We start from the raw sequence: 56,779 nt of genomic DNA on the forward strand, positions 1-56,779 counted from the left end.
TAACCGACTGAGCTACACCCGCATTCTTTCAAGCAATCCGGTGCCTGAGCACCTTCTCCAAACGGGCTGGCCGTTGGGATGAGCGGCTAACTAAGGGGTTCGCCTTTTAGTGTCAAGCAGGTTTGGAGACAAAACCATGACAGTCCTGAAATTGTTTCGGAAAGCCTTCCCGATCCTCCCGGCAAATCGGCGACTCTGCCTTGCCTACGGAGCTCAGATCCGTTGCATCAGGTTTTCCACAAGCAGCCCGCACGGATGCCGCAGTGATGCCTGAAACGTCCCTGCCCGCGACAGAGCTTCGCAACGAAAGCTCGAATCGCATGCGCTCTCCCAGAGCCTGAAGTCCCTTGAGGCCGCCTCAGGCCTTGCCGGCATATTGCTCGTCGCTGACCTGCTCCAGCCAGTCTGCGACGCTGCCGTTCAATGCTTCCTGGATGGCGATATGGCTCATGGCGGTCTCGGGGCTTGCGCCATGCCAGTGCTTCTCGCCCGGCGGGAACCACACGACATCACCCGGGCGGATTTCCCTGATTTCCTCGCCCCATGTCTGAGCGAGGCCTCTGCCTGACGTAACGATCAGCGTCTGCCCCAGGGGGTGCGTATGCCAGGCGGTGCGCGCCCCTGGCTCGAAGGTCACGTGAGTGCCCCGCACGCGCGCTGGCTCCGGCGCCTCGACGAGCGGATCGAGACGAACTGAGCCGGTGAAATAATCGGCCTGGCCCTTCGCGGAAGGGCGCGAGCCCGCAGTCTTGATATCCATGATCTTTCCTGTTCTTCCGTCGCCTGCGGTTGAAGCGGTCGTGGACAAGGATATTTGATCGCAGCAGGCGAGCCAAGCGCCATCGGCAATTGCCGCCCTACCCGGCGCCTGCTACTGCGAGGGCCTTTCATCACGAACGGAGGATTTCCATGAAACATCATGCTTTTGGCCGCCTGCCCTTTACCGTCACCGATGTCGGCTTCGGCGCGTGGCAGATCGGCGGCTCCTGGGGCGATGTCAGCGAAGCGGACGGCCGCGCTGCCTTGAATGCCGCACTCGACGCCGGCATGACCTTCGTTGATACCGCCGACGTCTATGGCGACGGCCGCTCCGAAAAGATCATCGCCGATGTGCTGAAAGCGCGCGGCGGTGAACGTCCGATGGTTGCGACCAAGGCCGGCCGCCGTCTGAACCCGCATGTCACTGAGGGCTACACCAAGGCCAATCTGGAAGGCTTCATCGACCGCAGCCTCAAGAACCTGCAGGTGGACAGCCTCGATCTCGTGCAGCTCCACTGCCCGCCGACAGAAGTGCTCTATCGCCCGGAAGTTCTCGCAGGTCTGGACGAGTTGCAGAAAGCCGGCAAGATCAAGGGCTACGGCGTCAGCGTCGAGAAGGTCGAGGAAGCACTGAAAGCGATCGAATATCCCGGCGTCGTCAGCATCCAGATCATCTACAACATCTTCCGCCAGCGTCCCGATCATCTGTTCTTCAGCGAAGCCCGCCGCAAGAACGTGGCGATCATCGCCCGCGTGCCGCTCGCCAGCGGCCTGCTCTCTGGCAAGATCACCCGCGACACGAAGTTCGCAAGCGACGACCACCGCAACTTCAACCGAAATGGCGAGGCCTTCGATGTCGGCGAGACCTTCTCGGGCGTGCCCTTCGAGATCGGCCTGCAGGCGGTCGAGGAAGTGCGCAAGCTGGTGCCGGCGGATGTGAGCATGGCCGCCTTTGCGCTGCGTTGGATCCTGATGGCTGAGGCTGTCACCGTCGTCATCCCCGGCGCGCGCAATGCCGAGCAGGCCAAGGCTAATGCGGCCGCTGCCGATCTCGCGCCGCTTTCGGCTGACGTCATGACGGCGACACGCGAAATCTACAAGCGGCTGATCGCCCCGCATGTACACCAGCGCTGGTAGGCTCTGACAGACCATTCAGGCTCGACGCAACCTTCGGAGAAAGTGTCAGGCCGGAGCGATAGAAACGGCCGGGCAAAACCCGGCCTTTCCATTTTACGGGAATGCGAACTCAGTTCGTGGCGGTCAGGTTGACCGGGAAGAACAGGGTTTCGCCCGAGGAGTCGCTCACACCGTCATTGTCGGTCACGGCATAGGCCTTGCCCGATGCGTCGAAGGCGAAACCTTCCAGCTTGTCGAGCACGTAGCCATTGGTGGCCGACTTCAGGTCGCCGATGAAATCATGGGCTTCCGTCTTCTTGACGACAGGCAGTTCGCCCCCGAGCTTGCCCGGCTTCAGGTCGGAGATTGCGACCTTGTAGAGCTTCTTCAGCTTGGCCGCATCGCCGACGAGGTTGTCGCGCTCGATGATGTAGACGCTGTCGCCCTGAGCGGTGATTTCGGAGAGGCCAACCCAGCCGCTCTCGGTCTTGTCGAGCGGGTAGCGCACGCCGCCCCATTCCTTCTTCTTCGGGTTATAGGAGAGGAGCTTCACAAAGCCCTTCTCGTCATCGTTCCACTCGCGCTGAACGGCCATCCACAGCGTTGTATCGTCGCCAGTGCCGATGATCGTGACACCTTCGAAGCCGTAGCGGATTTCGTTGGCGAGCAGTTCCTTCGGCAGAGCGATCTCGGTCTTGATGTCGCCCTTGGCAGTGACGTTGTAGAGCGCATGCGGAACCAGGCGTTCGGTATAGCCTTCCGAAGCCAGCCAGAAGGAGCCGTCGGCGGCAACGGCGATGCCTTCGATGTCGAGCTTCTGGGCCGGAGCGCCGTCACGCTTGACGACAAGTGCGTCGGTGATGACGGCCGGCCTCTTGGTAGCGTCGATCGTGTAGATCGTCGGCTGCGAACCGAGGACGCTGTCGCTGACGGCGTAGAGCATGCCCGGCTTGCCCGGAACGGCGGCGAGGCCCGAAAGAGCTGCAAAGCCGATGGGGTTACCGTCCTTCTCGGCGGAGACGATATGCGGATAGGCCTTCTCGCCTTCGCCGCGCTCATAGATCATGACGTGCGAACGCGCACCGCCGTCTTTGCCGAGGTCGAGCTCGTTGGCGGTTGCAAGCAGGTTACGCTGCGGAATGGCGATCGCGCCTTCCGGAGAAATACCTGACGGCAGGATCTGCAGCAGTTCCGGATCGGCGCCCGTGTCCTTGTAGACACCGACGACGGAAGCGCGCTCGGCGAGCAGGAAGAACAGGTTGTCATCGCCGAACTTGGCCGCTTCGAGACCTTCCGGCTCGACGCCCTTCGACGAGGAGCGGCTTTCCGGATAGTGGCCGAGCGCGGCGACGGCACGCTCGAAGGAGCTGCCTGATTCGAAGAGGACCTTGCCGGTCTTGTCGAAGATGGTGAAGCCGCGCGAACCACCCTCATAATCGCCTTCGTTAGCGACGATGAGGCGGTTGTCGTCCAGCCACTTCACGGCATCCGGCTCGCGCAGGACGCCCTTCTTCTCGCCGGTGAATTTCAGGGCGCCGTCACGCTTGGTATCGATGCCCGAAAGGTCGACGCTGCCGGCGGTAAAGTGCGTCTTCACCGTGCCGGTCGTGCCGTCGAGAATGATGATCTCGTTGTTTTCCTGCAGGGTCAGGGCGATTTCGTTCTGGCTGTTGAAGGCAACGAATTCCGGCTCCGGATCCTCCGGGGCAACGCCAGCGAGGCCGGTCAGGGCGACGTGCTTGATCGTGCTGCAATCGACGGTGCCGTCGGTCTTGACCTGGAAGACGACGAGGTCGCCTGCCGGCATCTGCGGGATCTTGCCGTCATTGACCTCTTCGTCGCGCTCGTTTTCGATCGCGATAGTGCCGAGCGTCCTGTCCTTGTTGAGGGCGATCGAATCAGGTTGGCCGCCGAGATCGCAGGTCGCGTCGATCTTCTTCGTAGCGATATCGACGATCGCCAGACGGCCAGACGGCTTCTGCTTGCTTTCGCCGGTGTTGACGGCGACGAGCGCCTTGCCGGCTGCAGTCGTGACCGAGGTCGGCTCACCGTCCATCATCAGCGCGCCACCGGCCTTGGGTGCCTTGGCATCGATGATGTCGATGAAGCCGATCGCGCCGAGCGGGCTATCGCTGTAGATCAGCGTGTTGCCATCCTGCGAAGCGGTTATAATTTCGGCCGACGTGGCCGAAAGCTTGTCCTTGTCGGCCGGCAGGTTGGTCGCGACCGGGAAAGAGGCGATGCGGTTGAAAACCGGCTCAGCCGCTGCCGGGAAGGCAACGGATGCGAAAAGCGCGGCAGCGAGCGCAGCCTTGCGCGAAGACAATGTCATTGAAAATCCCCCAATGTCGAAAAAATCGAACAGAGGTTTTTTGCGGGACTGCCATGACAGACACATGACAGCCTGCGACATTTTGTACGGTTTGCGTCAGGCCGCCTGCCGTTCGCGACGCATCTCGCTGCGCATGATGAAGAGCGACGCGGCGAGGATAAGCGTAGCGCCCAGCCACAGATAACCAGCCGGCGCATAGCCGAAGAAAAGCCAGCCGGCGAACACATTCAGCGGCAACTTCAGGTCGTCGAAGGGCTGCACATAAGCGGCATCGGCGCTGGCATAGGCGAGCGTCAGCAGATATTGCGCCACGACCGTCAGAAGCCCCGCCAGAAGGAAGAGCGCAAGTGCTGCGCCCGTCGGCACCACAAAGCCCGCCGCGAGCGCCAGGCCACCATTGATCGGCGTCAGCAGCACCAGCAGCCAGACGGTGATCGTCTCCGGCTTCTCGATGCCGGTCAGGCTCTTGGTGATGAGCGAGGAGGCGCCCCAAAGCAAAGCCGAGATAACAGGCAGAAGTGCTGCCCAGGTGAAGCTGTCCGACCATGGCTGGAGGATGATCATGGCGCCGATAAAGCCGACACCTGTCGCCATCCAGCGAGCGGGGCCAACACGTTCACCGAGGAAAAGGCGTGCGCCGAGAATGATGAAGAAGGGCGAGGTCATGACGAGTGCGATCGCCTGCCAGATGGGCACCGAAGCGAGGCCGGAGACCCAGGCCTCGACGCCGAGCGCGGCAAAGACGACGCGCACGATATGCCGCCAGGGATAATCCGTGCGCATGGCAGAAAGGCCGACCTTGCGCAGGAAGGGCAACGAGAAAAGAAAAGCGAAGCCATATTGCCAGAAGGCTGCGGAGGCCGCCGGGAAGGCAAGCGTCATCGTGAGCCACTGGGTGACGACATTGAGGAGCGAGAAGACGACGCCTCCAAGCACCATGAAGGCTGCACCGGCGAAGGCGCGGGAATGCGAAACTGCAAGGGAATTCTGATTCATGTCTTCCATCCGGAATAGGGACCAAACATAAATCAGGACGCATGAGGCGACAGCACACAGACGCCGACAGATCCCTGCCCGCGCGCGGCCATGCTCATTCTCTTTCATCCGGACTCTAACCGTCGGCTCCGGAATCACACCGGATCTGCTGACCCTTCCCAAACCAAGGCTTGAGAAGGCGCTCGCGGGCTCAGGCCATAGCCCTTACCGCCGGTGGGGACTTTCACCCCGCCCTGAGAACATCACCGTCGTAAGACAAAGCGCTGCATGCCGCAAGCGGCCAAAACAAAAAGGGGTCCGGCGATGCCGAACCCCCTCGAAATCCTGCGCGGCCGTTCTCGTTTACGGCCGGCGGACAATCTCGTATCAGCCGTTGACGGCGTCCTTCAGGCCCTTGCCGGGCGTGAACTTCGGCACGTTGCGTGCCGGAATGTCGACTTCGGCGCCGGTCGACGGGTTGCGGCCCTTCGTGGCAGCGCGATGAGAAACCGTGAAGCTGCCGAAGCCAGCGAGACGGATGTCGCCCTTGTTCTTCAGCTCAGCCTGCACAACATCAAAAACTGCGTCTACGGCAGATGCTGCGTCAGACTTCGTCAGTCCAGCCTTTTCGGCTACTGCGGACACGAGTTCATTCTTGTTCATGTTTCCACCCCTTTCTAAATGGTTTGAAACAACTCAATCTGTAAGCTAGGCGCAGAAATCGCTTTCATCAGGCCCGCCGAGAACCCAAAAACCCTGCAAATCAAGGAAAAGCAAGCGTCTACATGACGTTTTCACAAAAAAGGCCGGCGTTTCCGCCGGCCTTTTTCAGGATTTGCAACAATTGGGCATAAATGTGGCCGCCAAAGCTCAATGAGCGATGGCTGCGCCTGCATCATCGAGCCCTTCGACAGTCGCGATGACGGGCGTTTCGACCGTGCCATCCCACTCGATCGGCTCGGGACGACGGACCAGCGCATGCTTGATCACTTCGCCCATGCGGGAGACCGGAATGATCTCCATGTTGTTCTTCACGTTGTCCGGAATCTCTGCCAGATCCTTGGCATTTTCTTCAGGAATCAGCACCTTCTTGATACCGCCGCGCAGTGCCGCGAGCAGCTTTTCCTTCAGGCCACCGATCGGCAGGACACGGCCGCGCAGGGTGATTTCACCCGTCATCGCCACATCCTTGTTGACCGGAATGCCGGTCATGATCGAGACGATCGCGGTTGCCATCGCGACACCGGCAGACGGACCATCCTTCGGCGTCGCGCCTTCCGGCACGTGCACGTGGATGTCGCTCTTGTCGAAGCGCGGCGGCTCAATGCCGAAATCGACGGCGCGCGAGCGAACATAAGATGCCGCTGCCGAGATCGATTCTTTCATCACTTCCTTCAGGTTGCCGGTGACGGTCATGCGGCCCTTGCCGGGCATCATGACGCCTTCGATCGTCAGCAGCTCGCCGCCGACTTCCGTCCAGGCAAGACCCGTGACTACGCCGACCTGATCCTCGCGCTCGGCTTCGCCGTGGCGGAAGCGCGGAACGCCAAGATAATCGTCGATGTTCGCTGCCGTGACGTGAACCGACTTCGTCTTGCCCTTGATGATCTCGGTGACCGCCTTGCGGGCGAGCTTCATCAATTCACGTTCGAAGTTACGGACACCCGCTTCGCGGGTGTACTGCTGGCTGATCGCCATCAGGGCATCGTCGCTGACAGAGAATTCACTCGGCTGCAGCGCATGTTCCTTGATGGCCTTCGGCAGCAGGTGCCGCTTGGCGATCTCGCGTTTTTCGTCTTCGGTGTAGCCGGCGATACGGATGATTTCCATGCGGTCCATCAGCGGAGCCGGGATGTTCAGCGTATTCGCCGTCGTGATGAACATCACGTCCGACAGGTCGTATTCGACTTCCAGGTAGTGGTCCATGAAGGTCGAGTTCTGGGCCGGATCGAGTACCTCGAGCAAAGCCGAAGACGGATCGCCGCGATAGTCCTGGCCGAGCTTGTCGATCTCATCGAGCAGGAAGAGCGGGTTGGACTTCTTCGCCTTCTTCATCGACTGGATGACCTTGCCGGGCATCGAACCGATATAGGTGCGGCGGTGACCGCGGATTTCGGCTTCGTCACGGACGCCGCCGAGAGCCATGCGGACATATTCACGGCCGGTTGCCTTGGCGATCGACTGGGCGAGCGAGGTCTTGCCGACGCCCGGAGGGCCGACGAGGCACAGGATGGGACCCTTGATCTTGGTGGCGCGAGCCTGAACCGCCAGATACTCGACGATGCGCTCCTTGACCTTTTCGAGACCGAAGTGATCGGCTTCGAGGATCTTCTCGGCATTGTTGAGATCGGCCTTGATCTTCGACTTCTTGCCCCAGGGAATACCGAGCAGCCAGTCCAGATAGTTGCGCACGACAGTGGCTTCAGCCGACATCGGGCTCATCTGGCGCAGCTTCTTCAGCTCCGCGTCAGCCTTCTCACGGGCTTCCTTGGACAGCTTGGTCTTGGCAATGCGCTCTTCCAGTTCGCTCATCTCGTCGCGGCCTTCCTCGCCGTCGCCGAGTTCCTTCTGGATCGCCTTCATCTGCTCATTCAGGTAGTATTCGCGCTGGGTCTTCTCCATCTGGCGCTTGACGCGCGAGCGGATGCGCTTTTCGACCTGCAGGACCGAGATCTCACCTTCCATGAAGCCGAGCGCCTTTTCGAGGCGGGCCTTGACGCTGGTGGTCTCCAGCATCTCCTGCTTCTCGGTGATCTTGATCGACAGGTGCGAGGCGACCGTATCGGCGAGCTTGGAATAGTCGTCGATCTGGCTGGCCGCACCGACAACCTCGGGCGAAATCTTCTTGTTGAGCTTCACGTAGCTCTCGAATTCCGACACGACGGAACGCGACAAGGCTTCCAGCTCGACCGGATCGTCATGCGGCTCTTCGAGCACATGGCCGAGGGCTTCGTAGAAATCCTCGCGGCTCGTATAGGTATCGATCTCGGCGCGGGCACGGCCTTCGACCAGAACCTTGACGGTGCCGTCAGGCAGCTTCAGGAGCTGCAGCACGTTTGCGACCGTACCGACGCGATGGATCGCAGACGGGTCCGGATCATCATCGCTAGCGTTGATCTGGGTGACCAGCATGATCTGCTTGTCGGAACCCATGACCTCTTCGAGCGCACGGATCGACTTTTCCCGTCCGACGAACAGCGGGACGATCATATGGGGGAATACCACGATGTCGCGCAGGGGGAGAACAGGATAGGCGGTGCTGGTGCTCGCTACAGACGTTTTCTTCGTCATTTTTATTCCTTTCCATCGTCCCGTTACCGGGCTCTTTGGCGCGGCCGCTTGGGACCGGCCGGCACTCTCACTTGTTGTTACAAGTGGAGGTTCTGACTACGCTTTTCAAGCCACGTTAACGCCCGCGTTCCACGGTTGTGACAGCTTTATTACATGGAACGCCAACACAATGAAGCGCCTATCTGGAGCGACGCTTACCATTTCCGAACCGCCTAAAATAACAACGCCAGCAACACGCTACGGAATCACAGCATCATTGCCAAGGGTCATCCTTTGCGCAATATCGGCGAAGGCTGTTTTCAACCTTGCTCGCAACTATTATCAGCGCCCGGCACCTGTTTTCAAATAGAAAGGGGCCTGCACAAGGCAAGCCCCTTAAAATATCGGTTCTCAGCTCAAGCTTCAGGCAGAAACGTTTGCCTTCTCGTCCTGGCGGTCGGCGTAGATATACAGCGGACGGGCCGAGCCGCGTGCGACCTCTTCGGAGATGACGACTTCACGAACGCCTTCCAGCGCCGGCAGTTCGAACATCGTGTCGAGCAGGATCTTTTCCATGATCGAACGCAGGCCGCGGGCGCCGGTCTTGCGGATGATCGCCTTGCGGGCGATTTCGCGCAGCGCGTCCTCGTGGAAGGACAGTTCCACGTCTTCCATCTCGAACAGACGCTGATACTGCTTGATCAGCGCGTTTTTCGGCTCGGACAGGATCTGGATCAGCGCATCCTCATCGAGGTCTTCCAGCGTCGCCAGAACCGGCAGACGGCCGATGAATTCCGGAATGAGGCCGAACTTGACCAGATCTTCCGGCTCCAGCTCGCGCAGCACTTCGCCGACGCGACGGTCGTCCTGGGCCTTGACGGTCGCACCGAAGCCGATCGAGGTCTTCTCGCCGCGGGCCGAGATGATCTTGTCGAGACCTGCGAAGGCGCCGCCGCAGATGAACAGGATGTTCGTCGTGTCGACCTGCAGGAATTCCTGCTGCGGATGCTTGCGGCCGCCCTGCGGCGGGACAGAGGCAACCGTGCCTTCCATGATCTTCAGAAGCGCCTGCTGCACGCCCTCGCCCGACACGTCGCGGGTGATGGACGGGTTGTCGGACTTGCGGGAGATCTTGTCGACTTCGTCGATATAGACGATGCCGCGCTGGGCGCGCTCGACATTGTAGTCCGCAGCCTGCAGAAGCTTCAGGATGATGTTTTCGACGTCTTCACCGACATAGCCGGCTTCCGTCAGCGTGGTCGCGTCGGCCATCGTGAAGGGAACGTCGATGATGCGGGCGAGCGTCTGGGCAAGATAGGTCTTGCCGCAGCCGGTCGGGCCGACCAGCATGATGTTCGACTTCGCCAATTCGACATCGCCATTCTTGGAGGCGTGCGCGAGACGCTTATAGTGGTTGTGAACGGCGACCGACAGGATCTTCTTCGCCTGACGCTGGCCGATGACATATTCGTCGAGGACCTTGATGATGTCCTGGGGCGTGGGGACGCCGTCACGGGACTTGACCATCGAGGACTTGTTCTCCTCGCGGATGATGTCCATGCACAATTCGACGCATTCATCGCAGATGAACACGGTCGGTCCGGCAATAAGCTTCCGGACTTCATGCTGGCTCTTTCCGCAGAAAGAACAATAGAGGGTGTTCTTACTGTCGCCGCCGTTGCTGCCGCTGACCTTGCTCATATCACTTTCCTTCCAGCACGCCGCATTTCGAACGCGAAATCGCGGTCCACTCAATCAGCTCCCTGGCAGCACTCCCTACCCGGAGTTCCTGCCGACAAGGGCTTCAGGGGGTACGAACCGGGCCCAATCAATCATGTCCGGGTACCGGCGGCAACGAATTCCCCTTCGAATGCCGAATGCTATGTCACAAAAATTCAACATAGCATTAATAGTTACTATTAGCGTCTCCGCCGCCAGATGAAACCCCTTGTTCAATCACAAATGGGATAGAACTGTGGCGGCGAAAACACCATCCCTATTAATTACTAGGCCTGATCGCCTTCCATTTCGATGCGCGAGGTCAGAACCTTGTCGATGACGCCCCAGGTCTGGGCCTCGTCCGCATCCATGAAATGGTCGCGATCAAGGGTCTTTTCGACTTCCTCATAGGTACGGCCCGTGTGCTTCACATAGACCTCGTTGAGGCGGCGCTTCATCTTCAGGATGTCGCGGGCATGACGCTCGATGTCCGATGCCTGGCCCTGGAAGCCGCCCGAAGGCTGGTGGACCATGATGCGGGAATTCGGCGTGGCGAAACGCATGTCCTTGTGGCCGGCGGCCAGAAGCAGCGAGCCCATGGAAGCGGCCTGACCGATACAAAGCGTCGAAACGGCCGGCTTGATGAACTGCATCGTATCGTAGATCGCCATGCCGGCGGTAACGACGCCGCCCGGCGAATTGATGTAGAGCGCAATTTCCTTCTTCGGGTTTTCGGCCTCGAGGAAGAGAAGCTGGGCGCAGACGAGTGTCGCCATATGGTCCTCGACAGGGCCTGTCAGGAAGATGATGCGTTCCTTGAGCAGGCGGGAATAGATGTCGTAGGAGCGTTCACCGCGATTGGTCTGTTCCACAACCATCGGCACGAGTGCCATAGCGGTATCGACTGGGTTTCTCATGTGCGTCCTTTTAACGTCTTTCCGGCGAAAGCCGGGAATCAAAGAAAAATGCCTTGTCCCTACATAGAGTGTCCCAGCCCCCCTCTTCAAGACACGCATAAGGATAACGTTAAGAAGCGGGCGCGACATATGGCTTTGACATTTCCCTATCCCGTTTCTCCCAAACGCCTGTTAACGGCGAGGCCAGACCTTTGGCTCTCACAGTTTTTCTCTGCGACAGGATGAAGGAAGGCTTACCGCACTCGACGGATCTCACGGGTATTTACCGGGTGGAAAGCTTACTGGCAGATATCGACGAAATTGCCGAGCGCAGATCTGTGCCATTAATCAAACAGCGAGCTTCTTCGGCAAGGATGCGGCCAATTCTCAAGGGGTTGCTGCCGTGTTCAATGTCACTACAGGTCTGTCCATCTGGTGTTCCGAAGCCCTTACGCTGGCTCTGGTTCTGTTCGTGGCCTGGCGCCACAACCAGAAAAGCGGTGCCTACCTTTATTGGGGGCTCGGCTTTCTGTTCAGCGGCATCGGCTTTGCGCTGGCTGCGGTCCGCGGCGAAATCCCCGACCTGCTTTCCATCGAGATCGGCAATGCCATCGCCCTGCTCGGACAAAGTGCCTGGGTGGCCGGCTTCCTGGCGCTCGACCGCAAGAAGACGGAATGGTGGGCGCTGCTGCCGCCGGCAATCTGGCTTGCAGGCGTCTTCCTGCCCTGGATCAACGAGGATTATTCCAACCGGGTCATTCTCTACAATCTTTCCTCGGCAACCGGCGCCACTGCGCTTGCCATGGCGGTCGCCACCGGCGATATCCATCGCGAGCGCACGCGCATCATGCTGATGGCCGTCTTCGTGCTGCAGGCCTTCCTCTGCTTCGGCGTGGCGCTGACAATGGCGCTTATTCTGCCTTCGGATGGGCAGGCGACGAATTTCAGCGGCGCGGCCGCCATGGCCAGCGCCTTCCTGCTTACCATCGCCTTCGCGCTCACCTGCCGCCTCATCATGGAACGGTCGGAACGCCACCTGCGCCTCCTGACACTGACGGATGCGTTGACCGGCGTTCTGAACCGCCGCGGACTGCTTGGCTATTTCGACAAGATCCAGGAAAAGGCGCATGACGATCAGCATCAGGTCGGCGTCATCCTCTTCGACCTCGACCATTTCAAGCGCGTCAACGATCGCTTCGGCCATCAGTCGGGCGATGCCGTCCTCACCGCCTTCGCCCGCCTTGCCCGTCAGTATATCCCGAACAATATCTTCGGCCGCATGGGCGGTGAGGAATTCGCAGCCTTCGTGACCGTCCGCGACCAGACGGAAGCGGAAGCGCTGGCGGAATCGATCCGCGCCGAATTCTGCCGCCTACCGGTCAGCACGGGCGAGGCACTGATCCCCGCCACCGTCAGCGTCGGCATCGCGCTTTCCTCGGCGATCGAAGCCAATATCGACCGGCTGGTGTCGGCCGCCGACCGGGCGCTCTATTCGGCGAAAGCTGCCGGCCGCAACTGCACGGTCGTCTTCGGCGAGGAAGAAGCGGCGGCACCCGCGCCTGGCGAGCCGAACTCCCATGCCGGCGAACTCGTGCCGACCGTCGACGATCAGGTGGAAGCATTGCGCCGCATGGGTGTACTTTCGCGCGCCGGATAGGGCATTTCCGTTTTTCTTCGAACCACGGAAATGCTCTATCCTTTTGTTTTTACGCAATTCCGGACGCAAAACCGCTGCACACTTTTGCTGGAATTGCTGTAAACCGCCATCTTTTCGAGGCAAGGCAAATCCGCTAAGCCTCTGCCCATGATGATACCGCCCTTCCTCAAGATCGATCCAGCCACCCGCCATGTGTCGCTCGACGGCAGCGACCCGGCCTTCTACGGCAACCCGAACGCGGTCTATGCCGCGCTCCATGCCCATTGTCCCACCTTCTACTGGGAACAGCAGAAGCAGTGGTTCGTTACCGGCTACGATCATGTGAACGGGCTGCTGCGCGACCGCCGGTTCGGCCGGCAGATCCTGCATATTGCCAGCCGCGAGGAACTCGGCCTGCCCGAGCCCGAGCCGCATATCGCCGCCTTCGATCTCGCCGAGCGCTATTCGCTGCTGGAACTGGAGCCGCCGGAACACACGCGGCTGCGCACCCTCGTCAACCGCGCCTTCGTCTCGCGCCATGTCGAGAAGATGAAGCCGGAAATCGAAGAACTTGCCAACAGGCTGATCGATACTTTTGCCGACAAGGGAGAAGGCGAGCTTCTCTCGGCCTTTGCCGATATCATCCCGGTGACGATGATCGCCCGCATGATCGGCATTCCCGAAGACATGGGGCCGCAGCTCCTCAAGTGGTCGCATGCCTATGTGCGCATGTACATGTTCGGGCGCACCCGCGCAGACGAAGATGCTGCCGAGCAGGCGGCACGGGAATTTTCCGATTATGTGAAGACGGTCATTGCCGAACGCCGGGCCGAACCGCGCGACGACCTCCTGACGCATATGATCCATACCGAGCACAAGGGCCAGTACCTGACGGAAGACGAGCTCGTTTCGACGACCATCGTGCTGCTCAATGCCGGCCATGAGGCGACGGTCCACCAGATCGGCAATTCGGTGCGCATTATTCTCGACAGCGGATACGATCCGGCCGCGCTTTTTCGCGACGAGGCCGCCACCGAGCGCACGGTCGAGGAGTCGCTGCGCATCTGCGCGCCCGTCCACATCTTCCAGCGCTGGGCGCTCGAGCCTGCCGAGATAGACGGCATCGCGTTCAAGCGCGGTGACAAGGTGAGCATGATCCTGGCCGCCGCCAATCTCGATCCGGCGAAATTCAGCGATCCCCTCGCCTTCAAGCCCGACCGAAACGAGGCTCCCAACCTCTCCTTCGGCGCCGGCATCCATTTCTGCATCGGCGCGCCGCTCGCCCGGCTGGAGCTCAATATCGTCCTGCCGATCCTCTTCAAGCGGCTGCCGGGGCTGAAGATTGCGAAACCGCCTGTCGTCAAGGACGTCTATCATTTCCACGGCCTCGATCGCCTGGATCTCGTCTGGTAAGCAGCCACACCCGACTTCTTTGAAGCGAAGCCTCGGCTCGGATCATCAAGAACCGCGCGATTGGGTCGGGTGGAGGGGGTGGAGGGGGTTCAGAGCGTATTTCCAAGAGTAGCCGCAAGCGTTGCTATACCGCCCCTATAAATGCCGGCATAAGTGGCTTCCGGCAGGTTTGGTCAAACAACCCCCTCCACCCCCTCCATTCAATTTAAATCTATATATACCAATGACTTGAACTGGAGGGTGTTACCCCCTCCAAACGCCCTCCACGAACGTTAACCCCCTCCACCGAGCCTCCATTTCGGACACACGAAGGGCGCTCTCTTCTTCAATTCGGGCATCTTGTGGAGGGGGTTACCTGAGTGGAGGGGGCTCGATACGAAGCAACCCCCTCCACTTCAGGCATGCCGCGCGTAGCAAGCGAATGCGAAAGATTCGCCGCACGCCTTAGGCATCCCACAACGAAATCGGCCGGCGTGCTGATCGCGCGCCGGCCGTTTCCTTGCTGCGAAGGGGAAGTCGTATCAGCCGTAACGGCCGGTAATGTAGTCTTCCGTGCGCTTGACTTTCGGCGACTGGAAGATCTGCGCCGTCGGGCCGTATTCGATCAACTCGCCAAGATACATGAAGGCGGTGTTATCGGAGATGCGGCTTGCCTGCTGCATGTTGTGGGTGACGATGACGATCGTGAACTCGCCCTTCAGCTGCGCGATCAGTTCTTCGACCTTGGCAGTCGAGATCGGGTCGAGGGCCGAGGTCGGCTCGTCGAGGAGCAGGACTTCCGGGCGCAGCGCCACGCCGCGGGCGATGCAGAGCCGCTGCTGCTGGCCGCCGGAAAGGCCGAGGCCGCTGCCCTTCAGCTTGTCCTTGACCTCATCCCACAGGGCGGCCTGACGCAGCGCCTGCTCGACGCGGACGTCCATGTCGGCCTTGTTGAGACGCTCATGGTGGCGAATGCCGTAGGCGATGTTGTCATAGATCGACATCGGGAACGGCACCGGCTTCTGGAACACCATGCCGACGCGGGCGCGCAGTTCGTTCATCGAGAAGCTCGGGTCGAGGATGTTCTTGCCGTCGAGCTTGATCGAGCCTGTGGCACGCATCTTCGGATAGAGCATGTAGATGCGGTTCAGGATGCGCAGCAACGTGGACTTGCCACAGCCGGACGGACCGATCAGGGCGGAAACCTGACGCTCCGGGAAGTTCAGGCTTACGTCCTTGATCGCGTGGGCGTCGCCGTAATAGAAATTGACTTTATCGAGAGAGATCTTGTCTTTGGCCATCGGCTTTTCCGACTTGCTGGCGGCGTCGAAAGTGTCTTGGGACTGAAGCATCATTTCCCACCTTTTCGGTTCAGGACGGAGCGCGATACCACGCTCAGGATTAGAACGAAGGCCGTCATCACGAAGGCACCGGCCCAGGCGAGATTTTGCCATTGCTCATAGGGGCTCATGGCGAACTGGAAGATGACGACGGGAATGTTCGCCATCGGCTGCGACATATCCAGGCTCCAGTACTGGTTGTTCAGAGCAGTGAACAGAAGCGGCGCGGTTTCGCCCGAAATGCGGGCGATCGCGAGCAGGATACCGGTGAGGATGCCCGTGGAGGCGGCGCGATAGAGGACGTTGACTGTTACCTTCCAGCGCGGGATACCGAGCGAAAGCGCTGCCTCGCGCATGACATCGGGTACCAGCCGCAGCATCTCGTCGGTCGTGCGCACGACGACCGGCAGGAAGATGAAGGCGAGCGCAATGCCGCCGGCAAAGCCGGAGAAGCGTGAGGTCGGGCGGACGACCACTTCATAGACGAACAAACCGATGATGATCGACGGCGCCGAAAGCAGGATATCGTTGACGAAGCGGATGGCCTCGCCGATCTTCTTGCCGCGGCTGAATTCCGACAGATAGGTGCCGGCCAATACGCCGATCGGCGTGCCGATGATGACGGCGAGCACCACCATCAGCAGGCTGCCCATGAAGGCGTTGGCGAGACCGCCGCCGTCTTCGCCGGGCGGCGGCGTCATTTCCGTGAGAAGGCTGGGGCTCAACGCCGACAGGCCGTGGACCAGCGTCGTCCAGAGGATCCACACCAGAAAGACCAGGCCAAGCACGGTGGCGATACCGCAAAGCGTCAGCGCGATCAGGCTGCCCATCTGGCGGCGGCGGTAAAGGGAACCCGAATAGGTAGCCATGATCATTCTCCCCTCTGTTTTGCCATGCGCACCAGCATGAGCTTGGCGGCCGCCAGAACGATGAAGGTTACGACGAAGAGAATGAGGCCAAGGGCTGCGAGCGAGGACCGGTAGAGGTCGTCCGACGCCTCGGCAAACTCGTTGGCAAGCGTTGCCGCAATCGAGGTGCCCGGCTCCATCAGCGACACCGCAATGTTATGGGTGTTGCCGAGCACGAAGGTGACCGCCATGGTCTCGCCGAGCGCGCGGCCCAGACCAAGGAAGATGCCACCGACGACGGCCGTGCGGGTGTGCGGGATGACGATGTCGCGCACCACTTCCCACTTTGTCGAACCAAGCGCATAGGCCGATTCCTTCAGCTGCGCGGGGACGACCAGGAAGACGTCGCGCATGACCGAGGAGATGAAGGGGATGATCATGATCGCCAGAACAATGCCTGATGTCAGCATGCCGATGCCGAGCGGAGCACCCGAAAACAGCGCGCCGACCAGCGGGATCGGACCCAGCCAGTCGATGAGCACCGGCTGGATGTAATCCGACATGAAGGGAGCGAAGGTGAAAAGGCCCCACATGCCGTAAATGATCGAGGGGATGCCGGCAAGAAGCTCGACGGCGCCGCCGATCGGTCCGCGAATGGAGCGCGGCGCAACTTCGGTAATGAAAACCGCGATGCCAAGGCTGACGGGAACACCGATGATCATCGCGAGAGCCGAGGTGACCAGCGTGCCGTAGATCGGCACCAGACCTGCGAATTGCTGAGCAACCGGATCCCATTCCGTGCCAGTCAAGAAGCCGAAGCCGAAGGTGCGGAAGGCAAGAAGCCCGCCCATGGCCATGGAGATCGCCGCTGCCAGCAGGGCGGCCAAAACAAACAGGCCGCAGCCCAAAACTATCCAATAAAAAATACGATCGCCTGCGGCGCCGTCGCGGCGCTTCACGCCCGCGGTGTCGGCGGGCAGCGATGCCAATGCTTCGCTCATGTCCGTACGCTCTGCTGCTTTGAGGGGTGGGCGGAAAGCTTGGCTTTCCGCCCCGACCGCAGTTTCGTCAGGATCAGCTCTTGAAAGAGGCCGTCCAGTAATCTTCGATCTGCTTCACCAGCGTGTCCGGAAGCGGAACGTAGTCGAGCGAGGAAGCTTCCTTCTGGCCCTTTTCGAGAGCCCACTTGAAGAAGGAGAAAGCAGCCTTGGAGCGCTCGGCGTCCTTCGGCTCCTTGTACATGATGGCCCAGGTGGTTGCCGTGATCGGCCAGGCCTTTTCGCCCGGAGCGTTGGTCATGATCAGATAGAAATCCTGAGCCTTGCCCCATTCTGCGCTTGCAGCGGCAGCCGAGAAGCTTTCAGCGTTCGGCTTCGGGTACTGGCCGGCAGCGTTCTGGATGAGAACGTAGGGCAGCTTGTTCTGCAGGGCGTAGGCGTATTCAACGTAACCGATCGAGTCCTTGACGCGGGTAACGTAAGCGGCAACGCCTTCGTTGCCCTTGCCGCCGATACCAACAGGCCAGTTGACGGCAGTGCCTTCACCAACCTTCGACTTCCAGTCCGGGTTTACCTTCGAGAAGAAGTTCGTCCAGTTGAAAGAGGTGCCCGAGCCGTCTGAACGGTGAACGACGGCGATCTGGCTGTCGGGCAGCTTCAGGCCCGGGTTCAGATCGGCGATGGCCTTGTCGTTCCACTTGGTGACGTTGCCAAGGTAGATGTCAGCGAGGACCTTGCCGGAGAGCTTCAGTTCGCCTGATTTGATGCCCTTGACGTTGATGACGGGAACGATGCCGCCGACAACGAGCGGGAACTGGCCAAAGCCGCCAGCCGTCAGGTCTTCCGGCTTGAGCGGGGCGTCAGAAGCGCCGAAGTCAACCGTAGCAGCCTTGATCTGGGCAATACCGCCACCCGAACCGATCGACTGGTAGTTCAGCTTGTCGCCGGTTTCCTTGTTGTAGTCTGCCGACCACTTCGAAAGAACCGGATAGACGAAGGTGGAACCAGCGCCGGTAATGTCGGCAGCGGAGGCCGAGACTGCCAGAGCGGCAACCAGGCCGGCGCCGAGGCAGGCCGAAAGAAGTTTCTTGGTGAGCATTTGCGACTCTTCCCTGATGGAACTAGAGGACGACGAGGCTCGGCGCCATGGAGGGGGTGTCCACTGTCGGGGGCGCTGAATTTCCTCGTCACGGGAAGGCGGCTAGGCGTCTATTATTACAGTTTGATGACAGTTTGTGACGGGTGACACGAAATGCAAAGCTGTGCATAAGTCGCTGAAGTCACTGACTTTCCTAATGAATCGCGCGCTGACAAAGCCTTGGCGAATGAGGTGCGGCCCTATTGCCGCAGGGCTGTGGTCGATTGCCGCAGCTATGCGTGAAAATGTCGTTTTCAGACGCCAAAATGCTCCGAGGACCGGACGACCACCAAAGTGTGGTGCCGCAATCTACGCAGCATGCTCTTGAAGCTTGCTGGATATGTCGAGTGCCGACATAGGTTTTCCGATCAGATAGCCTTGCAGCTGGTCGCAGCCGGCCTCACGCAGGATCGCCGCCTGACGCGTATTCTCGATACCTTCAGCTGTGACGGGAATCTGCAGAGCGGTTGCCAGGGAGATGGTGGCTCTCAGAACATCGGCGCCATTCGAGGCTTGGTCGAGAGCGGACACGAGCGAACGGTCGATCTTCATGCGATCAAACCCGAACTGCCGCAATGCGCCGATGCTTGCATAGCCGCAGCCAAAATCATCAAGCGCGAATTTTATACCGACCTGTTTAAGGTGATCTATCGACCTGCGGGCCTGTTCCGGATTTGTCATCAGGACGCCTTCAGTGATCTCCAATGTCAGACGCTTCGGATCGAAATCGAGCTCCTGCAGGAGCGAGATCACTTCGGCGGCGAATTCCGGATTGCAGAGTTGGACCGGCGAAACGTTCACGGACAATGCCAGACCAGGCCAGTTCTTGGCATGCCCGACCGATGTTTTCAGCATGTGAACGCCAAGTGCATCGATGAGGCCGCACCTTTCGGCGAGCGGGATGAAAATCTCGGGGCTTATGTTCCCCGTTGGAGTTCGCCAACGCGCCAGTGCTTCAAGACCATTAATAGTGCCTGTCGCAGCAGAGACGAGAGGCTGGAAAAAGGCTTCGATCGCACCGGTGCTGATGGCGCTCTTCAACAAAGCTTCCATTTCGGCGACCCTTTGGCGTTCCCGATCCAGCTCTGGGTCGTATTCGATCGCCCGGCCTCTGCCGTTTGCCTTGGCGCGATAGAGCGCCATATCCGCCCTGCGGAGAAGCTCCAGGGGCGACACGTCTCCGTCACATGCGGCAACTCCGATGCTTGCACCAACTTCGATCGTTCGCCCTTCGATTTTGAAGGGCTCGGTGAACAGCGCCAGAATGGTCTCTTCTATCTCTCCACGCGCGGCGGTTCCAATCTGCACCAGCGCAAACTCGTCGCCTCCCAGCCGGGCCGCCGCAACGACTTCAGGGTGACAGGCGATCAGGGCGTTCGAGACGATCCGGATCAGATCATCCCCTACCGCGTGCCCCCAGGCGTCATTGACTGCCTTGAAGCCATCGAGATCGACCAGATAGAGCCGGGGTGGCGCAACATCGGTGTCTTCCAGCTCTTCCAGCAGTGCGAGAAGCCCATGCCTGTTCAACAGGCCGCTCAGGCTATCGTGGTTCGCCTCGAAAATCGCCACTTGCGCCAATTGGCGCAGGCGGCGCGCCTCGAATGCGCCTACCAGCAGAACGCCCCCCAGGAACATCACAAGGATGATGACAGCGGCCGCAACGTAAGGATAGACTTGGTGAAACACGGCGGTTCCGGGCGCTTTGCTGGGCCAGACAAGGTGGCCGATGACGCCACCTCCTATGTCCGTGATCGGCGTGTTCAGAAGGCCCGACTCGGGCGCGGCGGCAAGACGTAACCCTTCGAGTTCGTGCTCGTCCGAAAAAGTGTCGAGAACTTCCGACGTGAGATCCTTGTAGAGGCTCAGCACACTCAGCTTCGGAAGCTCGCCTTCTGCGGTGAAAGGCTGGATTGCCTGTGACACAATCAGCGCGATGCCCGTTTCGGTCCGGATGAAATTGACCACCGGCGCCTGTCCGGCATCGGCAGCCTTATTGATCTGCTGGAAAAAGCCTTCGCCGAAAAAGGCGCTCGGCTGGAAGGGCTTGCCTTTGGCATATGCGGAGACGATCGAAGAGCGATCAGGGCCGATCACGACCGCACCGTCATAGAGCGGGTAATCCGCTGTGGTTTTGCCCCAGTTCTCATAGGCCCAACCCACGGCGTCAGGAGATGAGATCGCCTTATAGGCATCATCCCATACGGCGTTGTCCGTGGTTGTCGCGCTCAAACGATTGACAAAGGCCGAGATCGCTGCGCGGGCAGCGCGCGTAGCCCTAGCATCATCGATCTCGTTTGCAGATCGGGTCATTGTGGCGACGACATGGGCCGTGAGGCCCGTCAGCACGAGAGCGACGACGAGGAAGAAAATGGTTGTCGCAATGATGGAAGACGCTTGGGTCCGAACGTGCCTACCCGCAAGATTCGACGACATGCCAATCCCGAAAAGATGAATTGCAAGGGCATGTCTTTGGTGACGGCAGGAGACATCATGTCCGCAATGCGCTGCAGATGAGGTTTAGCATTTGATGATGTAGACACTCTTAATGCGAACGATCAAAAACCGTCTATCCGGGCCGGCGCTCAGACCTTGATCACATAGTCCTTGCGAGTCGTTTCAACGACTTCCCAGGTTCCCTTAAAGCCCGGCCTGAGGATAAGGCGATCGCCAGCCCTGAGATGGATCGGCTCACCGCCATCCTCGGTCACGATCGAATGGCCGGAAAGCAGGCTGAAATATTCCCATTCCTCATAGACGATCCGCCACTTGCCGGGCGTTGCCTCCCAGATACCGGCATAGAGACCGCCGTCGGCCTCCTCGAGATTCCAGGTGCGAAATTGCGGATTGCCGGAAATGATGCGCTCGGCGGCGGGAGCGCCGACTTCCGGTTCGACGCCGTCGATATCGAAGGAGATCGTGTTTGCCATGGTCACCTTTTCTCCGGTCCGCGTCGTCGAACGACGGCGACGTCTTATCCTCGTGCCCCAAATGAGCGCGCCAGCCGCTGTGAGACATAGCGAACGAAATCAGCGCCCGACTCTATTCGAATCGCACGCTGATCCTATGGCTGTATCCCGACAAACGTAGGCTGCAAAATTACAAACCTTTGCTGCGGAGGACACTCAGCGTTCTTCGCAGCCGTTTGGCGTGTCGCTTAAAGGCAGTATTAGCACAAATTGATATATATCCGAGAGCGTTGCTCTATGTGAAAATGCCTCCCCTAACACCACAAGGGAGGCATCCATGAAGCCTTTTTGTGTCGCATTGACGATTTGCCTGCTGTTCAGCATGTCGGCAAGTCACTACATCCCCCTTCCAGGTTATGCGTTCAGGACAGACCCGACTTGCCACCGCACCGTCTCTAAACTCCAGTTCGACAGGAAATGCGATTGGCCGAGAGTCGGAATAAAAGACTTTTCGCAGCCGAACCAGTTTGGCTTCGGGCTCTAAATGGCCCAATTAAACAAAGTCTATCGCCGCCTTGCGATAAGTTCTAGCCCACCTGCAGAGGCGATCAGAACCAAGTTCGGATTGAGGCCGTCAAATTCAACTGCCAAATAGCGGAAAAACTGTTCAACGGATCACCCAGGAAGCTTTCATGCTAGATTGGCGTTCCAGAAATCCACCATCTCGAGCGAAACAGCCATGGCAGTAGGAAAGCGTTGCTGCGAGGGACGCTTAGATCTTCGACAGCGACTGTTCGAGATCGGCGATGATGTCTTTCACATCCTCGATGCCAACGGAGAGGCGCACCACGTCCGGCCCGGCACCTGCGGCGATCCTCTGCTCGTCGGTCAGCTGTCGGTGCGTGGTGGAGGCCGGATGGATCACCAGGGAGCGCGTATCGCCGATATTGGCAAGATGCGAGAAAAGCTCCAGTCCCTCGACCAGAGCCTTGCCGGCCTCGTAGCCGCCCTTGACGCCGAAGGTGAAGACCGAGCCGGCCCCCTTCGGCGAGTAGCGCTGCTGCAGGGCGTGGTTCGGGTCGTCCTCCAAACCGGCATAGTTGACCCAGGCGATCTTGGAATGGGCCTTCAGCCATTTGGCGACATCAATCGCATTATCGCTATGGCGCTGCATGCGCAGCGGCAGCGTCTCGATGCCGGTCTGGATCAGGAACGCGTTGAAGGGCGAGATGGCGGGGCCGAGGTCGCGAAGGCCTAACACGCGGCAGGCGATCGCGAAGGCAAAGTTGCCGAAGGTCTGGTGCAGCACGACGCCGTTATATTCCGGCCGCGGGGTGGAGAGCATCGGATAGTTGCCGGTCTTCGACCAATCGAAGGTGCCGCCATCGACGATGATGCCGCCCATGGAATTGCCGTGACCACCGAGGAACTTGGTCAGCGAATGCACGACGATATCGGCACCGTGCTCGATCGGCCGGATGAGATAGGGTGTTGCCATGGTGTTGTCGACGATCAGCGGCAGGTCGTGACGGTGGGCGATTTCGGCGATCGCAGCGATATCGACAAAAGTACCACCGGGATTGGCAAGGCTCTCGATGAAGATCGCCCGGGTCTTGTCGTCGATCTTGCTCTCGAAATCACCGGGGCTCTCAGGGTCAGCCCAGCGCACCTGCCAGCCGAAATTCTCGAAGGCGTGGCCGAACTGGTTGATCGAACCGCCATAGAGGCGGCGGGCGGCGACGAAATTCTCGCCCGGACGCATCAGCGTATGGAAGACGATCATCTGCGCGGCATGGCCGGAGGCGACCGCAAGCGCTGCCGTGCCGCCTTCAAGCGCCGCGACGCGTTCCTCCAGAACCGCCTGGGTGGGGTTCATGATGCGGCTATAGATATTGCCGAACTGCTGCAGGCCGAAAAGGGCTGCGGCATGGTCGGAATCGTTGAAGACGAAGGCCGTCGTCTGGTAGATCGGTGTAATCCGCGCGCCGGTCGCCGGATCGGGCTGCGCGCCCGCATGGATCGCCAGCGTGTTGAATCCCGGATCGTTTTTGGCCATGTCGTCCTCCCGTACAATTGTTGACGGGCGCGATCATAGCCGCTCGAATGTGAAAGTTAACCGCGATCTTTTTCAACCGCGGCGCGTTCCGAGGAAAATCCGTTCTGCCCGACCGCGTCAGCCGAAAAGACGCGGATATTCGATCGCCGGGCAACGGTTCATGACGACCTTGATGCCGCCGGCTTCGGCCTTGGCGGCGGCCGCGTCATCGCTTACGCCGAGCTGCGCCCACACAACCTGCGGGCGGGGCTCGAGTGCCAGCGCTTCGTCCACCACCCCATCAAGATATTCGGATGCGCGGAAGACATCGACCATGTCGACCGGTTCGGGAATGTCGGCGAGACGTGCGTAAACGGTCTGGCCCTGAATCTGCTTGCCCGCCTGCCCCGGATTGACGGGAATGACCTTGTATCCGCGCGACAGGAGATAGCCCATGACACCATTGCTCGGCCGGGCCGGATTGGGCGAAGCCCCCGTCAGCGCGATGGTTTTGACCGATTTCAGAATGCCGGAAAGATAGTCGTCGGCGTAGGCATCATGGTTCATATCTGGTGTCTCCGGTCTGGTGTCTTCAGGGGGCGGATTTGACAGTCGCGATTCATCGAAACCGGGCGGCTCGTTTCGACGTATATATAGGTGCCGGAAATATCAGGGAGAAATTATGCCATGAAAAAAATAATCCTTGCGCTCGCGCTCGTGCTAGCTGCCTCGCCGACGCTTGCGATCTCACGCTACAATCCGCTTGCCATGAGCTGCCAGAGCGTGCGGGCGGCGATCCACAACGAAGGCGCCGTCATCTTTCGCTATACCTCGCCGCGCGGCCTTCCTCTCTACGATCGCTATGTCCGCAACAGCTACTATTGCGACGCGACCGATTATGCGGAATGGACGAGCGTTCCCTCCAAGGACAACCCCAAGTGCCGGGTGCTGAACTGCCAGAACATCGACAACCTGGACGGGATGCTGCTCATTCCACACTATAGTCTCTAATTCGACCTTCATTCGGAATTGTGAATATTATCGGTCCCTTCGCACATGCGAAAGGACCGGGGCGTCAATCTTAGGACACAAAATATCTACTGCACCCCTATTGGTTGTTAATTTATAATCGTTTCAAAGTTATAGAATAATGTCTATATTTCAGCATCATAGGATTGTCGACACTCTCTTTCTACAGAAGAATTTCACCTTTCATACATAATTTGATCACCATATGTTCACGCGTCCATTAGCGACATCTCATAGTTGTGTGAGCTGAGCGTAATTGAACGTATTTCGAGCGCACGCAAAAATTGCTACAACGATGGGCAATTGTTCACCTGATCAATCCATGCTATTGAAAATTCGACCGTGCGGAGTACACCTTCCAGGGCAAATCACGCAAACCCAGGTTGTTATTTCAAGGCAGGTTCAAACGGGAAAGCTGTGATGTTTTCCCTATCTTGTTGCACTGCTCCTGGACCATCCACTTTGCCCCTCGACGTTCTTCTTCTCGTCCTTTTCGGTGCTCTTCTGCATGCGACATGGAATGCCATCATCAAAGCCGGCAAGGACAAGTCGCTTGATGCGGCGCTGATCTCTGCGGGCGGCGCGGTCGCCTCGCTCCCTTTCCTGCCGTTGCTCCCTCTGCCGCAGCCGCAGGCCTGGCCGTTCATCGGCGCTTCCGCCATCCTGCAATTTGCCTATTTCCAGCTGGTCGCCGCCGCCTATAGGGCCGGCGATATCGGCTTGGTCTATCCGCTGATGCGTGGCGGCGCACCCCTGCTCATCGTCGCCACCAGCGGCTTCATCCTGGGAGAGCATCTGACGGGTGGCGCGCTTGCCGGAACCATGACGATCTGCGTTGGCATCCTCACCCTCGCCTTCGAAGCCCGCCACGGCAGCCGCCACGCGATCATGCTGGCGCTGATCAACGCCTGCGTCATCGCCACCTATACCTATGTGGACGGCATCGGCGCCCGGCTTTCGGGCAATGCGGTTTCCTACACGCTGTGGATGTCGCTTCTGCCACCGGTTCTGCTCTTTGCCTGGGCGCTTTCACAGCGCGGTCTGGTAATTGTCGCCACTCACGTCAGGCGCAACTGGTGGCGCGGGCTGATCGGCGGCGCGGGCTCGATCGCCTCCTACGGGCTGGCGCTCTGGGCGATGACGAAGGCCCCGGTTGCGACGGTGGCGGCGCTGCGGGAAACCGCCATCCTGTTTGCGCTTGTCATCTCGGTTCTGGTGCTGAAGGAGAAGGCCAGTGTCTGGCGCTACCTCGCCGGCATTATCATCGCGCTCGGCGGGCTGCTCCTGAAGCTTGGCTAATCACTCGCCCTTCCATTCGGGCGTGCGCTTGCCGAGGAAGGCGCCGATGCCCTCTTGCGCATCGCTGGTCAGCATGCTGTCGACCATCACGCTTGCGGCATAGTCATAGGCTTCCGCGACGGGCATTTCGAGCTGCTTGTAAAAGGCTTCCTTGCCGATCCTCAGCGCCTGCGGCGACTTCGAAGCGATGGCGGAAGCGTATTTGTTGACCACCTGCGTGAGGTATTGCTTCGGCACGATACGGTTCACCAGGCCGAAATCCTTTGCAGTCGAGGCGTCGATCGTCTCGCCCGTCAGCAACATTTCCATCGCCTGCTTGCGGTGGGCGGCGCGCGCAACAGCGACAGCCGGCGTCGAGCAGAAAAGCCCAATATTGACGCCTGGCGTGCAGAAGGTGGACGTATCCGTGCAGATCGCAAGATCGCAGCTTGCGACGAGCTGGCAGCCCGCTGCGGTCGCGAGCCCATCGATCTCGGCGATAACGGGCTTCGGCAGGCGGCTGATCTCCAGCATCAGGTCGGCGGCCAGTGCAAAAGTCTCTTCGAAGAAAGCGACACCATCGTCCTCGTCGACGCGATGGGCGGTCAGTTCCTTGAGGTCATGACCGGCGGAAAAGACATTGCCTGTCGAAGCGATGACGACGATGCGTACGTCCTCGTCGTCTGCCGCCCCCTGCAGCTCGCCCATCAGCGTTTCCATTGTCGATATCGACAGAGCATTGGCCGGCGGATTGTTGAGCGTCAGGCGCAATATGCCACCGGAAAGCTGGCGGAGCACGAGGGCGCCCTGGCCTGAATTGTTGTTGTCCTTGCGGAAGGATACGATCTCGGCCATGGCATGTTCCTGTGCGCTGTCTATATCCCGCTTTTGTGCCACAAGGGTGAGGCGATTTCGAGCCGAATACGGCAATGCGACGGCCTCGAAGGGCGAAACTTCCTGTTTTCAGGCGCCCTAAAATGTGGTACACACATACCACACTGTTAAACCATTGTTTTTTCTTGCTTATTTTTCAGATCGTCAAAATGGCTTGTATTGACCGGCTAATCGATTGTCGCTATAAGCCGCGCCGGAAATGCAGCCTTTGCGGGCTGCTTTCTTTTTGGTCTGCCTTACGGTCGACCAACCAAGCAACAAGAAACGCCCCTCGCCTTCGGGCATGGGGATCCAAGAGAGAGTAACAATTATGGCAACCTTCTCCCAGAAGCCTGCAGAGGTGGAGAAGAAGTGGGTCGTCATCGACGCCGAAGGGCTCGTCGTTGGCCGTCTCGCTTCCGTTATCGCTATGCGTCTGCGCGGCAAGCACAAGGCAACTTTCACGCCTCACGTTGACGACGGCGACAACGTTATCGTCATCAACGCCGACAAGGTCGTTTTCACCGGCAAGAAGTATTCCGACAAGGTTTACTACTGGCACACCGGTTATGCCGGCGGTATCAAGGAGCGTACGGCTCGCCAGATCATCGAAGGCCGCTTCCCGGAGCGCGTCCTCGAGAAGGCTGTTGAGCGCATGGTTCCCCGCGGCCCGCTCGGCCGTCGCCAGATGAAGAACCTGCGCGTCTACTCCGGCCCGAACCATCCCCACGAAGCCCAGCAGCCGTCCGTCCTCGACGTCGCCTCGCTGAACAAGAAGAACGTAAGGAGCGCCTGATAGTGGCTGACCTCTCTTCCCTGAAGGATCTCGGCACGTCATCTGAAGTAGCTGCTGCTGCTCCGGCTCACGTCCGCAAGGTCGACTCGCTTGGCCGTTCCTACGCGACCGGCAAGCGCAAGAACGCTGTTGCCCGCGTCTGGGTCAAGCCGGGCTCCGGCAAGATCATCGTCAACGGCAAGGAATTTGCGGAATATTTCGCACGTCCGGTTCTGCAGATGATCCTGCGCCAGCCGATCGTTGCTGCTGCCCGCGACGGCCAGTTCGACATCGTTGCAACCGTTGCCGGCGGCGGTCTTTCCGGCCAGGCCGGTGCTGTTCGCCACGGTCTGTCCAAGGCCCTCACCTACTTCGAACCGGGCCTGCGCTCGGTCCTGAAGAAGGGTGGCTTCCTGACCCGCGACAGCCGCGTCGTCGAACGTAAGAAGTACGGTAAGGCCAAGGCCCGCCGTTCGTTCCAGTTCTCGAAGCGCTAATCGCTTTCGGACATGCTTTCATGGAAAGGCCGGGTTCTCGCCCGGCCTTTTCGTTTATTCGGGCTTGTTGAAGAAAGCCTCAAGCCGATATCCATCAGGATCGATGACGAAGGCGGCATAATAGAACTGGCTGTAGTCCGGACGGATGCCCGGCGCGCCATTGTCCTCGCCGCCATTGGTAAGTGCTGCGGCATAGAAGGCATTGACGGCCTCCTCACTCGTGGCGACGAAGCAGAAATGCAGCCCCGAGCCGCGATCAGCCGGCACCGGGCGCTCCACTTCGCTCACCCAGAAGGCAGGCCTCTCGGCGCCGTATCCCATCGTTCCGTCGAAATTCGACAGACGCTCATAGCCGAGCGGCGCCAGTGCCGCATCGTAAAACTGGCGCGATCTATCGAGGCTTTTTACCCCGATTGAAATGTGGTCGAACATTGCCCGTGGCTCCTTCCTGGTTCCGTCGGCGCAGCTTCTTGGAAGCGGTTTGCGAAGTCAACGCGCCACACTCACCTATTGTCGCCGGTACTGCCGGCTGCTAAAGCCGCATCAGGTTTCAAACCGGACAAGACAGGACCTGACATGGGAGCCACCCCGTCCGCAGACAGATAGGCCGCAGCAACCTTTTGAAGTTGTTGCGGCATCTGTCCGATCAATCCAGATTGCGATGAGAAGGCAGATCGCCGACGGATGAACTCATTCGAGCGGATGAATACCTATGCCTTCCGAAAACAGGAACTGGACTTGCTCCCTGCCGGTAGCGCTGCTGCTTCTGGCGCCTTTCGATATCCTCGCCTCGCTTGCCATGGATATCTATCTCCCCGTCGTCCCGATGATGCCTGAAGCACTCGGCACTTCGGCGACCATCATCCAGCTGACGCTCAGCCTCTACATGCTGCTCCTCGGCGCCGGACAGATGCTCTTCGGCCCTCTGTCGGACCGGATCGGCCGCCGCCCGGTGCTGCTTGGCGGCGCGCTGCTGTTTGCGGCCTCTTCGCTGCTGCTCGCAGCCACTTCGTCGGCCGCACTGTTCGTCATGCTGCGTCTGCTGCAGGCGGCCGGCGCTTCGGCAGCACTTGTGGCGACCTTTGCAACGGTTCGCGATGTCTATGCAGAGAGGCCGGAAGGCGCCGTCATCTACAGCCTGCTTGGCGCGATCCTCTCCTTCGTGCCGGCGCTCGGACCGATCGCTGGTACACTGATTGCCGATCACGCCGGGTGGCGTGCCATCTTCCTGCTTTTCGGCGGACTGATGCTTGCGGCAATCCTCAATGCATTTAGAGGCTGGCATGAAACGAGACCTGCGGCATCGGCCAATGCAACGATCAGCATGCGCGCAATTCTGGCGAATGCGCATTTCTGGACCTACACGATGTGCTTCAGCGCGGCGATGGGAGCCTTCTTCGTGTTCTTTTCCACCGCACCTCGTATGCTGATCGGTCATGCCGGCTTTTCGGGTCTCGCCTTCAGCCTTTCCTTCACCACGGCCGCAGCGGTGATGATCCTGTCCGCACGCTTCGCCGGCCGTTTCGTCGTGCGGTGGGGAATGGCCGGCAGCCTTGCCCGCGGCATGGGCCTGCTTCTTGTGGGCGCATTGCTCCTCGGCATCGGCGAAGTGTTGCTTGCTCCCTCATTCGCCAGCTTCGTCCTGCCGATGTGGGTGATTGCCGTCGGCATCGTGCTGACGACCGCAGTCACGGCGAACGGCGCGCTGGCGGCCTTTGGCCAAACAGCCGGAACGGCAGTTGCGCTCTATTTCTGCGTCGAAAGCCTTGTTGTCGGCTGCATCGGCACGCTCTTCGTGCTGCTGTTGGACGGCAATACGGCATGGCCGCTCGCCGGCTATTGCGCGGTGATGGGTATCGTCACCCTACTTGCGCTGCGCCGTATCCGCGCTCGCGGTTGAGATCAAAGGGCGGCCGAGAAGATCCGCCGCCCCAACTTGAAATGTGATTCCTTGAAATCTGCCGGAACCTCGCCTACCCCTTCCTGTAGAGACAAGGAATCCGCGCATGTCCTCCACCCAGCCCTCGCCCTTCGCCACCACGCCCGAACCGCCCTACTACGTCGTGACCTTCTCGTCTGTTCGTACCGAGGGCGACAATGGTTACGGCGCAATGGCCGACCGGATGGCGGAGCTGGCGCTGCAGCAGCCGGGCTGTCTTGGGGCCGAAAGTGCGCGTGATGCCGATGGTTTCGGCATCACCAATTCCTATTGGGCCGACGAGGAGAGCCTGAAGGCGTGGAAGCAGGTCGTGAACCATCTCGCCGCTCAACGCCTCGGCCGCGAGCGCTGGTACAAGCAATATAAGGTTCGCATTGCACGGGTAGAACGCGCCTATGAATTTATCGGAGAGGAAGGAGCCTCCCATGGCGAATAAGACCATCGACCATGCCTTCACGGCACAGAGCCTCACATCGGCTGCCTCGGACCCGACCTTTGCCGGCGCGCTTTCCTTCATGCGCCGCCGCTTCACCAAGGATCTGACAGGAGCCGATGCCGTCGTCTGGGGCATTCCCTTCGATGCGGCGACCTCCAACCGGCCGGGTACACGCTTCGGGCCGCAGGCGATCCGCCGGGCCTCGGCGATCTTCGACAATGATCCGCAATATCCGTTCCAGCGCGATCTTTTCGCAGAAATGGCAGTCATCGACTACGGCGACTGCCTGCTCGATTACGGCAATCATCAGGACACGCCCGCGGCCATCGAGCGGCAGGCAAGCACCATACTCGACAGCGGCGCCTTCCTGCTCACCCTCGGCGGCGACCACTATGTTACCTGGCCGCTGTTGAAGGCGCATGTCGAACGGCACGGCCCGCTGGCGCTCGTGCAGTTCGATGCACATCAGGACACCTGGTTCGACGACGAGCGCCGTATCGACCACGGCTCCTTCGTGGCCCGTGCGGCCCGCGCCGGCCTCATCGATCCGGATCGCTCGATCCAGATCGGCATCCGCACGCACGCGCCAGAGGATTTCGGCATCCACCTGCTATACGGCCATCAGGTCGAGGACATGAGTGCGGCGGATATCGCATCGATGATCATCGCGCATACGAAGGGTTCGCCTGCCTATCTGACCTTCGATATCGACTGCCTCGATCCGGCCTTTGCGCCCGGCACCGGCACCCCGGTTGCCGGCGGCCCTTCCAGCGCGAAGATCCTCTCCGTGCTGCAGCGGCTGAAGCAGCTCGACATCCGCGGCGCCGACGTCGTCGAAGTCTCCCCGCCTTATGACCATGCCGATATCACCGCCATTGCGGGGGCGACGGTCGCGATGTATATGCTGGGCCTCCACGCCGAACGGCGCGCAACGGCAGGATGACTGCTGTTATCAAATTGATTCAACTTCATGGCAAACTGATTCCGGAAACAATCCGAACCCACTGAAAGTGCAGGACAATCATGGCAGCAAAGATCTTCATCGATGGCGAAGCTGGAACGACGGGTCTGCAGATCCGCGAGCGTCTGGCGGAGCGCCGCGATCTTGAGCTGCTGTCGATCCCGACCGAAAGCCGCAAGGACAAGGCGGTGCGTGCAGCGCTGCTCAACGAGGCTGATATCGCGATCCTCTGCCTGCCTGACGATGCCGCCAAGGAAAGCGTCAGCCTGATCGAGAATGACAGCACAAAAGTAATCGACGCTTCGACTGCGCATCGCGTCGCCGAAGGCTGGGCCTATGGCTTCCCGGAAATGAGCAGGGAGCAGGCGGGTGTCATCGCCTCGGCCAAGCGCGTCGCCAATCCCGGCTGCTGGCCGCAAGGTCCGATCGCCACGCTGCGCCCGCTGATCGAAGCCGGGCTCATTCCCTCGGATTTCCCGGTCACGGTCAACGGCATCTCCGGTTATACCGGCGGCGGCCGCACCATGATCGAGGATTACGTCGCCAAGGGCGAGGATGCGCCTGAATACATGCCCTACGGCCTGGGCTTCAAGCACAAGCATCTGCCGGAGCTGCAGCGCTACGCCAAGCTTGGACGTGTACCCTTCTTCCAGCCGGTCGTCGGCAATTTCGCGCAGGGCATGGTCGTGACCGTGCCGCTGCAGCTCTCGCATCTGCCCAAGGTGCCGAAGGGTGCCGATCTGCATGCAGCGATCGCCGACTATTATGCCGGCATCAAGGGCTTCGTGGAGGTCGCCTCCTTGGAGGCATCGGAGCGCACGCCGGAGCTCAATCCGGAAATCTACAACAACACCAACCGTATGCGCCTGCACGTCTTTGCCAATGACGATATCGCGCAGGCGCTGCTCGTCGCCGTCTACGACAATCTCGGCAAAGGCGCTTCGGGTGCCGCCGTGCAGAACATGGACCTGATGCTGGGCGCCTGATATCACGCATTTGCCTGTTGTCAGGCACCTGCGTTAAGACAGGGCCTCCAGCCCTGTCTCTCCCCGAAATACGGAGCCCGATCGATGACGCTGGAAGCGCTGATGGCCGGTCTGCGCGCCTGGTTTGATGCTGCGCTGCCAGATCACGGCATTTCCTCGCTGATCATATTTGCTTTCGTCGCCGGCCTCGCGCGCGGCTTTTCCGGTTTCGGCGCGGCACTCATCTTCATTCCGCTTGCCGGCGCCGTGATCGGGCCGAAGCTCACCTCCCCTGTATTGCTCGTCATCGACGGGCTTGCGACCCTCGGCATGATCCCCGCCGCATGGCGCGGGGCGGACAGGCGCGAGGTCTTCACGATGGCAGCAGGTGCGGCGCTCGGCGTTCCGGCCGGAACGGCGGCACTGGCACTCATGGAGCCGCTGCTGCTGCGCTGGATCGTCTCAGCCATTGCCATCTGCCTGCTGGCACTGCTTGTCTCCGGCTGGCGCTATCACGGCAAACCAATCGCACCGCTCAGCGCCGCGATCGGCCTCATTGCCGGCCTCTTCAGCGGCGCAGCGCAGCTCGGCGGACCGCCTGTTGTCGCCTACTGGCTCGGCGGCAATAGTAATTTCACGCGTGTGCGCTCGAACGTCATCCTTTACTTTTCGATCTCCACGGTCTTCAGCTTCATCAGCTACTATTTCGGCGGGCTGTTCGTCTCCACGGTCTTTGTGCTCACGATCGTCACCCTGCCCGCCTATGCCGCTGGCCTCTGGGGCGGCTCGAAGCTGTTCGGGTTCGCCAAGGAGAGCACCTTCCGCGTGACCTGCTACATTCTGATCGCGGCCTCTGCGATCGGCGGCATGCCTGTCTTCGACAGTCTGCTTCGGTAGTACCCGATACGATTGCCCGCTTGCTATGAAAGCCTTACACTCTCCCATGTGAGGGGAGCTAAATGGCGTCGGTTCTCATCGGCATTGCCATCATTGGAGGCACGACCGCAACAGTGCTTGCGGCCTATTACATCATGCATCTGGCTATGGGCGGTGACCCGGGCGGGCGGGACAGGGAGCTGGCCAGTTCGGTCATCACCCGCATCGCCAGCCTGCATGCGCTCATCCTTGCCCTCGTTTTTGCGCAGGAAATGATCGAATATCAGGCGCTGCGAACGGAAAGCACGGTGGAAAGCAATGCGGTCGGCGATGTCTTCTATGATGCCGAACGCTATGGCCCGGAGGCGCAGGGACCGATCCAGAAGGCGCTGAAAGACTATGTCCGCATCGTCATCGAGCAGGAATGGAGCGAGCTCGGGCGCACCGGCGAACTCTCTTCGGCGGCCTGGGATCAATGGAACAACGCCTATCTGAGGATCCTCGAACTGGCTCCCGTCAATGCCAAGCAAGAGAGCCTGCGCGGCCACATGCTCGAGGAAATCCATATGATTTCGGAATCCCGCGACCGGCGGGAAAACAGCGGCACCGACTCCATCAGCCTGATCTTCTGGTTTGCCGCGGTTTCAGGAGTGGTCTTTACCGCCATCGGCTATTACCCCTACGCGCCCGACGGCCGCAACCTGCTACTGCTGTCGATCTTCGGCGTCTTTACCGGCATCATCCTTTTCTTCATCTACGCCTTCTCCAATCCTTACAGCCCACCTGCAACACTGTTTCCAACGGCGTTCGAGCGCTTGCAGGAGGAAATCAGCGGGCCGGATCCGTGAGACCGTTGCCGGTCAGCGGATGCTCTCTCATTTCTCAGGAGACGGCAATCGCGTACGATCCAGATCGTTGCCTGCGCGATTGGAAAGGGCTGCGCGCAGCGTCGTGGACGGCAACTCTCCATAGCTCGCCTGATAATAATGCGCGAATGCCCCGAGATTGCCGAAGCCGCAATCGAATGCCACCGATGTGACTGTGGTTCCCGGTTGGGGTGCTGCGAGCATATCATGCGCCCGAGCCAGCCGGACACGGCGCGCAAACACCATCGGCGACATTCCGCGCGCGCGCCTGAAGGAATGAAACAGGCTTCTCACGCTGGTATTTGCAGCCGCGGCGAGCGCTTCGATGGTCACCGGTTTGTCCCAGTTGTCCGCGATATATTCCTCGGCCCGGCGCACCTGCCATGGAGCCGTGCCGGGCGGGTTGCCGGCAAGCCTGTCGCTGTAGTTATGACGCGAATTGCAAAGATACGAGACCATGATTGCCTGTTCCATTTCAGCGAGCAGAAGCGGTGGCACAAAACTGCCGGCCTGGCTCAACTCTCCGACAACGAACTCGATCCATCTGAACTGGGCATCGCTACGGATCACATCCGCTACCAGGCATAACGGCGGATCGATGGGCTCGCCGATAAGACTTGCAAGCTTGCGCACCAGGCCATCCGGCCTGATCCGCACGATGAGATGCTCGAAATCCCGCGAATAGCGCAAATTGAGCCGCGCGCCTGGTCCGCCGACAACGCCTCGTTCGCGTGAGAGGGTGCCGGACGCCCGGTCGATTATCGCATCTCCCCCGCCGTGCAGAGGAAAACCCTGCAGATAATAGTTCGACTGCTCGACAGTTGCGTTCATGGCTGCGCCGTAGCGCGCATAGGTCAATCCGACATTATCGATCTGGCAGTGGTTGAGGCGAGCATCGACTATCCCCTCGTCACGTGGGAAATCAATCGAGCGGACTGCAAACAGATCCGTGACACGAGCCAGCAATGCATCCGGATCTGCGCTGGCAAATTGCTGGAAACGATTGAGAGGATGATGGCTGAGGGCGTCCATGAACTGATCTCCGCACTCCGCGTCCGGTCCGGTTCCTGGTGATGTGCTGGCAGTCTGCGGCCATTCATTGCAGGAATCAAGTAGCGCTCGAACGGCTGTCCAGCTGAAACTCCAGGGTGTAGTATATTCCGTTGCCGTCATGGACGGTCAATGGATCGAGACTGCCAATAGGAGGAAGGGATATGAGCAAGCATGTCATCACACCTCAGGGCGTCAGCGGTACTCGCGAACGCGGCGGAATGAGCCGGCGAAGCCTTCTGTTGCTTGGAGGGACAGCACTAGCAGCTGCTGCAGTTTCACTACCGGCCTCGATACGAACCGTGAGGGCCCAGACAGCGTCTGCGCGGCCTCCGAACATTCTCATCCTGTGGGGCGACGATATCGGATACTGGAATGTCAGCGCCTATAATCAGGGCATGATGGGCTACAAGACGCCCAATATCGACCGGATTGCCAGAGAAGGCGGGCTGTTCACCGACTACTACGGTCAGCAGAGCTGCACGGCCGGGCGGGCGGCTTTCATCATGGGACAGTCACCCTATCGTACGGGGCTTTTGAAGGTTGGCCTGCCGGGCGCCAAAGAGGGAATGCAGGCGGAAGACCCGACGCTTGCCGAACTCCTCAAACCGCATGGATATCTTACGGGGCAATTCGGCAAGAACCATCTCGGCGACCGTGACGAGCATCTTCCGACAGCTCACGGCTTCGACGAGTTCTTCGGTTCCCTCTATCATCTCAATGCCGAAGACGAACCCGAGCATCCGGACTATCCGAAAAATCCGGAATTCAGGAAGAAGTTCGGTCCGCGCGGCGTTCTGCATTCCTATGCCGACGGCCGCATCGAGAATACCGGCCCACTGACAAAGAAACGCATGGAGACGATCGATCAGGAAGTCACCGATGCCGCGATCGGCTTCCTGAAGCGTGCCAAGGAACAGGACAAGCCGTTTTTCCTGTGGTGGAATTCGACGCGCATGCATGTCTGGACCAGGCTCAAGGCCGAAAGCCAGGGCAAGACCGGATTGGGCATCTATCCCGACGGCATGACCGAGCACGACGAAATGGTCGGGCAGATGCTGAAGGCCTTGGACGACCTCGGCCTCGCCGAGAATACGATCGTGATGTATTCGACTGACAACGGGGCGGAGAAGTTCACCTGGCCGGACGGCGGCCAGTCGCCGTTCCGCGGTGAGAAGAATACGAACTGGGAGGGCGGCTTCCGCGTCCCCTGTGCCGTCCGCTGGCCAGGCACTATCGCGCCAGGAACGATCTACAATGAGATCGTGGCACATGAAGACTGGATACCCACGCTGGTTGCCGCCGCGGGCGAACCGCAAATCAAGGACAAGCTTCTCTCGGGCTATACGGCCGGCCCCAAGACATTCAAGGTCCATCTCGACGGCTACAACATCACCGACTATCTCGCGGGGCACAGCCCCGATCCGCGCCGCGAATTCATCTACTTCGTGGACGACGGCACGCTCGTCGGTCTGCGTTACGATCAATGGAAGATCGTTTTTGCCGAGCAACGCGCCGAAGGGCTCGATGTGTGGCAGGAACCTTTCGTGCCCTTGCGTTTGCCGAAGCTCTTCAACCTGCGCTCGGATCCTTTCGAAACGGCCGATCACGAGGGCATGGATTACGAGCGCTGGCGTGTCGAACATCTGTTCGTCATGGTGCCGGCACAGGCTTACGTCGCCAAATTCTTGGAAACTTTCAAGGAGTTCCCGCCACGGCAGAAGCCGGGCAGCTTCTCGATCGACCAGGTGATGGACAACCTCCAGAATTCACCCGGGGGAGCGAACTAGGCCGGGGCTACAACAGAATATCGCGTCCCGACGGGTAGGGGCGCGATATTGGCCGCTTCAGCAACAAATGATCATTGCGCTATAAGGAGGTCGCTTTCCTCGCTGTTTTGCGGTAAAAGCGGCGTCGTGCATGCGAGGCAGCCTATAGGCATCTGCTCGCATCACGACTTTGACAGCCACTGTGCTGACTGTTTCACGCCGATGGGAGGCACTCATGAAAACGATCCTGAGCAACCAGAAGAACAAGATCAACACTCAGGATATCCGTCTTCATGTCCAGTTTGCTTTCACGCGCGAGGAAAAACCCGCCGCGTCTTAACCGCAGCTTCTCAACCGCATCGCAATCCCACGACAGGCGCCAGCTGCGCCTGCGCAAGTTCGTGTCCTACTTCCGGCCGCATCTTCCGCTGCTCATGGCCGATATTGCCTGCGCCGTGGTCGTTGCTGCTGCCGCAGTAGCGTTGCCGCTCTGCGCCAACATCGTCATGAGCCATCTCATCGGGCTCACCGATACGGCTTCGGCCTATTGGCAGATCCTCGGCATGGGCAGCGTCATGCTGGCCATCGTGGCAGTCGAGACAGCTGCGATCTTCTTCGTCGATTATCGCGGCCATATGATGGGTGCGCATATCGAGGCGCATATCCGGCAGGAACTGTTCGACCACTGCCAGAAGCTCTCCTTCGGCTTCTACGACCGGCACCGCACCGGCCAATTGATGAGCCGCATCGTCGGCGATTCGTTCTGGCTGGGAGAACTTTTCCATCACGGGCCGGAAGACCTTCTGATCGCTATTCTCAAATATAGCGGGGCGATGGCAGTCCTGTTCTTCATCGACCCGCAACTGGCATTTCTGATCCTCCTGCTGACGCCTTTTGCCGTGGCTTATGCGCTGCACTTCAACAGGCGCATGAACCGTGCCCTCGAGGCGAGCAAGCAGGAAATCGCCGCCGTCAACGAAAAGGTCGAGGATGCGCTGGCCGGCATCCGCGTCGTCCAATCCTTCGCCAACGAGGATCTGGAGCGGAAACGCTTTGCTGTCCTCAACAGGCGCTTCCTCGAAAGTCGCGCCGATGGCTACCGCAGCGAAGCCTGGTTTTCCGCCGGTGCCGAGACCTTCGCCCAGATCATTACGCTTCTGGTCGTCATCCTCGGCGGATTGCGCATCCTTGCGGCGGAACTCACCATTGCCGATCTCCTGACCTTCCTGCTCTGCGTCGGCGTCCTCGTCGATCCGGTCAAGCGGATGGCCAACCTCGCCCGGCTCTGGCAGGAGGGCTATACGGGCTTCGTGCGGGCCATGGAAATCCTGGAGATCGACCCAGACGTCGTGGATCGACCTTCGGCTCATGCGTTGCATACCCCGAAGGGAGAGATCCGGCTCTCGAATGTCGATTTCAGCTATGAGGACGGAGCGGACGTGCTCAGCAACCTGTCGCTGACCATCCGCCCCGGCGAATTCGTGGCACTCGTCGGCCCCTCCGGCGTGGGGAAAAGCACGCTCTGCGCGCTGCTGCCCCGCTTCTATGATGTCACCGGCGGCTCGATCGAAATCGATGGCACCGATATCCGTGATGTGACGCTCGCCTCGCTGCGCCGGCACCTCGGTGTGGTGCAGCAGGATGTCTATCTCTTCGCCGGAACTGTGGCGGACAACCTGCGTTACGGCCGACCGGATGCGACGGACGAAGAGGTGGAGGCCGCAGCCCGTGCTGCCCATGCGCATGATTTCATCATGGCGTTACCGCAGGGCTATCAGACCGATATCGGCCAGCGCGGCGTAAAGCTGTCGGGCGGGCAGCGCCAGCGGCTGACGATCGCCCGTGCCTTCCTCAAGAACCCTGCCATCCTCATCTTCGACGAGGCGACGAGTGCGCTCGACAATGAAAGCGAGCGGGCGGTTCAGCAGGCGTTCCTGACGCTCGCCAAGGGGCGCACGACGCTCGTGATCGCCCATCGCCTTTCGACGATCCGCCACGCCGACCGCATTCTGGTGCTCACCGGCGACGGTATCGTCGAAGAAGGCAATCATGACAGGCTGATGGAGAGCGGCGGCATCTATGCCAATCTCTACGGGCTGCAGGCGAGCATCTGAGGTCCAATGACTACGACCCTGCGGAACAGTTCAGCAGACAGGGCCCGAACTGTTCCGCAGGTCGACCAAGTGCTATTTCTCTTCGAGCCGAGGGAGGAACACCATGACTGTGCTGCGCATCGTTCCGAATATAGCCGCCGCTTCGATTGAAGAGGTGCGCAATTTTTATTCCGCGCTGTTCGATCTCGACATCGCGATGGATCATGGCTGGATCGTCACCCTTGCATCCGACAGGCGCGCAATCACCCAGATCGGTATTGCAACGGAGGGCGGATCGGGAACCGCAGTGCCCGACATTTCGATCGAGGTCGATGATCTGAACGAGGTCCATCGGCGCGCTGTGACAGGCGGGCATCAGATCGTCTACGGGCCGACCGACGAGCCCTGGGGTGTACGGCGTTTCTATATTCGCGACCCCACCGGCAAGCTGCTGAACATCCTCTCTCACGCAGGCTGAATGGGTCTGTCTGACACGGGGACGATCATTGCAACGTCTGCGAAAGCCTCTATTCTGCGACAGCCAATCCAAGGCACGAAATAGCTGCTTTCATTGAGAATTTTCGAAAATATCCGGATCACGCCATGAACACATTAAACCGCCCGGACTTGAGCGATATTCATAGGGGTGACTGGGTGGATCGGCTGTTGCCGGGCACATGGCGACCTTACACAAGGCTCGCGCGGCTCGATCGCCCAGTCGGAATATGGCTGACGCTGTTTCCATGCTGGGCGGCGCTGTTTCAGGCCGCTCATGGCTTGCCTGATATCCGGCAGCTGGCCGTCTTCACGCTCGGCGCCCTGCTGATGAGAAGCGCCGGCTCCACGATCAACGATATCGCGGACCGGAAATTTGACGGCCATGTCGAGCGAACCCGTTTCCGGCCTCTGGCAAGCGGGCAGATCGGCGTCAGTCAGGCGTTGACCTTTCTGGCCGTCGAACTCGCCTTGGCGGCATCTCTCCTGCTGTTTCTGACGCCCTATACGCGGCTGATCGCCCTGTGCGTTCTGCCGCTTGTGTTCATCTATCCGCTCTGCAAACGCTTCACCCATTGGCCGCAGGCGGTGCTGGGCGCAGCGTTCAACTGGGGCATGCTCATGGCCTGGGCGGAAATTGCCGGCCATATTCCGGCCGGAGCCGTGCTTATGTGGGCTGGAGCCATCGCGTGGCAGATCGGCTACGATACCGTCTATGCCTATGTCGACGTGAAAGACGACAGAAGCCTCGGGCTGAAATCAACTGCGATCCTGTTCGGCCGGCATGGCAAGCTCATGATTGGCCTGTTCTACGCTTTGACGGTCGCCGCATGGTCGCTCGGAGGCTGGCTGTCGGGCATGTCCCTGCCCTATGCGTTTGGAATGCTCGTCATCGCCGCGCACCTTATTTGGCAGACCTGGCGGATCGACCTTGCACGGCCGGAAGTGAATTACCGTCTGTTCCTGGCAAATATCCTGACCGGGCTATTGCTGGCAGCCTCGGCCTTTATGGGAACGTGGTAAGCCCGTCGGCTCAATAAGAGCAGGGGCGATTATCGCTGGGACGGAAACCGCCGGCGCAGGCCGGGTTCAGGGACGTATCCTCGCCATAATCGTATCTCCCCGTCGATGTACAGCCCGAGGCGATTGCGGAAAGCGTGATCAGCGCGCCTGCCATTACGAATGTGCGAAATCTGTTCATGTGAACATCCCCCTTCATAGGATCGCCCATGCGCCAAGCCGACAATCTAGCATGTCACGGCAAATCCATGCGAGGAGCATCGCATTGATCCCATTCACTCTTCCGCGAGCCAGGAGATAAGGACGTCTCTATCCCTGCTCAGTCACGCTCGGCGATAACAGTTGCGTGGGGATATTCGCCGTAATAGCCGCGCCAGTTGGCGACGGCGAAACCGAATACCACCAACGCACCTGCCTGGTGCAGCAGGCCCCAATGCAGCGGCACCTCGAGCAGCAGCGTGGTGATGCCAATTGCCGCCTGGATCGTGACGAGTGCGAAGAGCACCACGGAGCGGCGTGCATGCGTGGTCCAGGATGCGGTACGCAGCGCGATCACCATGTTGATGAACGCCAGTGCGAAAAGCGTGTACGCGCCGAAACGGTGGATGAACTGCACCGTCTTCGGGTTTTCGAAGAGGTTGATCCAGAAGGGCTGCTGGATGAAGAGATCGCCGGGCACGACGGCGCCGTCCATCAGCGGCCAGGTATTGTAGGTAAAGCCGGCATCGAGGCCGGCGACCAGTGCGCCGAGATAGATCTGGAAGAGCGAGAAGATGGCGATCGCCGCCGCCCAGCGGTGGGAATTCTTCGTCGGGGCAGCATCATCGGAATGCGGCGAAAGCCCGCGCATGATCCACATGCAGGAGGCGAAGATCAGGCAGGCCATGACGAGATGGGTGGCAAGCCGGTACTGGCTGACATCCGTGCGCACAGACAGGCCGGAGGAGACCATCCACCAGCCGATAAAACCCTGCAGGCCACCCAGCGTCAGGATGCCGGCAAGCGGCCAGCGCAGGCGCTTCTCGATCCTGCCCGTCAGCCAGAAAAAGACCAGCGGCAGCGCGAAGATCACGCCGATGCCGCGTGCGATCAGCCGGTGCGCCCATTCCCACCAGAAGATGCTCTTGAACTGATCGACCGTCATGTCACTGTTCAGTTGCTGGAACTCGGGAATGCGCTGGTAGAGCTTGAATTCCTCTTCCCACTCGGCGGCATTCAGCGGCGGGATGACGCCGTGAATCGGCTTCCATTCGGTGATGGAAAGACCGGAATTGGTGAGCCGCGTGGCACCCCCTACGAGCACGAGACAGAAGAGCGCCAAAAGCACGAAACCCAGCCAGATGCGCACGGCGCGGCGGTTGTTGTCCTGCCTGCGCACTTCAGTGCGGATCGCCTGCTCCGGGCTCAGGTTCGCGACGGCCATGATGTCTCCTTCTATCCGGCAGTTGATTTGCCCCAGCGGCTGATGCAAAACAAGCCCCGAACCTTTGCGGCATGCCGTCGCGCCGGCTCAGTCCCATCCGTTCGAAAGTTATACGATGCCCGTCCGCCTTCGCAAATTCATCGGCACGATCCTGATCATCATCCTCGTGCTTTTCTATGCGATTGTGGCGAATACGATCGCGGTCGCGACGCTCGGCAATGCGCCCTGGTGGGGGCATCTCCTTTACTTCGCGCTCACCGGCCTGCTCTGGGTGCTGCCGGCGATGGTCATCATCAAGTGGATGGCCGGTCCGAGACAGCGGTAGGGGCCGATTAACGACGGAATAACCCTGATTTGTGGAAATCCTCACTGAGGGGCGGCGGTTAAACCAAATATACGTCTGGCTGCCTTACCTTCCTCTGCAGCAATCTCTCGATCGGAGAAAGATACGTGCAGACGCAGAGGCTCGATGTTCTTGAACAAAAGTTCGACGCTGTGGCGCAAGCTGAAGCCGGCATTTCCCGGCTGCGGCAACTCAGCGTGAAACTTGCCATGGCCGAACTCGATATCCAGCTTTTCGACAGGATGGAGCCCCTGGAAGAGGAATGGCGCGCGCTGGAGCGCGACAATCTTTCCTCGCTGCACCAAAGCTATGATTGGTGCGCCGCCTGGGTGGCGGCTTTCCGCCGTCCGCTCGCCATCCTGCGTGGCAGCAGCGGCAACCGCACCGCCTTCATCCTGCCGGTGGAAATCGTCGCTTCACGCGGCATGCGGATCGCCAAATTCATCGGCGCCGACCACAGCAACATCAATACCGGCCTGTTCTCACAGGACTTTGCCGCAGACAGCGATACGGTAGACAGCCATCATCTTGCTGCCCGCCTTCGTGCAGCACTCGCCGGCAAGGCCGATCTGCTTCTTCTGCAAAATATTCCACTGGAATGGCGCAGCCGTCGCAACATGCTCTCGGGCCTGCCCATGGTGCAGAACCAGAACCACGCCTATCAGCTTCCGCTTTTCGATACGTTCGAGAAGACGCTGCAGCAGTTGAACGCCAAGAGCAGGCGCAAGAAATTCCGCGCGCAGAGCCGGCGGCTGGAGGCGGTTGGCGGTTTCGACTATATCGCGCCGGAAGCTTCCTCGGAGCAACACGAACTTCTCGACATGTTCTTCCGCCTGAAAAGCGCCCGCTTCGCCTCGCTCGGCCTGCCCGATGTCTTTGCGGATGCGGAAACCAAGGCCTTCCTGCACGGCCTGATCGACAAGCGGAATGGCGACAATTTCGGCCTGCAGATGCGCGTCCTGCGCCTGAAGGGCGACTATGAGGGACGCATCGCCGCGCTGTCGGGGATTTCCCGCAAGGGCGACCACGTCATCTGCCAGTTCGGCGCGATCGACGAGGATCTGGTTGCGGATGCAAGCCCCGGCGAATTCCTCTTCTGGCAGATGATATCAGGTCTGCACGGCCAGGGAGTTGCGCTCTTCGATTTCGGTCTCGGCGACCAGACCTACAAGCGCTCCTGGGCGCCAGTCGAAACTGACCATTACGATGTGGTCCTGCCAATCTCCGGCATCGGCATCGCAGCCGGCACGGCGCACCGGGCAATCACTCGTGGCAAGGCCTTCATCAAGGCCCGCCCTGGCCTTTATAAATTCGCCCAAAATATCCGGGCCAAGGTCGGGTAAGCATGTCGCGCAAAAGTGTGCAGCGGTTTTGCGACAATGACATGCGTAAAACAAAGATTTAAAGATCAGGCGGCGTGACGCGCAGGGCTGCGCATGGCAGCCTCTTCGCCGCCCGACATCAGGACGACGCGCTCGTAGCCTGCACTCTGGAAATCCTGCATCATGCCGACGAAAGTAGCCTCATCGATCTCGGGCAGCGACAGGATGATCTCGATTTCCTTGCTGCGCGTCAGCCGCGAAACACCGGCGACATCGGCCGCGCCGCATTCGACAATGACGATATCATAGGCCGAAGTCAGAGCATCGAGCAGTAGCGAAAGCCTGTCGACGCCCCGCATGGCGCGGCGCACATCGCTCACGCCCTGCGGGATCAGATGCGCATCGGACATCCGGTCGCCATGGATCGTCTCGCCGAAGGCAGCCTCCCCGCAGAGAAGATCGGTAACGCCCAGTGCTTCGGGGTTCTCGGCCATCAGTTCGCTCGGATAGCCGGAGCCAGTCATGTCGATCACGATCACGCGGCGTCCGGTATCGGCGAGCACGCGTGCCAGGGCAACGGTCGCGGCCGAACCATTGTCACCAGTTGGAGATATGGAGACAGCAAGCGGAGCGCGGCAGTCGGTGAGATAACGCGCGACGGACGAAACGGAGAATTCGTTGTCGTCGGCAGGCGCCTCCCCTACCGGCTCGGCTTCCGGCTCCTCATCGTCATCCATGGCAGCCGTCAGCATGCTCGGCTTGGCGAGCTTCGAGGCGGGAACGGGTGTTGCGTCCCCCTGCCCTTCTTCCTCGACCCCGTCCTCGACATCGGGGGCTTCCACCGGACGCAGCGCACGGCCGCTGAAGAGTTCGGAGAGCATGATGATGATCGCGCTCATGATGAGTGTTGCGACTGCGGCAACGACGACGATCGGCACGACCTTCGGGAAATAGGGATCGACCTGCTCGATCGCCTTCGAAACAATGCGGGCGTCCGCCGGACTGGAATTCCGGTCGGCGCGGGAAGCGGCCTCGCGGTAACGCACGAGGTAGGTTTCGAGAAGCTGGCGCTGGGCATTCGCCTCCCGCTCAAGCGCGTTGAGCCCCACTCCGTCCTCGCCCGCCCTGGCGCTGTTGGCCTGCAGCGTATCGGACTGCTGTTCCAATTCCTGTTCGCGCAGATCGGCAACCTTCGTCTCGTTCTCGATGCTGGCGAGAATCTTCTGCGTTTCCTGGCGGATTTGCACGCGGATATCGGCAAGCTGAGCGCGCAGGCTCTTCAGCCGCGGGTGGTTGTTCAGCAGGCTCGTCTGCAGGTCGGAGATCTGCGATTGGAGGCCGGATTCCGTCGCCTTCAGCCGCTGGATCGCCTGCGACGACATAATATCACTTAGCGTGTCTGAGGCTTCGCCCGAAGAGAGCGCGTTGCGCACGGCCTGCGCCCTCGCTTCGGCATTCGCCTTGTCGGTGCGCACGCGGGTCAGCTCGACGGAAATATCGTTGAGCTGCTGCGCGGTAAAGGTCGTGGTGCCGTTGGTCTGCAGCAGGCCATGGGTGGTGCGGTAATCGGCGACCTTCTTCTCGGCCTCGCTCACCTTCTGGCGCATGCTGTCGATCTCCGGCTCGAGCCAGCGCGTGGCTTCGGTGTTGGAGTCGAGCTTGGCGCCACTCTGGATAGCCAGGTAGACCTGCGCCATGGCATTCGGAATGCTGGCGGCGAGTTTTGGATCCTTGGAGGTGAAGGTGATGCCGATGACGCGCGAGCCCGGCACCTGATAGACTTGCAGGCGCTGAGTGAAGGCGTCGATAACGCGCTCTTCCGGCGGATTTTCCAGCGGGTTTTTCTTCAGGTGCAGCGCCACGAGGATATCGGTGAGCGCAGAGCCGTTCGCAGCCGCATCGAATTCCGGCAGATTATAGAGCTTCAGATTGTTGATGACCTGCTTGATAAGGTCTGCCGACTGCAGGATCTGTACCTGGCTCGCGATATTCAACTCGTCGAGCAGTGGTCCGGCACTGGCGTCATTCGTCTGTGTATTGGCGAATGCGGGAGCTCGCGGCTCGATAAGGAGACGCGTTTCGCTGCGATATTGCGGTGAAACTATCTTGGCGCCGGCAAAGGCGACAGCCGCACCCAATGCGGTGATCGTCAATATTCTCAGACGACAGGCCCAGACCGCGCGCGCAAGCTGGCCGAGGTCGATGTCCACATCCTGATCACTCGCTACGCGGGACATACTCACTACTCCAATACGAACTGCCCCAAGCGTAAACGACCATGGTAACTCAACGGTTAATGGCAATTCCCTCGCAAACAGGACGCTCCTGATAAAGGAATTGCGGAAATCGGCGGATTTTTTACCGGGCATTAACCCTAATAGATCGATAACGGCTCGACCGATTTATCTTCCTGTGAGCAAGCGGATGCCCTTCGTCCAGCCCAAGACCTTGATGGCTATGAGCCTTGTCGCCATGATGGCTGCACTGGCGGGCTGCACGACCTATCGACCGGCGCCGAAGGCCTTCAACCAGGCGACGATCCAACCCTATTCGCTCGACAGCGGCGACCGCCTGCGCATCACCGTCTTCGATCAAGCGACGCTGACCAATACCTATACGGTGGATCAGGCCGGTTATATCGCATTTCCCCTTATCGGCCAGGTCCCTGCCCGCGGCCGCACCCTGCAGCAGCTTTCCGGCCAGATCGCGCAGAAGCTGCAGCAGGGATATCTTCGCGATCCTGATGTCACGATCGATGTCGACCGCTATCGCTCCGTCTACATCATGGGTGAAGTCGGCCAGCCCGGCCAATATGCCTATGTTCCCGGCATGACCGTGCAGAACGCCATCGCAGTTGCCGGCGGCTTCACCAGCCGCGCCAACCAGAGCATGGTCGACGTCACGCGCAAGATCAACGGACAGGTGCTGACGGGCCGCGTCAATATTTCCGGCCCGATCATCGCCGGTGACACGATCTATGTTCGTGAACGGCTCTTCTAGCTGATGGAAGAACAGAGGCCCCTCCGCATTCTTCACTGCTTCCGATCGCCGGTCGGCGGAATTTTCCGCCATGTCCGCGATCTGGTGGAGGAACACAGCCGGGCGGGCCACGAAATCGGCATCATCTGCGACAGCTCGACCGGCGGCGAATATGAGGACCGTCTCTTCGACGATATCCGTCCTTATCTTTCGCTCGGCCTGACGCGTATTCCGATACGGCGCTCCATCAGCCCGGCTGATGCCATGGTACTCTGGAACACATTCAAGGAAATCAGGAGTTTGCGGCCGGATGTGCTGCATGGGCACGGCGCCAAGGGCGGCGTGCTTGCGCGGCTTGCCGGCTCAGCCCTGCGGGTCAACAGGTATCGCGTAGCCCGCCTCTATACCGCGCATGGCGGAAGCCTGCATTATTCCCGCGCCTCCATGCTCGGCCAGTTCGTGCTGCGCATGGAGCGACTGCAGGAATATTTCACCGATGCGCTCGTCTTCATCTGCGAATATGAACGCCAGACCTATGCGACCAAGGTGGGGCGGCCGCGGGTCACCAACCGTCTGATCTATAACGGCATCGGCGCGCGGGACTTTTCAGACATCCCGACCCGCTCCGATGCCGTGCACTTCATTTATGTCGGCATGCTGCGCGACCTCAAAGGCCCGGATCTCTTCATTGATGCCTTCGCCAAGACCGAGCGCCTGCTCGGCCGACCGCTTTCGGCGCTGATGATCGGCGACGGGCCGGAACGCGACCGTTATCGCGAGATGATGGTGGAGCGCGGCCTCGGCAAGCGCATCGGTATGCTGCCGGCCATGCGCGTGAAGGATGCCTTCTCCATGGCGCAGAACCTCGTCGTTCCCTCCCGCGCCGAAGCCATGCCCTATATCGTTCTGGAGGGCCTCGGCGCCGGCAAGACCGTCATCGCGTCGCGCGTTGGCGGCATTCCCGAGGTGCTCGGCGCCGATAGTCCCGCACTGGTGGCACCGGGAGATTCCGACGATCTGGCGCGGGTGATGGCGGAAGCCCTGACGGTACCCGGCTGGCACGACAAGGTCATGCCCTCTCCCGACACGGTCAAATCGGTCTTTTCCGCGTCGGTCATGGCGCGCGAAGTGCTGAAACTCTACGGCGAACTTGTTAATCCCGCTGCGGCACAGGCGATCCCGGCCGCCTCGTAAATGTTTCTTAGGGGCTTTCTGTTATCCCGCTCACATCAACGAGCGATGAAGCCCCATGAACAAGCTGGAAAAGAGCGGACAGTTCGACGTCGAAGCCCTGCGCAAGCAGGTCTCCGATACGGAGACGCGCAACGACGCCTCCAAGCATGCTGCCGGCGAGACGCTTGGTATCAATCCCTATGCACGTCAGATCGCCGAACAGTTCCGAGACGGAACCTATTCGCCGACGATCATCATCGGCCAGTTGCGGCTGCTGGAATTCCTGACACAGTTCGTCATCGGCCTTGCCGCCTTCTATTTCGCGTCTGGCGACGGCAGCGACAGCATGCTGATGCGGGTCGTCATGGCGGCAATCGTTTCGGCATTGACCGTCGTAGCGCTTCAGCTTGCCGATACCTATTCCATTCCGGCTCTCAGAGCCCGCGTCCGGTATCTGCCGCATGCCTTCGCAGCATTCGCCATCGTCTTCGTGCTGACAACAGGCGCTTTCTCGCTTCTGCGCGGTCTCAGCGCTGCAACTGCGGAATCCTATGGCATCTGGTTTGTTGCAGGCGCGCTCTTCCTGGTTATCGAGCGCTTCCTTGTGGCACAGGGCATGCGCAACTGGGCGCGCAACGGTATCATGGAGCGCCGCGCCGTCATCGTCGGCGGCGGCGAGCCGGCCAAGGAACTGATCCGTATGCTGGAGCAGCAGGCGGATAACGACATCCGTGTCTGCGGCATCTTCGACGATCGTGGCGAGAAACGCTCGCCGATCATGGTCGCCGGCTATCCGAAGCTCGGCACGGTGAGCGAACTCGTGGAATTCGTGCGGATGACGCGCATCGACATGCTGATCATCGCACTGCCGCTCTCTGCCGAAGCCCGCATCTTCGAACTTTTGAAAAAACTCTGGGTGCTGCCGGTCGACATCCGCCTCGCCGCACACGCAAATCGCCTGCGTTTCCGCCCGCGTGCCTATTCGCATGTCGGCGCCGTGCCAATGCTCGACATCTTCAAGAAGCCGATCCGCGACTGGGATTCCGTTGCCAAACGCGCATTCGATATCTTCTTCACCATCATCGCTCTCTGCCTGCTCTGGCCCGTCATGGTGGCGACAGCCATTGCCGTGAAGGCGACGTCGGAAGGACCTGTTTTCTTCATGCAGAAGCGCCATGGCTTCAACAATGAAGTCATCAATATCTTCAAGTTCCGCTCCATGTACACCAACATGAGCGATCCGACGGCAAAGGCCGCCGTTACCAAGGGCGATCCGCGCGTCACCCGTGTCGGCCGCTTCATCCGCAAGACCTCGATCGACGAATTGCCGCAGCTCTTCAACGTGCTGAAGGGTGAGCTTTCGCTGGTAGGGCCGCGTCCGCACGCCGTGCTCGCCCAGGCGCACGATCGCGCTTTCGCCGATATTGTCGACGGCTATTTTGCCCGCCACCGCGTCAAACCCGGCGTCACCGGCTGGGCGCAGATCAACGGCTGGCGCGGCGAAGTGGACAATGACGAAAAAATCAAGTTCCGCACGGCCTACGACCTTTATTACATCGAGAACTGGTCGCTCTGGTTCGACCTCAAGATCCTGTTCCTGACGCCTATCCGGCTGCTCAATACGGAAAACGCCTATTGAGCGCGATCGACGCCTCCTCTGTGCGCGTAGCCCAGCCGCAACGGCTGACGCTCCGCCTCATCGGCTCGGCGGCGGTCGCTTTCGGCGTCTTTCTTTCCGGCTTCGTCATCGACGAGCCGGCGCCTTATGAATTGTGGATGGCAGGACTGATCGGCCTGTGGTTCATACTCGGCCTGAAAATATCCCGCACCACCGCGCCGCTGCTGGCGCTGCTGCTGACCTTCAACATCGGCGGCATGCTGTCGCTCACCCAAATGCGGGACCTGGCGACCGGCCCGATGTATATTGCCGTCTCCACCTTCCTGGCGCTGACTTCCATCTTCTATGCCGCGATCATCGAAGACAGCCACAAGCGGCTGCCGCTGATCTTCAATGCCTGGAGCTTTGCGGCCGTTATCACTTCCCTGCTCGGCATCCTCGGCTATTTCCACGCCTTTCCGGGCTCGGAAGTCTTCACGCTTTACGACCGCGCCAAGGGCGCTTTCCAGGATCCGAACGTTTTCGGCCCCTTCCTCGTGCCGCCGGGGCTTTATCTCGTCCACGGCATCCTCGCCGGCAGCCTCAGAACCTTGCCGATCAAGGCGGGAGCGCTGCTCATCCTGGCGCTCGGCATCTTCCTCTCCTTTTCGCGCGCCGCCTGGGGTCTTTTCGCCATCACGGTGTTGGTGCTGATCTTCATCATGCTCTTGAAGGAGCGCAGCGGCGCCTTCCGGCTCAGGGTGCTGATCCTGTCGCTCGGCGCGATCATCCTGATGGTGGCCTCGCTACTGATCGCGCTGCAGGTTCCCAAGGTCAGCGAGCTCTTCTCCGCCCGCGCCCAGCTCGTGCAGCAATATGACGGTGAGCACCTCGGCCGTTTCGACCGCCATCGCATCGGCTTCCAGATGATGATGGAACGGCCGCTCGGTATCGGGCCTCTGGTCTTCGGCACCATGTTTCCGGAAGACGAGCACAATATCTGGCTGAAGTCGCTGACCACCTACGGCTGGCTGGGTTTCGTCAGCTATGTCGGCATGCTGTGCTGGACGCTCACTCTCGGCTTCCGCAACATGCTGCTCGACCGGCCATGGCAGCCTTTCCTCATGGTCGCGTGGATCTCCGTTCTCGGCCATGCGGCGATCGGCAACGTCATCGATATCGACCACTGGCGCCACGTTTACCTGCTGTTCGGCATCGTCTGGGGCTGCGCGGCGCTGGAAGTTCGCCACAAGCGCTTGGGCCGCTCACAAACACTTGAGAAGTTCCGCAAAGGCGCTAAATTTCCGGCATGATTACAGGGACACAGATACGCGGCGCACGCGCCATGATCGGCATGAGCATCGAGGAGCTCGCAACTCATGCCGGGCTTTCCGTAGAAACAGTCCAGGCGCTGGAAAACGGCGAATGGACCGGCGAGACGCGCGCGACGATCGACGTGCGCAACACGCTGGAAGCCCACGGCATCATCTTCATCGCCAGCGGCAATCAGGATGAGGGCGGCCCCGGCATACGCCTGCGCGCCCGCAGCTCCAACGATGACGGCATCCGGCCGGAAAACCTCAACGCTGCCAACGACGATTGACGGAACCAAGCGCCGTCTCAGGCGTTTCGGCTGTCCTGTCAATGTGTTGGGGGTAGCCTGTCTTGAATCGCAATAGCGGTCTTTACCTTGTCATCGGCGCGCTTGTCGTCTTGGTTGTCGGCCTCGGTGCCTACATCTTCCATGAGGAGAGTAAGCCTGAGGGCATCGAGATGAGTATCGGCAAGAACGGTGTCTCGATCGAGCAGAACTGAACTCAGAGCCCTTTCTGCTCAGCGCAAAGCATTCTGATTGGGAAGCTTTAGAGATAGGTCTTGGCGAGAATGGTCAGCTTGCCGCTGTCCTTCACGCCTTGCTTGTAAAGCTGGATGATGGCTGCGCCGATCCTATCGGCCTCCGGCGTGCGGGGGGCGATGCCGCTGTCATCGCAAATCTGGTTCAGAACCTGTGACAGCAGGTCGATATCTTCCGAAAAGAGCGGTAGATCCTGGGGATGAACTGACGATTTCAACATCGCGCTGCATTTCCCTCAGAGGGCAATAACGCATCATTCTGCGCAGCCGACGCCCTCCCTGCCAGCCATGTTCTTATTATGCGCGTGGCCTAAAACTTTAGCAACTGCGCAAATCAAAATCGTCGGGAACAATCTCTTGTCTCGCGCGTTACAGGGCCGTTTGGAATTCATATGGAATGAGAGAGCCGTGAGCGAAAAACGCTTCCCCTCGCCCGTGAGGGTCAAATTTCCAAACAGCAGCTTCATCGTTTCAACCGCCTGGGAAGCGGTCGAATATCTCAAGCGCTGGCCGGCCAATCGCGGCCGCGAATATCGCATAGCACTCCAGCACTGCCTTGATGCAATGGACGGACTGAGAAGCCCGCGCGCGGCACAGGTGTCTTTCGCGATGGCTGCCAGGACAGCCTGGCTGCTGGTATGAGGATTGATAGGCCGGTCAGAATTCGGCTCAGAATTTCAGCCGGCCGCTCGCCTGATGAAGCTGATACTGACTGAAGCCTTCGACAATCACCTTGGCGCCAACCTCGGCGACATGCTCTTCGGCAAGTTCCGCTAGCGCAAGGGCAACCTCCCCTTCCGGCCAGCCGGCGTTCACGGCTTCATCAGCGAGAGCCTTGAATGCAGCGGCAAGGCTCTGCCGGCAATCCTGTGTCTTATTGTCGATCGTCATAAGCCCGAAACTATGCTTTTCTACGATTTCTCTTCATTACACCCTCAGCAACAAAATTGCGAATAAATTTCAATTTTCAAATAATCCAAGATTGGGACAATCGTGCACATCAGCTTCAATCATAGGTAGATATTCGTCCAAATATGAAATAAATCCTCTCCCTAAGCGGATATATTTGACGGAAATATTAAAGAAATAGTTTACCGAAAATTTAGCATCTCAAAAACTACAACCTAAACCTCATATTATTCCGGCAAAGGTCGACCCAGCTTAGCACCGCATTGCTTATGGGCGGGAGGATTTCCATGCTGCGCCGTCGTATGCAAGGATTTTTGCCGCTTTGCGCGGACTTTTTTCAGCAGTCAGCGGCGAATTGCGAGGCCTCTGGACGGCACCAGAGAGGCAGGACAAAAGCTCCTCAGGAGACATTCTCTTGGACAAGTTCCGTTTTATGATCACGGCGGCATTTTTCCCTTGCGTCCAAAAACCGAAAAGTCTAACAGAAGCAAGCCGTTTCGGCAGGTCGGGGCGTAGCGCAGCCCGGTAGCGCACTTGACTGGGGGTCAAGGGGTCGCTGGTTCGAGTCCAGTCGCCCCGACCATTTAATCCCTTGAAATCTCAGTCTTTCCGTATCTCGCAAGAGTGAGGGCGCGGCGCGTCCTCAGCGTGATTCATCCGTCCATATGCGGCGCTCGCCGCGGTAGATGTACCGGCCCGAGCCTTGGCGGGTGTTATCGCGGTAATAATCGCGGCGATTGCGGTTGCGATCGTCACCGGCGCAGCGCTCAGGAAAGCGACGGCAATCCTGGTAGTTTTGCTCGTTGACACGCGGATTTCTCGGATCGACAGCCATTGCATTACCGGCAAGCATTGCTAAAGCTAGGGCAAGAACGATCCTGATCATTTCACTCTCTTCAATTTCCTGCAGACCATTGCCTGGAGTTTACCACATGCTGCCAAGCCGCTCACTTCTCATCGGCGTGATCGTGACGCTGGCCTCCTCGCATACCGCATTGGCAGAAAACGTCAAATTCCGGAACGCCAAGGAAAACGAAATCCGTCAGCTTCTGAAGGGCGCCAGCGACTTGCGGAAGGCCTCGAACGGCTATGAATATCGTCAAGGCAATAAGAACGGCTACAAAATCTCAGACGGTCAGATCTGCGTTCTTTTCCCCAACAAGCAGACTGACTGCATTTCGATCAAGACGGACGGCAACGTACTTCAGATGATCGACAACAAGGGCAATCGTATCAAGCTCTGAGCCTTGCCGGCTTCTGTCCTGCCGATCGGGCCGGATCCACCCCCGGTCGGACCGGAATCCCCTTCCCCGGAACCTTTCCCCAAAGACCGCGTTGGAAACGCATGCTTTTGCGGGCCTCTTGCCCGCAGCCGCGTGTGCCATGCGCCGATGCGGTTTCTGTCCGAGGCAGTCGGATCTCAAACGAGTTTTCTGCCGGCTCTTTCCGGCAGGGGGAATCATGAAACGTCGCTTCGGATCCGCCGCAGTCGCCAGCTTCCTCGTCGCCGGCTCGGCCATGGCGGCCGATGCCATCGATGAGGTACCAGCCGCACCGGCAGCCGAGATCGCGCCGGTCTTCACATGGACGGGCTTCTATGCCGGTGTCGGTGGCGGGCCAACCTGGGCCAATGGCGATTTCGACGTCTTTTCCGAAGACATGAATGGTGGCCTGATCACTGGCTTCGTCGGCTATAACTGGCAGCTCGACAACAATTTCGTCTTCGGTATCGAAGGTGACGTTTCCTATAACTGGGACAAGGCCGATGTCGGCCCGTTTGAAGTCGGCCTCGAAACTGCCGGCTCCGTCCGAGCCCGGATCGGCTATGCGATCGATCGCGCTCTGATCTATGGCGCGGCAGGATGGAGGGGCGCGCAGGTCCATATCGACGGCCCCGCCGGTAGCGACAGGGATACGCTATCAGGCTGGACGATCGGCGCGGGCGTCGACTATGCCTTCACCAATAACGTCTTCGGCCGGCTGGAATATCGCTACAATGATTACGGCAGCGCCAATCTTCTCGGGCTCGACGGCGACATCGACCAGCATGTCGTTATGATCGGCCTGGGCTATAAATTCTGAAGCCCTCTGCCTTCAAGACTATTCAGGCTGCCACACTATGCGGCTGAGAGCGCGAGTTTACCATCCGCCGCCACATGCGGCTGCCATGCGGCGTAATTGGCGATGGTGAAATGCGGTGTCTCGAAGGGCGTCGCATGGGTTTCGGTGATGACGGTGACATCGGCTCCGGCACCCTCGCCGGCAAGAATGCCTGCAACCGCATCCTCGAATACCAGGCAGCGAGCGGGATCGACGCCAAGGCGGCTCGCGCCGAGCAGATAGCATTCCGGGCTCGGCTTGCCTGACGAGACTTCCTCGCCGCTGACGATCATCTTCGGCATGGGAATGCCTGCGGCTGCCATGCGGCGGAGGGCGAGCTCGATCGGCGCCGAAGTGACAATCCCCCAGCGATCCGCGGGCAGTGCATTCAGGAAGCGGATGGAGCCCGGAATCTCGACGATGCCCTCGAAATCCTCCATCTCCTCCTTCAGAAGCAGCTTTGCCTCAGCAATCGGATCGACGCCGGGAAGGCCGAGCTGGCGAATGCTATCGGATGCCCGAACCCCGTGGATGGTCTTCAAAAGAACCTCAGGCTCGAACCCATGGCGGAGCCCCCACTCGCTCCAGACGCGCTCGACGACGGCGATGGAGTTCAGCACGGTGCCGTCCATATCGAAGAGGAAGGCATCGTAGGTCTTGTCGAGAACGCGATGGGAAGTGGACAAAGGAGGGTTCCTTGCGAAGCGGAAAGCCGTCAGGCCTTCCGCGACTAGCCGAGCGCAGGAGCGGCGTCAACCCAAAGCATGTCGCGCAAAACTGTGCAGCGGTTCTGAGATAACGACATTGGCCCAACAGAGACCTAAAGCCTGGCGAGTGAATCTAAGAGGTCGCGACGCGCTTTAGTCGTTGACCTCGGGATGGGTGATGCTCCTCACATCAGCAAGGCCGCGTGTGGCATCGCGGTTGCCGGTAGCAGCCGCAGCCTCGAAAACGCGCGTGGCGTCACCATACATCTTCAGATTCATGTAGCTGTAGCCACGAAGCACCATGAGATCGACGCGCTCCTGCTGCAATTGGGCGCGCTGGTCGAGAAAAATGAGCGCTTCGCGATAGCGTCCGCCTTCGAAGGCAGCAAGCGCGCGATCGGCAAGGATCGCCACCTGCAGTTCGGAGGCACGGTCGCGGTTCTGCGGTGCCTTGGTGGCCGCGACTGCAGCACTGTTGGAAAGCCCGGCGCGCAGATAGGCAAGGCTCTGGCCGTAGGCGGCATCCTCACGCTCCTTGCGCACAGGACTTGCAAGCGCCGCCTCGAAAGCCCTCACCGCCTCCATAGGCCTGTTGATGTCCATCAGGCACCAGCCGCGTGTCAGCGCATCGCCGGGATTGAGGCGGGTGGGATCGATGGTTGTGGAGCATCCGCGAAGCTGGCGCGGACCACGCTCGACTGCAACCGTCTGCATGACCCTGGCGGGCCTTGCCGGCGCAACGGGCTGGGCCTGCACTTGGGATTGCTGGGATTGGAATTGCGCGGGGGGCTGAGGCTCCGACTGGAAGGCCGCACTGCGTTCGGTCGGCGCAGACTGGACTTGCGGTGCCGCGGGCTGAACTACCGGCTGCGGCTCTACCGCAGAACCGGGGGCCGGCAATGGAGCATTGGTTCGGGAGCCGGCAGACGTATCGTTCAACGTGGCAATGCGGGGCGAACGACCGGCCCAGAGACGCTGAATCTCGGCAACCCCAGCACGGTCGTTCAACTGCTGGCGGGTAACGGCAAGGCCATAGGCTGAGGGTTCGTCATCCGGCTTCCAGCGCAGTCCCGTCTCGAACCAGCGAGCGGCAGTCTGGAACTGGTTCAACGAACGGGCATACCAGCCGAACTGTTGGGCCGTCGGCACGTATTTCTGCTCGATGATCGTAGCGGCGATGCGACCGAGCACCTCCTCGCTCAGATCGGCCGGCGGCTGCAGGGCCATCAGATTCGCGGTCGCGGCAAGATAGGTGGCGGTCGCATCCTTGGAATCGTCACGCCATTTATACATGACGTCTTCCGCTTCCTGCGGCGACTTGCGGGCAATCAGCGCCAGCGCCAGGCCCTGCGAGGCAACAGCGGAATCCTGCTTCTCATGAGCGATGCGGAACCACTTTTCGGCATCCGCCGCGTTGTTGCGGCGAAGCTGATACCAGCCGAGCAGCAGCGCGTCCGACGGTAGCCCCTGCTCTTTGGCAAGCCTCTCGACGCGAGAGATATAATCGGAAGCGACTTCGAGCTTGGGATTGTCGTTGCCATCGGCAACAAAGCGGCGGGCAAGATCATCGCGCAGGCTGTCGAATTCTCTGACACCATTGGCATCTGCAGGTTTTTCGAGAGAAAGCAGCGCCTGCATCGAACCATATGGCAGAAGAGCGGCAGCCTTCTGGATCGTCGCCACGCGTTCGGCCGGCTCGGTGCAATTCTTCAGGATGTAGGTATAGGCATCCTGCCCGCGCTGCTGCCTGTTCGTCTCAACAAATGCTTCGGCGACGCGCCAGAGCACGTCTATCTCGGCGCAGGTCAGCAGGCTCGGCGTTTCGGCTGCGATATCGATGACCGTCGCATATTGCTTGAGATCGGAAGCATTGATGAGCCGGGTTCGAGATTCGGCAACGTCCAGGCGGTCGAGCAGGTCGGCAGGCGGTTGCCAGCTTTCGGCGGCCTGACGATCGGCGATCGCCTTGCGCAGCTCGGCATAGCGGCCCTCCGAATAAAGCTGCCACATGTTTTCGAGTTGCCGGTCGCCGTTCTGCGGAATGGCAAGCGGATCGGCAGGCGGCACCCAATTCGGATAGAGCGCCT

Annotated in this window: 54 protein-coding genes, 1 tRNA gene and 1 riboswitch (1 of these 56 cut by a window edge); of the genes, 29 read left to right on the forward strand and 26 right to left on the reverse strand. The window is 59.9% G+C overall.

Going from position 1 to position 56,779, the window contains the following annotated elements; genetic code table 11:
* Positions 1-358 precede the first annotated feature (358 nt).
* Positions 359-760: a (R)-mandelonitrile lyase gene (locus PMI11_RS18280; RefSeq protein ID WP_007819806.1), complete on the reverse strand. Its 402-nt coding sequence runs from the start codon at positions 758-760 to the stop codon at positions 359-361.
* A 149-nt stretch (positions 761-909) separates the two neighbouring features.
* Between PMI11_RS18280 and PMI11_RS18285 the strand changes: the two genes are divergently transcribed.
* Entirely contained in the window at positions 910-1,896 is a 987-nt protein-coding gene (locus PMI11_RS18285; RefSeq protein WP_007819807.1) for an aldo/keto reductase, read from the forward strand.
* Between the two features lie 109 nt (positions 1,897-2,005).
* Here PMI11_RS18285 and PMI11_RS18290 read toward each other — a convergent pair whose 3' ends face one another.
* The 6 genes from PMI11_RS18290 to clpP all read right to left on the reverse strand — a co-directional run bounded on the left by PMI11_RS18290 (position 2,006) and on the right by clpP (position 11,088).
* On the reverse strand, positions 2,006-4,222 hold the full coding sequence (locus tag PMI11_RS18290) for an esterase-like activity of phytase family protein (protein WP_193385617.1): 2,217 nt from the start codon (positions 4,220-4,222) through the stop codon (positions 2,006-2,008).
* 81 nt (positions 4,223-4,303) lie between these two features.
* Complete coding sequence (locus PMI11_RS18295) at positions 4,304-5,203, reverse strand: DMT family transporter (protein WP_007819813.1); 900 nt, start codon at positions 5,201-5,203, stop codon at positions 4,304-4,306.
* 92 nt (positions 5,204-5,295) lie between these two features.
* Positions 5,296-5,448, reverse strand: a riboswitch (FMN riboswitch).
* A 121-nt stretch (positions 5,449-5,569) separates the two neighbouring features.
* Positions 5,570-5,845, reverse strand: coding sequence for a DNA-binding protein HupB (gene hupB / locus PMI11_RS18300; protein WP_003558438.1), 276 nt, complete (start codon positions 5,843-5,845; stop codon positions 5,570-5,572).
* Between the two features lie 207 nt (positions 5,846-6,052).
* The gene (gene lon / locus PMI11_RS18305) at positions 6,053-8,473 is read right to left on the reverse strand and encodes an endopeptidase La (protein WP_007819822.1); all 2,421 of its coding nucleotides are present in this window, start codon (positions 8,471-8,473) and stop codon (positions 6,053-6,055) included.
* Positions 8,474-8,875: 402 nt separating this feature from the next.
* Entirely contained in the window at positions 8,876-10,153 is a 1,278-nt protein-coding gene (clpX, locus tag PMI11_RS18310; RefSeq protein WP_007819824.1) for an ATP-dependent Clp protease ATP-binding subunit ClpX, read from the reverse strand.
* Between the two features lie 305 nt (positions 10,154-10,458).
* The gene (clpP, locus tag PMI11_RS18315) at positions 10,459-11,088 is read right to left on the reverse strand and encodes an ATP-dependent Clp endopeptidase proteolytic subunit ClpP (RefSeq protein ID WP_007819825.1); all 630 of its coding nucleotides are present in this window, start codon (positions 11,086-11,088) and stop codon (positions 10,459-10,461) included.
* 382 nt (positions 11,089-11,470) lie between these two features.
* Here clpP and PMI11_RS18320 point away from each other — a divergent pair, with 382 nt between their 5' ends.
* Together PMI11_RS18320 and PMI11_RS18325 are read left to right on the forward strand one after the other, a co-directional pair.
* On the forward strand, positions 11,471-12,724 hold the full coding sequence (locus PMI11_RS18320; protein WP_007819827.1) for a GGDEF domain-containing protein: 1,254 nt from the start codon (positions 11,471-11,473) through the stop codon (positions 12,722-12,724).
* Positions 12,725-12,871: 147 nt separating this feature from the next.
* Positions 12,872-14,116 (forward strand): cytochrome P450, encoded by a 1,245-nt coding sequence (locus PMI11_RS18325; RefSeq protein ID WP_007819830.1) that lies wholly within the window; start codon positions 12,872-12,874, stop codon positions 14,114-14,116.
* A 521-nt stretch (positions 14,117-14,637) separates the two neighbouring features.
* Here PMI11_RS18325 and pstB read toward each other — a convergent pair.
* From pstB to PMI11_RS18370, 8 genes are all read right to left on the reverse strand, one after another.
* Positions 14,638-15,450: a phosphate ABC transporter ATP-binding protein PstB gene (pstB, locus tag PMI11_RS18330; RefSeq protein WP_193385614.1), complete on the reverse strand. Its 813-nt coding sequence runs from the start codon at positions 15,448-15,450 to the stop codon at positions 14,638-14,640.
* Positions 15,447-16,304 carry a phosphate ABC transporter permease PstA gene (gene pstA / locus PMI11_RS18335; protein WP_037071660.1) on the reverse strand — a complete coding sequence of 286 codons (858 nt, stop codon included), beginning with the start codon at positions 16,302-16,304 and terminating at the stop codon, positions 15,447-15,449. Before pstA ends, pstB begins: the two co-directional genes overlap by 4 nt.
* 2 nt (positions 16,305-16,306) lie before the next feature.
* Positions 16,307-17,284 (reverse strand): phosphate ABC transporter permease subunit PstC, encoded by a 978-nt coding sequence (gene pstC, locus PMI11_RS18340; protein ID WP_007819835.1) that lies wholly within the window; start codon positions 17,282-17,284, stop codon positions 16,307-16,309.
* Between the two features lie 73 nt (positions 17,285-17,357).
* The gene (gene pstS, locus PMI11_RS18345) at positions 17,358-18,380 is read right to left on the reverse strand and encodes a phosphate ABC transporter substrate-binding protein PstS (RefSeq protein ID WP_007819837.1); all 1,023 of its coding nucleotides are present in this window, start codon (positions 18,378-18,380) and stop codon (positions 17,358-17,360) included.
* A 348-nt stretch (positions 18,381-18,728) separates the two neighbouring features.
* On the reverse strand, positions 18,729-20,855 hold the full coding sequence (locus PMI11_RS18350; RefSeq protein WP_007819839.1) for a bifunctional diguanylate cyclase/phosphodiesterase: 2,127 nt from the start codon (positions 20,853-20,855) through the stop codon (positions 18,729-18,731).
* Between the two features lie 149 nt (positions 20,856-21,004).
* Positions 21,005-21,349 carry a cupin domain-containing protein gene (locus PMI11_RS18355; protein WP_007819841.1) on the reverse strand — a complete coding sequence of 115 codons (345 nt, stop codon included), beginning with the start codon at positions 21,347-21,349 and terminating at the stop codon, positions 21,005-21,007.
* Positions 21,350-22,100: 751 nt separating this feature from the next.
* Positions 22,101-23,384 (reverse strand): O-acetylhomoserine aminocarboxypropyltransferase, encoded by a 1,284-nt coding sequence (locus PMI11_RS18365; protein WP_007819846.1) that lies wholly within the window; start codon positions 23,382-23,384, stop codon positions 22,101-22,103.
* A 117-nt stretch (positions 23,385-23,501) separates the two neighbouring features.
* Entirely contained in the window at positions 23,502-23,930 is a 429-nt protein-coding gene (locus tag PMI11_RS18370) for a CoA-binding protein (RefSeq protein ID WP_007819848.1), read from the reverse strand.
* Positions 23,931-24,050: 120 nt separating this feature from the next.
* Between PMI11_RS18370 and PMI11_RS18375 the strand changes: the two genes are divergently transcribed.
* Together PMI11_RS18375 and PMI11_RS18380 are read left to right on the forward strand one after the other, a co-directional pair.
* On the forward strand, positions 24,051-24,374 hold the full coding sequence (locus tag PMI11_RS18375) for a hypothetical protein (protein ID WP_007819850.1): 324 nt from the start codon (positions 24,051-24,053) through the stop codon (positions 24,372-24,374).
* A gap of 480 nt (positions 24,375-24,854) precedes the next feature.
* Positions 24,855-25,691, forward strand: coding sequence for an EamA family transporter (locus PMI11_RS18380; protein WP_037071664.1), 837 nt, complete (start codon positions 24,855-24,857; stop codon positions 25,689-25,691).
* On the opposite strand, the gene PMI11_RS18385 is transcribed toward PMI11_RS18380, so the two are convergent.
* Complete coding sequence (locus tag PMI11_RS18385; RefSeq protein ID WP_007819856.1) at positions 25,692-26,525, reverse strand: enoyl-CoA hydratase; 834 nt, start codon at positions 26,523-26,525, stop codon at positions 25,692-25,694.
* Positions 26,526-26,874: 349 nt separating this feature from the next.
* Here PMI11_RS18385 and rplM point away from each other — a divergent pair, with 349 nt between their 5' ends.
* Together rplM and rpsI are read left to right on the forward strand one after the other, a co-directional pair.
* A complete protein-coding gene (rplM, locus tag PMI11_RS18390; RefSeq protein ID WP_007819858.1) occupies positions 26,875-27,339 on the forward strand; it encodes a 50S ribosomal protein L13 in 465 nt (154 codons plus the stop codon).
* A gap of 2 nt (positions 27,340-27,341) precedes the next feature.
* Positions 27,342-27,815 (forward strand): 30S ribosomal protein S9, encoded by a 474-nt coding sequence (gene rpsI, locus PMI11_RS18395; RefSeq protein ID WP_007819867.1) that lies wholly within the window; start codon positions 27,342-27,344, stop codon positions 27,813-27,815.
* Between the two features lie 54 nt (positions 27,816-27,869).
* On the opposite strand, the gene PMI11_RS18400 is transcribed toward rpsI, so the two are convergent.
* Entirely contained in the window at positions 27,870-28,247 is a 378-nt protein-coding gene (locus PMI11_RS18400) for a VOC family protein (protein ID WP_007819872.1), read from the reverse strand.
* Between the two features lie 280 nt (positions 28,248-28,527).
* On the opposite strand from PMI11_RS18400, the gene cml reads away from it, so the two are divergent.
* The 6 genes from cml (at position 28,528) to PMI11_RS18430 (ending at position 33,840) form a co-directional block, all read left to right on the forward strand.
* Entirely contained in the window at positions 28,528-29,715 is a 1,188-nt protein-coding gene (gene cml, locus PMI11_RS18405) for a CmlA/FloR family chloramphenicol efflux MFS transporter (RefSeq protein WP_007819874.1), read from the forward strand.
* A 106-nt stretch (positions 29,716-29,821) separates the two neighbouring features.
* Positions 29,822-30,190 carry an antibiotic biosynthesis monooxygenase family protein gene (locus PMI11_RS18410; RefSeq protein WP_007819876.1) on the forward strand — a complete coding sequence of 123 codons (369 nt, stop codon included), beginning with the start codon at positions 29,822-29,824 and terminating at the stop codon, positions 30,188-30,190.
* On the forward strand, positions 30,180-31,133 hold the full coding sequence (gene speB / locus PMI11_RS18415) for an agmatinase (RefSeq protein WP_007819878.1): 954 nt from the start codon (positions 30,180-30,182) through the stop codon (positions 31,131-31,133). Before PMI11_RS18410 ends, speB begins: the two co-directional genes overlap by 11 nt.
* 80 nt (positions 31,134-31,213) lie before the next feature.
* Positions 31,214-32,137, forward strand: coding sequence for an N-acetyl-gamma-glutamyl-phosphate reductase (argC, locus tag PMI11_RS18420; protein WP_007819880.1), 924 nt, complete (start codon positions 31,214-31,216; stop codon positions 32,135-32,137).
* 84 nt (positions 32,138-32,221) lie between these two features.
* On the forward strand, positions 32,222-33,013 hold the full coding sequence (locus tag PMI11_RS18425; protein ID WP_007819882.1) for a sulfite exporter TauE/SafE family protein: 792 nt from the start codon (positions 32,222-32,224) through the stop codon (positions 33,011-33,013).
* Positions 33,014-33,075: 62 nt separating this feature from the next.
* Positions 33,076-33,840 carry a bestrophin-like domain gene (locus PMI11_RS18430; protein WP_007819884.1) on the forward strand — a complete coding sequence of 255 codons (765 nt, stop codon included), beginning with the start codon at positions 33,076-33,078 and terminating at the stop codon, positions 33,838-33,840.
* Between the two features lie 27 nt (positions 33,841-33,867).
* On the opposite strand, the gene PMI11_RS36020 is transcribed toward PMI11_RS18430, so the two are convergent.
* Positions 33,868-34,890 carry an AraC family transcriptional regulator gene (locus tag PMI11_RS36020; RefSeq protein WP_007819886.1) on the reverse strand — a complete coding sequence of 341 codons (1,023 nt, stop codon included), beginning with the start codon at positions 34,888-34,890 and terminating at the stop codon, positions 33,868-33,870.
* 182 nt (positions 34,891-35,072) lie between these two features.
* Between PMI11_RS36020 and PMI11_RS18440 the strand changes: the two genes are divergently transcribed.
* The 4 genes from PMI11_RS18440 (at position 35,073) to ubiA (ending at position 40,288) form a co-directional block, all read left to right on the forward strand.
* Positions 35,073-36,698, forward strand: a complete 1,626-nt coding sequence (locus tag PMI11_RS18440) for an arylsulfatase (RefSeq protein WP_007819888.1) — start codon at positions 35,073-35,075, stop codon at positions 36,696-36,698.
* Positions 36,699-36,970: 272 nt separating this feature from the next.
* A complete protein-coding gene (locus tag PMI11_RS18445) occupies positions 36,971-38,791 on the forward strand; it encodes an ABC transporter ATP-binding protein (protein ID WP_007819892.1) in 1,821 nt (606 codons plus the stop codon).
* A 103-nt stretch (positions 38,792-38,894) separates the two neighbouring features.
* A complete protein-coding gene (locus PMI11_RS18450) occupies positions 38,895-39,248 on the forward strand; it encodes a VOC family protein (RefSeq protein ID WP_007819894.1) in 354 nt (117 codons plus the stop codon).
* Positions 39,249-39,373: 125 nt separating this feature from the next.
* Positions 39,374-40,288 (forward strand): 4-hydroxybenzoate octaprenyltransferase, encoded by a 915-nt coding sequence (gene ubiA / locus PMI11_RS18455; RefSeq protein ID WP_007819896.1) that lies wholly within the window; start codon positions 39,374-39,376, stop codon positions 40,286-40,288.
* Positions 40,289-40,298: 10 nt separating this feature from the next.
* Here ubiA and PMI11_RS37715 read toward each other — a convergent pair whose 3' ends face one another.
* Positions 40,299-40,466: a hypothetical protein gene (locus tag PMI11_RS37715; protein WP_007819898.1), complete on the reverse strand. Its 168-nt coding sequence runs from the start codon at positions 40,464-40,466 to the stop codon at positions 40,299-40,301.
* Between the two features lie 138 nt (positions 40,467-40,604).
* Complete coding sequence (locus PMI11_RS18460) at positions 40,605-41,708, reverse strand: COX15/CtaA family protein (protein ID WP_007819901.1); 1,104 nt, start codon at positions 41,706-41,708, stop codon at positions 40,605-40,607.
* 115 nt (positions 41,709-41,823) lie between these two features.
* Here PMI11_RS18460 and PMI11_RS18465 point away from each other — a divergent pair, with 115 nt between their 5' ends.
* The gene (locus PMI11_RS18465; protein WP_037071678.1) at positions 41,824-42,033 is read left to right on the forward strand and encodes a DUF2842 domain-containing protein; all 210 of its coding nucleotides are present in this window, start codon (positions 41,824-41,826) and stop codon (positions 42,031-42,033) included.
* A 125-nt stretch (positions 42,034-42,158) separates the two neighbouring features.
* Complete coding sequence (locus PMI11_RS18470) at positions 42,159-43,394, forward strand: GNAT family N-acetyltransferase (protein ID WP_007819905.1); 1,236 nt, start codon at positions 42,159-42,161, stop codon at positions 43,392-43,394.
* 65 nt (positions 43,395-43,459) lie between these two features.
* Here PMI11_RS18470 and PMI11_RS18475 read toward each other — a convergent pair whose 3' ends face one another.
* Complete coding sequence (locus PMI11_RS18475) at positions 43,460-45,610, reverse strand: GumC family protein (RefSeq protein WP_007819907.1); 2,151 nt, start codon at positions 45,608-45,610, stop codon at positions 43,460-43,462.
* Between the two features lie 187 nt (positions 45,611-45,797).
* Between PMI11_RS18475 and PMI11_RS18480 the strand changes: the two genes are divergently transcribed.
* From PMI11_RS18480 to PMI11_RS37720, 6 genes are all read left to right on the forward strand, one after another.
* Positions 45,798-46,373, forward strand: coding sequence for a polysaccharide biosynthesis/export family protein (locus PMI11_RS18480; RefSeq protein WP_007819909.1), 576 nt, complete (start codon positions 45,798-45,800; stop codon positions 46,371-46,373).
* 3 nt (positions 46,374-46,376) lie between these two features.
* Positions 46,377-47,546, forward strand: coding sequence for a glycosyltransferase family 4 protein (locus tag PMI11_RS18485; protein ID WP_007819912.1), 1,170 nt, complete (start codon positions 46,377-46,379; stop codon positions 47,544-47,546).
* 55 nt (positions 47,547-47,601) lie between these two features.
* A complete protein-coding gene (locus PMI11_RS18490) occupies positions 47,602-49,164 on the forward strand; it encodes an undecaprenyl-phosphate glucose phosphotransferase (protein ID WP_007819914.1) in 1,563 nt (520 codons plus the stop codon).
* Positions 49,161-50,435, forward strand: coding sequence for an O-antigen ligase family protein (locus PMI11_RS18495; RefSeq protein ID WP_007819916.1), 1,275 nt, complete (start codon positions 49,161-49,163; stop codon positions 50,433-50,435). The genes PMI11_RS18490 and PMI11_RS18495 overlap by 4 nt, the downstream gene beginning before the upstream one ends.
* Positions 50,432-50,725 (forward strand): helix-turn-helix domain-containing protein, encoded by a 294-nt coding sequence (locus tag PMI11_RS18500; RefSeq protein WP_007819918.1) that lies wholly within the window; start codon positions 50,432-50,434, stop codon positions 50,723-50,725. The genes PMI11_RS18495 and PMI11_RS18500 overlap by 4 nt, the downstream gene beginning before the upstream one ends.
* Positions 50,726-50,787: 62 nt before the next feature.
* On the forward strand, positions 50,788-50,937 hold the full coding sequence (locus PMI11_RS37720; RefSeq protein WP_007819921.1) for a hypothetical protein: 150 nt from the start codon (positions 50,788-50,790) through the stop codon (positions 50,935-50,937).
* Between the two features lie 47 nt (positions 50,938-50,984).
* Here PMI11_RS37720 and PMI11_RS18510 read toward each other — a convergent pair whose 3' ends face one another.
* Positions 50,985-51,197: a hypothetical protein gene (locus tag PMI11_RS18510; protein WP_007819927.1), complete on the reverse strand. Its 213-nt coding sequence runs from the start codon at positions 51,195-51,197 to the stop codon at positions 50,985-50,987.
* Positions 51,198-51,384: 187 nt separating this feature from the next.
* On the opposite strand from PMI11_RS18510, the gene PMI11_RS18515 reads away from it, so the two are divergent.
* Positions 51,385-51,618 (forward strand): DUF982 domain-containing protein, encoded by a 234-nt coding sequence (locus PMI11_RS18515; RefSeq protein WP_007819932.1) that lies wholly within the window; start codon positions 51,385-51,387, stop codon positions 51,616-51,618.
* Between the two features lie 27 nt (positions 51,619-51,645).
* Here the strand turns inward: PMI11_RS18515 and PMI11_RS18520 are convergent, their stop codons facing one another.
* A complete protein-coding gene (locus PMI11_RS18520; RefSeq protein ID WP_007819934.1) occupies positions 51,646-51,867 on the reverse strand; it encodes a hypothetical protein in 222 nt (73 codons plus the stop codon).
* 524 nt (positions 51,868-52,391) lie between these two features.
* On the opposite strand from PMI11_RS18520, the gene PMI11_RS18525 reads away from it, so the two are divergent.
* Positions 52,392-52,468 (forward strand) — tRNA-Pro (locus PMI11_RS18525).
* Between the two features lie 60 nt (positions 52,469-52,528).
* Here the strand turns inward: PMI11_RS18525 and PMI11_RS18530 are convergent.
* Positions 52,529-52,771 carry a hypothetical protein gene (locus tag PMI11_RS18530; protein WP_007819936.1) on the reverse strand — a complete coding sequence of 81 codons (243 nt, stop codon included), beginning with the start codon at positions 52,769-52,771 and terminating at the stop codon, positions 52,529-52,531.
* 46 nt (positions 52,772-52,817) lie between these two features.
* Here PMI11_RS18530 and PMI11_RS18535 point away from each other — a divergent pair, with 46 nt between their 5' ends.
* Both PMI11_RS18535 and PMI11_RS18540 read left to right on the forward strand, forming a co-directional pair.
* Entirely contained in the window at positions 52,818-53,129 is a 312-nt protein-coding gene (locus PMI11_RS18535) for a hypothetical protein (RefSeq protein ID WP_007819938.1), read from the forward strand.
* 217 nt (positions 53,130-53,346) lie between these two features.
* Positions 53,347-53,967, forward strand: coding sequence for an outer membrane protein (locus PMI11_RS18540; RefSeq protein WP_007819940.1), 621 nt, complete (start codon positions 53,347-53,349; stop codon positions 53,965-53,967).
* 35 nt (positions 53,968-54,002) lie between these two features.
* Here PMI11_RS18540 and PMI11_RS18545 read toward each other — a convergent pair whose 3' ends face one another.
* Both PMI11_RS18545 and PMI11_RS18550 read right to left on the reverse strand, forming a co-directional pair.
* Complete coding sequence (locus tag PMI11_RS18545; RefSeq protein ID WP_007819942.1) at positions 54,003-54,671, reverse strand: HAD family hydrolase; 669 nt, start codon at positions 54,669-54,671, stop codon at positions 54,003-54,005.
* 174 nt (positions 54,672-54,845) lie between these two features.
* On the reverse strand, positions 54,846-56,779 hold the 3' portion of the coding sequence (locus PMI11_RS18550) for a tetratricopeptide repeat protein (protein ID WP_007819944.1). Its footprint extends 487 nt past the window's final position; 1,934 of the gene's 2,421 nt are visible here — the last part of the coding sequence; its start codon lies beyond the right edge, outside the window; it ends in the stop codon at positions 54,846-54,848.

The organism is Rhizobium sp. CF142 (assembly GCF_000281145.1).
GTDB lineage: Bacteria > Pseudomonadota > Alphaproteobacteria > Rhizobiales > Rhizobiaceae > Rhizobium.

What these genes read in the sequence shown, in the direction of transcription:
- PMI11_RS18365 (WP_007819846.1), bottom strand. Translation starts at nt 23,384, where the DNA reads ATGGCCAAAAACGATCCGGGATTCAACACGCTGGCGATCCATGCGGGC.
- pstS (WP_007819837.1), bottom strand. Translation starts at nt 18,380, where the DNA reads ATGCTCACCAAGAAACTTCTTTCGGCCTGCCTCGGCGCCGGCCTGGTT.
- PMI11_RS18280 (WP_007819806.1), bottom strand. Translation starts at nt 760, where the DNA reads ATGGATATCAAGACTGCGGGCTCGCGCCCTTCCGCGAAGGGCCAGGCC.
- PMI11_RS18400 (WP_007819872.1), bottom strand. Translation starts at nt 28,247, where the DNA reads ATGTTCGACCACATTTCAATCGGGGTAAAAAGCCTCGATAGATCGCGC.
- argC (WP_007819880.1), top strand. Translation starts at nt 31,214, where the DNA reads ATGGCAGCAAAGATCTTCATCGATGGCGAAGCTGGAACGACGGGTCTG.
- pstC (WP_007819835.1), bottom strand. Translation starts at nt 17,284, where the DNA reads ATGAGCGAAGCATTGGCATCGCTGCCCGCCGACACCGCGGGCGTGAAG.
- PMI11_RS18520 (WP_007819934.1), bottom strand. Translation starts at nt 51,867, where the DNA reads ATGACGATCGACAATAAGACACAGGATTGCCGGCAGAGCCTTGCCGCT.
- PMI11_RS18440 (WP_007819888.1), top strand. Translation starts at nt 35,073, where the DNA reads ATGAGCAAGCATGTCATCACACCTCAGGGCGTCAGCGGTACTCGCGAA.
- PMI11_RS18410 (WP_007819876.1), top strand. Translation starts at nt 29,822, where the DNA reads ATGTCCTCCACCCAGCCCTCGCCCTTCGCCACCACGCCCGAACCGCCC.
- PMI11_RS18535 (WP_007819938.1), top strand. Translation starts at nt 52,818, where the DNA reads ATGCTGCCAAGCCGCTCACTTCTCATCGGCGTGATCGTGACGCTGGCC.
- PMI11_RS18475 (WP_007819907.1), bottom strand. Translation starts at nt 45,610, where the DNA reads ATGTCCCGCGTAGCGAGTGATCAGGATGTGGACATCGACCTCGGCCAG.
- PMI11_RS18490 (WP_007819914.1), top strand. Translation starts at nt 47,602, where the DNA reads ATGAACAAGCTGGAAAAGAGCGGACAGTTCGACGTCGAAGCCCTGCGC.
- PMI11_RS18450 (WP_007819894.1), top strand. Translation starts at nt 38,895, where the DNA reads ATGACTGTGCTGCGCATCGTTCCGAATATAGCCGCCGCTTCGATTGAA.
- cml (WP_007819874.1), top strand. Translation starts at nt 28,528, where the DNA reads ATGCCTTCCGAAAACAGGAACTGGACTTGCTCCCTGCCGGTAGCGCTG.
- PMI11_RS18445 (WP_007819892.1), top strand. Translation starts at nt 36,971, where the DNA reads ATGTCCAGTTTGCTTTCACGCGCGAGGAAAAACCCGCCGCGTCTTAAC.
- PMI11_RS36020 (WP_007819886.1), bottom strand. Translation starts at nt 34,890, where the DNA reads ATGGACGCCCTCAGCCATCATCCTCTCAATCGTTTCCAGCAATTTGCC.
- PMI11_RS18540 (WP_007819940.1), top strand. Translation starts at nt 53,347, where the DNA reads ATGAAACGTCGCTTCGGATCCGCCGCAGTCGCCAGCTTCCTCGTCGCC.
- clpP (WP_007819825.1), bottom strand. Translation starts at nt 11,088, where the DNA reads ATGAGAAACCCAGTCGATACCGCTATGGCACTCGTGCCGATGGTTGTG.
- speB (WP_007819878.1), top strand. Translation starts at nt 30,180, where the DNA reads ATGGCGAATAAGACCATCGACCATGCCTTCACGGCACAGAGCCTCACA.
- rplM (WP_007819858.1), top strand. Translation starts at nt 26,875, where the DNA reads ATGGCAACCTTCTCCCAGAAGCCTGCAGAGGTGGAGAAGAAGTGGGTC.
- PMI11_RS37715 (WP_007819898.1), bottom strand. Translation starts at nt 40,466, where the DNA reads ATGAACAGATTTCGCACATTCGTAATGGCAGGCGCGCTGATCACGCTT.
- PMI11_RS18355 (WP_007819841.1), bottom strand. Translation starts at nt 21,349, where the DNA reads ATGGCAAACACGATCTCCTTCGATATCGACGGCGTCGAACCGGAAGTC.
- PMI11_RS18500 (WP_007819918.1), top strand. Translation starts at nt 50,432, where the DNA reads ATGATTACAGGGACACAGATACGCGGCGCACGCGCCATGATCGGCATG.
- PMI11_RS18370 (WP_007819848.1), bottom strand. Translation starts at nt 23,930, where the DNA reads ATGAACCATGATGCCTACGCCGACGACTATCTTTCCGGCATTCTGAAA.
- PMI11_RS18285 (WP_007819807.1), top strand. Translation starts at nt 910, where the DNA reads ATGAAACATCATGCTTTTGGCCGCCTGCCCTTTACCGTCACCGATGTC.
- pstB (WP_193385614.1), bottom strand. Translation starts at nt 15,450, where the DNA reads ATGATGCTTCAGTCCCAAGACACTTTCGACGCCGCCAGCAAGTCGGAA.
- PMI11_RS18425 (WP_007819882.1), top strand. Translation starts at nt 32,222, where the DNA reads ATGACGCTGGAAGCGCTGATGGCCGGTCTGCGCGCCTGGTTTGATGCT.
- PMI11_RS18385 (WP_007819856.1), bottom strand. Translation starts at nt 26,525, where the DNA reads ATGGCCGAGATCGTATCCTTCCGCAAGGACAACAACAATTCAGGCCAG.
- clpX (WP_007819824.1), bottom strand. Translation starts at nt 10,153, where the DNA reads ATGAGCAAGGTCAGCGGCAGCAACGGCGGCGACAGTAAGAACACCCTC.
- ubiA (WP_007819896.1), top strand. Translation starts at nt 39,374, where the DNA reads ATGAACACATTAAACCGCCCGGACTTGAGCGATATTCATAGGGGTGAC.
- PMI11_RS18350 (WP_007819839.1), bottom strand. Translation starts at nt 20,855, where the DNA reads ATGTCGTCGAATCTTGCGGGTAGGCACGTTCGGACCCAAGCGTCTTCC.
- hupB (WP_003558438.1), bottom strand. Translation starts at nt 5,845, where the DNA reads ATGAACAAGAATGAACTCGTGTCCGCAGTAGCCGAAAAGGCTGGACTG.
- PMI11_RS18460 (WP_007819901.1), bottom strand. Translation starts at nt 41,708, where the DNA reads ATGGCCGTCGCGAACCTGAGCCCGGAGCAGGCGATCCGCACTGAAGTG.
- PMI11_RS18485 (WP_007819912.1), top strand. Translation starts at nt 46,377, where the DNA reads ATGGAAGAACAGAGGCCCCTCCGCATTCTTCACTGCTTCCGATCGCCG.
- PMI11_RS18530 (WP_007819936.1), bottom strand. Translation starts at nt 52,771, where the DNA reads ATGATCAGGATCGTTCTTGCCCTAGCTTTAGCAATGCTTGCCGGTAAT.
- PMI11_RS18295 (WP_007819813.1), bottom strand. Translation starts at nt 5,203, where the DNA reads ATGAATCAGAATTCCCTTGCAGTTTCGCATTCCCGCGCCTTCGCCGGT.
- PMI11_RS18480 (WP_007819909.1), top strand. Translation starts at nt 45,798, where the DNA reads ATGCCCTTCGTCCAGCCCAAGACCTTGATGGCTATGAGCCTTGTCGCC.
- PMI11_RS18430 (WP_007819884.1), top strand. Translation starts at nt 33,076, where the DNA reads ATGGCGTCGGTTCTCATCGGCATTGCCATCATTGGAGGCACGACCGCA.
- pstA (WP_037071660.1), bottom strand. Translation starts at nt 16,304, where the DNA reads ATGGCTACCTATTCGGGTTCCCTTTACCGCCGCCGCCAGATGGGCAGC.
- PMI11_RS18325 (WP_007819830.1), top strand. Translation starts at nt 12,872, where the DNA reads ATGATGATACCGCCCTTCCTCAAGATCGATCCAGCCACCCGCCATGTG.
- lon (WP_007819822.1), bottom strand. Translation starts at nt 8,473, where the DNA reads ATGACGAAGAAAACGTCTGTAGCGAGCACCAGCACCGCCTATCCTGTT.
- PMI11_RS18465 (WP_037071678.1), top strand. Translation starts at nt 41,824, where the DNA reads ATGCCCGTCCGCCTTCGCAAATTCATCGGCACGATCCTGATCATCATC.
- PMI11_RS18510 (WP_007819927.1), bottom strand. Translation starts at nt 51,197, where the DNA reads ATGTTGAAATCGTCAGTTCATCCCCAGGATCTACCGCTCTTTTCGGAA.
- PMI11_RS18375 (WP_007819850.1), top strand. Translation starts at nt 24,051, where the DNA reads ATGAAAAAAATAATCCTTGCGCTCGCGCTCGTGCTAGCTGCCTCGCCG.